General features: G+C 49.4%; 38 protein-coding genes and 2 pseudogenes. 33 read left to right on the forward strand and 7 right to left on the reverse strand.

Annotation, left to right across the window (positions count from 1 at the left end; translation table 11 throughout):
• Together AB5H98_RS03015 and AB5H98_RS03020 are read right to left on the reverse strand one after the other, a co-directional pair.
• Positions 1–884: pseudogene (locus AB5H98_RS03015) on the reverse strand (sensor histidine kinase); the annotation flags it as partial.
• Positions 874–1983, reverse strand: coding sequence for a response regulator (locus AB5H98_RS03020; protein ID WP_367924438.1), 1110 nt, complete (start codon positions 1981–1983; stop codon positions 874–876). The gene AB5H98_RS03020 and the pseudogene AB5H98_RS03015, both read right to left, overlap by 11 nt.
• Before the next feature lie 212 nt (positions 1984–2195).
• Here AB5H98_RS03020 and AB5H98_RS03025 point away from each other — a divergent pair, with 212 nt between their 5' ends.
• The 4 genes from AB5H98_RS03025 to AB5H98_RS03040 all read left to right on the forward strand — a co-directional run bounded on the left by AB5H98_RS03025 (position 2196) and on the right by AB5H98_RS03040 (position 7470).
• Positions 2196–3122, forward strand: coding sequence for an ABC transporter permease (locus AB5H98_RS03025; RefSeq protein WP_367924439.1), 927 nt, complete (start codon positions 2196–2198; stop codon positions 3120–3122).
• 14 nt (positions 3123–3136) lie between these two features.
• Positions 3137–4051, forward strand: a complete 915-nt coding sequence (locus tag AB5H98_RS03030) for a carbohydrate ABC transporter permease (protein WP_367924440.1) — start codon at positions 3137–3139, stop codon at positions 4049–4051.
• Positions 4052–4107: 56 nt separating this feature from the next.
• Positions 4108–5691, forward strand: a complete 1584-nt coding sequence (locus tag AB5H98_RS03035; RefSeq protein WP_367924441.1) for an ABC transporter substrate-binding protein — start codon at positions 4108–4110, stop codon at positions 5689–5691.
• Positions 5692–5799: 108 nt separating this feature from the next.
• Entirely contained in the window at positions 5800–7470 is a 1671-nt protein-coding gene (locus tag AB5H98_RS03040) for a DUF4091 domain-containing protein (protein ID WP_367924442.1), read from the forward strand.
• Between the two features lie 146 nt (positions 7471–7616).
• Here AB5H98_RS03040 and AB5H98_RS03045 read toward each other — a convergent pair whose 3' ends face one another.
• Genes AB5H98_RS03045 through AB5H98_RS03060 form a run of 4 tightly spaced genes read right to left on the reverse strand, consistent with a single transcriptional unit; the run spans position 7617 to position 12330 of the window.
• Complete coding sequence (locus tag AB5H98_RS03045; RefSeq protein ID WP_367924443.1) at positions 7617–8558, reverse strand: hypothetical protein; 942 nt, start codon at positions 8556–8558, stop codon at positions 7617–7619.
• Positions 8555–10066: a sialate O-acetylesterase gene (locus tag AB5H98_RS03050; protein WP_367924444.1), complete on the reverse strand. Its 1512-nt coding sequence runs from the start codon at positions 10064–10066 to the stop codon at positions 8555–8557. Before AB5H98_RS03050 ends, AB5H98_RS03045 begins: the two co-directional genes overlap by 4 nt.
• A complete protein-coding gene (locus AB5H98_RS03055; RefSeq protein WP_367924445.1) occupies positions 10063–11037 on the reverse strand; it encodes an N-acetylglucosamine kinase in 975 nt (324 codons plus the stop codon). The genes AB5H98_RS03050 and AB5H98_RS03055 overlap by 4 nt, the downstream gene beginning before the upstream one ends.
• 15 nt (positions 11038–11052) lie before the next feature.
• Positions 11053–12330, reverse strand: a complete 1278-nt coding sequence (locus AB5H98_RS03060; RefSeq protein ID WP_367924446.1) for a 6-phospho-beta-glucosidase — start codon at positions 12328–12330, stop codon at positions 11053–11055.
• A gap of 362 nt (positions 12331–12692) precedes the next feature.
• Here AB5H98_RS03060 and AB5H98_RS03065 point away from each other — a divergent pair, with 362 nt between their 5' ends.
• From AB5H98_RS03065 to AB5H98_RS03090, 6 genes are all read left to right on the forward strand, one after another.
• Positions 12693–13571, forward strand: coding sequence for a helix-turn-helix domain-containing protein (locus tag AB5H98_RS03065; RefSeq protein WP_367924447.1), 879 nt, complete (start codon positions 12693–12695; stop codon positions 13569–13571).
• A 1-nt stretch (position 13572) separates the two neighbouring features.
• Complete coding sequence (locus AB5H98_RS03070) at positions 13573–14538, forward strand: ABC transporter permease (RefSeq protein WP_367924448.1); 966 nt, start codon at positions 13573–13575, stop codon at positions 14536–14538.
• 15 nt (positions 14539–14553) lie between these two features.
• Complete coding sequence (locus tag AB5H98_RS03075) at positions 14554–15456, forward strand: carbohydrate ABC transporter permease (RefSeq protein ID WP_367924449.1); 903 nt, start codon at positions 14554–14556, stop codon at positions 15454–15456.
• Positions 15457–15531: 75 nt separating this feature from the next.
• Complete coding sequence (locus tag AB5H98_RS03080) at positions 15532–17091, forward strand: extracellular solute-binding protein (RefSeq protein ID WP_367924450.1); 1560 nt, start codon at positions 15532–15534, stop codon at positions 17089–17091.
• A gap of 67 nt (positions 17092–17158) precedes the next feature.
• Complete coding sequence (locus AB5H98_RS03085; RefSeq protein ID WP_367924451.1) at positions 17159–18973, forward strand: DUF4838 domain-containing protein; 1815 nt, start codon at positions 17159–17161, stop codon at positions 18971–18973.
• 8 nt (positions 18974–18981) lie between these two features.
• Positions 18982–20286 carry an MFS transporter gene (locus tag AB5H98_RS03090; RefSeq protein WP_367924452.1) on the forward strand — a complete coding sequence of 435 codons (1305 nt, stop codon included), beginning with the start codon at positions 18982–18984 and terminating at the stop codon, positions 20284–20286.
• A gap of 42 nt (positions 20287–20328) precedes the next feature.
• Here AB5H98_RS03090 and AB5H98_RS03095 read toward each other — a convergent pair whose 3' ends face one another.
• A complete protein-coding gene (locus AB5H98_RS03095) occupies positions 20329–20901 on the reverse strand; it encodes a GNAT family N-acetyltransferase (protein WP_367924453.1) in 573 nt (190 codons plus the stop codon).
• Between the two features lie 178 nt (positions 20902–21079).
• Here AB5H98_RS03095 and AB5H98_RS03100 point away from each other — a divergent pair, with 178 nt between their 5' ends.
• The 23 genes and pseudogenes from AB5H98_RS03100 to AB5H98_RS03210 form a co-directional block, all read left to right on the forward strand.
• Positions 21080–21625 (forward strand): RNA polymerase sigma factor, encoded by a 546-nt coding sequence (locus AB5H98_RS03100; RefSeq protein WP_367924454.1) that lies wholly within the window; start codon positions 21080–21082, stop codon positions 21623–21625.
• Positions 21612–21968 (forward strand): DUF4179 domain-containing protein, encoded by a 357-nt coding sequence (locus AB5H98_RS03105; RefSeq protein ID WP_367924455.1) that lies wholly within the window; start codon positions 21612–21614, stop codon positions 21966–21968. The genes AB5H98_RS03100 and AB5H98_RS03105 overlap by 14 nt, the downstream gene beginning before the upstream one ends.
• Positions 21952–22581 (forward strand): histidine kinase, encoded by a 630-nt coding sequence (locus AB5H98_RS03110; protein WP_367924456.1) that lies wholly within the window; start codon positions 21952–21954, stop codon positions 22579–22581. Before AB5H98_RS03105 ends, AB5H98_RS03110 begins: the two co-directional genes overlap by 17 nt.
• Entirely contained in the window at positions 22578–23234 is a 657-nt protein-coding gene (locus AB5H98_RS03115) for a PrsW family glutamic-type intramembrane protease (protein WP_367924457.1), read from the forward strand. Before AB5H98_RS03110 ends, AB5H98_RS03115 begins: the two co-directional genes overlap by 4 nt.
• A 390-nt stretch (positions 23235–23624) precedes the next feature.
• On the forward strand, positions 23625–24803 hold the full coding sequence (locus tag AB5H98_RS03120) for a LuxR C-terminal-related transcriptional regulator (RefSeq protein WP_367924458.1): 1179 nt from the start codon (positions 23625–23627) through the stop codon (positions 24801–24803).
• A gap of 223 nt (positions 24804–25026) precedes the next feature.
• On the forward strand, positions 25027–26511 hold the full coding sequence (locus AB5H98_RS03125) for a LuxR C-terminal-related transcriptional regulator (protein WP_367924459.1): 1485 nt from the start codon (positions 25027–25029) through the stop codon (positions 26509–26511).
• Positions 26512–26594: 83 nt separating this feature from the next.
• Complete coding sequence (locus AB5H98_RS03130) at positions 26595–27431, forward strand: hypothetical protein (RefSeq protein ID WP_367924460.1); 837 nt, start codon at positions 26595–26597, stop codon at positions 27429–27431.
• Positions 27403–29226 (forward strand): ATP-binding protein, encoded by a 1824-nt coding sequence (locus AB5H98_RS03135; protein ID WP_367924461.1) that lies wholly within the window; start codon positions 27403–27405, stop codon positions 29224–29226. Before AB5H98_RS03130 ends, AB5H98_RS03135 begins: the two co-directional genes overlap by 29 nt.
• Positions 29226–36560: a chitobiase/beta-hexosaminidase C-terminal domain-containing protein gene (locus AB5H98_RS03140; protein ID WP_367924462.1), complete on the forward strand. Its 7335-nt coding sequence runs from the start codon at positions 29226–29228 to the stop codon at positions 36558–36560. The genes AB5H98_RS03135 and AB5H98_RS03140 overlap by 1 nt, the downstream gene beginning before the upstream one ends.
• 51 nt (positions 36561–36611) lie before the next feature.
• Positions 36612–38420, forward strand: coding sequence for a hypothetical protein (locus AB5H98_RS03145; RefSeq protein ID WP_367924463.1), 1809 nt, complete (start codon positions 36612–36614; stop codon positions 38418–38420).
• A 24-nt stretch (positions 38421–38444) separates the two neighbouring features.
• On the forward strand, positions 38445–39338 hold the full coding sequence (locus AB5H98_RS03150) for a hypothetical protein (protein ID WP_367924464.1): 894 nt from the start codon (positions 38445–38447) through the stop codon (positions 39336–39338).
• A 22-nt stretch (positions 39339–39360) separates the two neighbouring features.
• Positions 39361–42027: a hypothetical protein gene (locus AB5H98_RS03155; RefSeq protein ID WP_367924465.1), complete on the forward strand. Its 2667-nt coding sequence runs from the start codon at positions 39361–39363 to the stop codon at positions 42025–42027.
• A gap of 22 nt (positions 42028–42049) precedes the next feature.
• Positions 42050–43804 (forward strand): MORN repeat-containing protein, encoded by a 1755-nt coding sequence (locus AB5H98_RS03160; protein ID WP_367924466.1) that lies wholly within the window; start codon positions 42050–42052, stop codon positions 43802–43804.
• Between the two features lie 5 nt (positions 43805–43809).
• Positions 43810–44388, forward strand: a complete 579-nt coding sequence (locus tag AB5H98_RS03165; protein ID WP_367924467.1) for a DUF4255 domain-containing protein — start codon at positions 43810–43812, stop codon at positions 44386–44388.
• The gene (locus AB5H98_RS03170) at positions 44348–45118 is read left to right on the forward strand and encodes a hypothetical protein (protein ID WP_367924468.1); all 771 of its coding nucleotides are present in this window, start codon (positions 44348–44350) and stop codon (positions 45116–45118) included. Before AB5H98_RS03165 ends, AB5H98_RS03170 begins: the two co-directional genes overlap by 41 nt.
• Positions 45103–45498 carry a DUF4280 domain-containing protein gene (locus tag AB5H98_RS03175; protein ID WP_367924469.1) on the forward strand — a complete coding sequence of 132 codons (396 nt, stop codon included), beginning with the start codon at positions 45103–45105 and terminating at the stop codon, positions 45496–45498. The genes AB5H98_RS03170 and AB5H98_RS03175 overlap by 16 nt, the downstream gene beginning before the upstream one ends.
• A gap of 50 nt (positions 45499–45548) precedes the next feature.
• Positions 45549–47288, forward strand: coding sequence for a phage tail sheath family protein (locus AB5H98_RS03180; RefSeq protein ID WP_367924470.1), 1740 nt, complete (start codon positions 45549–45551; stop codon positions 47286–47288).
• A gap of 41 nt (positions 47289–47329) precedes the next feature.
• The gene (locus tag AB5H98_RS03185) at positions 47330–47779 is read left to right on the forward strand and encodes a phage tail protein (protein ID WP_367924471.1); all 450 of its coding nucleotides are present in this window, start codon (positions 47330–47332) and stop codon (positions 47777–47779) included.
• 49 nt (positions 47780–47828) lie between these two features.
• Positions 47829–48200 (forward strand): phage tail assembly protein, encoded by a 372-nt coding sequence (locus tag AB5H98_RS03190; RefSeq protein WP_367924472.1) that lies wholly within the window; start codon positions 47829–47831, stop codon positions 48198–48200.
• Positions 48201–48211: 11 nt separating this feature from the next.
• A pseudogene (locus AB5H98_RS03195) lies at positions 48212–48376 on the forward strand (DUF6760 family protein); the annotation flags it as partial.
• A 3-nt stretch (positions 48377–48379) separates the two neighbouring features.
• Positions 48380–48889: a phage tail protein gene (locus AB5H98_RS03200; protein ID WP_367924473.1), complete on the forward strand. Its 510-nt coding sequence runs from the start codon at positions 48380–48382 to the stop codon at positions 48887–48889.
• Positions 48890–48916: 27 nt separating this feature from the next.
• Positions 48917–51157, forward strand: a complete 2241-nt coding sequence (locus AB5H98_RS03205) for a hypothetical protein (protein WP_367924474.1) — start codon at positions 48917–48919, stop codon at positions 51155–51157.
• Positions 51158–51160: 3 nt separating this feature from the next.
• The coding region (locus AB5H98_RS03210; RefSeq protein WP_367924475.1) for a hypothetical protein at positions 51161–51543 on the forward strand (383 nt) is incomplete at its 3' end.

The following is a 51543-nucleotide window of genomic DNA, read 5'->3' on the forward strand; positions in this document are numbered from 1 at the left end:
CTTGTGCGGAAGATATCGTCTTCAGGCAGTGCCGCAGCCAATCTCCAGCCGCAATCTTTCAGTGTCGCCGACTGAACGTGAAAGCTGCCTTGGGGGGTATCTATTTCTGTCCAGCCAGATGCACCGACTGCCGGTACACAGTCACTGAGTTCTTGTGCTCTGTCCGATGCAGAGGATGTGAGTACCTGCCGATCCTTTAACAGAAGTACCGTTCCGTTCTGGGTAATGGTGCTTCGGCTCACTGCAGCATCCACTCGATCAGCGGCAATATCCACCCGCACAATGGCCAAAGGCTGCTGTACGGAGCTTGGGTCGTAAATAAGGCGCATCAGTGAGTACCACTGTTGTTCGTTTTCGGGCTGATCGGAAAAATCCGCAGGCCCAAACCAGCAGGCCACGCTTCCGTTTTGGAAAGGCTCAAGCCAACGGCTGCCCGTCACAGACTGAAGAGAGACAATGTCTGTGGAATTGGTGTACAGGTAGTCGTTGTCCACATATAAACGGATGCGGTCTACGCCAGACATGGAACGCAGATAGGCAAATGTGGTGGAGATTCGGTTTCGGTCATCAAGGCGCTGTATGTAACTGGTGGTCTCTGAATCGCCAGAAGCAAGGGCGTAGAGAGTGGGGTCCATGGTCAAAATATCGGCTACCTGCGTCAAGCGTCCGAACAGATCCTCCACGGCGGTATGTGTGTCTTCAAAAGCTTTCTGGGAAGCGGAAAATGTCTGCTCTTCAATCACAGTATTGATGCGATGAAAAGCATAGAGTGTGAAAGCCCCCAGAGGAAGCAACAGTAATAGGAAAAAAATACACAGCAGTTTGCCCCGAAGGCCCACATCCAGCAACAGGCTGCGCCAAAAGGCGCGCAGTTTATTCTTCATGGCAGCAAAGATTCTCCCGGTAAAGGCGGGGCGAAATACCCACTTCCTTGGTGAATAGTTTTACAAAATATTTTCCATCGAGATAGCCTACGTCATGTGCCACCTCATATAGCTTGCGGGTTGGGTCCGCCAGCAAATTTTTTGCCCGTTCCATTCGCAGTTCGGTCAATTTTTGGTTGACGGTGAGGCCGCTGTTTTTTTTATAGGCACTGCAAAGATAAGTGTGCACAAACCCTAGCTCAGAAGCCACGGCCTGTACGGTGAGTTCGCTGTCCGACAGATGTGCGGCCAGATATTTATCCACGCGTGTGACCAAGTCCTGAGAATTGCTTTCCACCGCTTGAAAGTAAGTCTGCATCGACTCGGTCAATGCCTGCCATAGCAGCCACAAAGTGGGCTGTTTGGCCGCCGTATAAAGAAGATAATCGCCCTGTTCCGTCACGGCGGTGATGTTTCGACTTTCCGCCGCCGCCAAAAGTGCAAATACAATTTGACAGTAAATGTTGCGCACTACTTCCGGCGGAGTTCCCTCGCACTGGCGGAGTTCTCTGTAAATACGTGCAGTGAGTTCGAGCGATTCAGACCGGCGCTTGTGGCGGATCAGATTGCCCAAAGCGGTAAAAACCGCTTTTTCATAGACGTACACCTGTCCGTTGTTCGGCTGAGAAAAATCTCCATTTTCACCGCGATAGAACAACAATTGCGGATCCGGCAAGCTCTGCTTTTCCAGTTCCTCCGTTACTTCCCGCACAACCGTGATGAGTTCTTCAAGGTCAATGGGCTTTTCTACATAACTGGCAGCCCGGAGTTTGATGGCTCCTTTTAGATATTCCTTATCGGTGTAGCCGCTGAGGAAAATGAACTGACAGTCCGGATACATTTCACGCACAGCACTGGCCAGTTCCAAGCCGTTCATGCGGGGCATCTTCACGTCGCTGATGACAATGTCCGGTCGGTGGAGACGGGCCATTTCCAAAGCCTGAGCCCCATCTTCCGCTTCTTCCACCCGGCCCACTTGCAGTGTTTCCCAGGGCACATAGTTGCGCAAAATTTCCCGAGGCATCTTTTCATCGTCTACCACAAGCACAGAAAAACGCATGACACCATCCCTCACTTTTCTGGGAATTTGTGTATTCTTACTATAATATAGACTGAATTTCTTAACGATTCAATGGATTTTGATGCAAAAAAATAAAATTTGCCTCAAATAACATAATTTTTCCCACCTATCATAATCGGCTCCCGTTGTTTTGAACAGACAGGTCTGTTACGATGGAACTGGAGAAAAACACAGCGCAAGGAGGCTAGGCGATGAAACGGAGCAAGAATGCCTTTCTCCAGGATTTGAAGGAGAATCGGGTCAAATGGCTGATGCTGCTTCCGGCGGCCATTGTGGTGATTCTGATGTGTTATATTCCCATGGGCGGAATCGTGCTGGCGTTCAAAGAGTACAACTACCACGATGGAATTTTCGGTAGTCCGTGGGTCGGGTTCAAAAATTTCGAATACTTCTTCCAGTCAGGCAAGGCGTGGAGGGTCACGCGTAACAACATCCTGTACAATCTTGCCTTTCTATGTGTGAATACGGTTTTGCAGATTACATGCGCGATTCTTCTTTCCGAACTGGCAGGTAAGTGGTTTAAACGGATCACGCAGTCTGTAATGTTCTTTCCGTATTTTATCTCCTGGGTCGTAGTAGGAGCGTTCATCTATAACATGTTCAACTTCGAGTTTGGCGCAGTCAATACGTTTTTGCGCTCGTTGGGCATCGATCCGGTGGATATTTACTCAAACGAAGCTGCCTGGCCTTTTATCCTCATCGGAGTGAGCGCTTTTAAAAACGTTGGCTACGGTACGGTAATGTATCTGGCAAGCATCATGAACATCGACGGGCAGCTTTATGAGGCGGCCGATTTGGACGGCGCAAACATGTGGCAGAAAATTCGGCACATTACTTTGCCGGGCATTCGGCCAACGGTGGTCATTTTGTTCCTGCTGGCCATCGGAACCATTATGAAAGGCGATTTCCAAATGTTCTGGCAGGTCACAGGCAACAATCCCATGGTTCTGGAAGTCACCGATGTAATCGATACGTATGTCACACGCTCGTTGCTGCAATTGCAGGAATTCGGCATGACCAGCGCCGCAGGATTATATCAGTCAACCTTCTCTTTCTTGCTGGTGCTTGTTGCCAATAAACTTGTGAAAAAGGTAGAGCCGGATTACGCATTGTTTTGAAAGGAGGCAGCCTTATGGCGAGCAAAACCCAAATCGGCAAAAAACCCATTGGGCGGGATCGTGTCATCTTCGACGTGATTTCGGTAGTGGTGCTGACGGTGCTTTCTGTGTGCTGTTTGCTTCCATTTCTTCTGGTGCTCAGCGGTTCCTTTTCCGATCAGACATCGATTCTGACCCATGGTTATCAGTTGATTCCGGAAACGTTTTCGTTGGATGCGTATAAGACTCTGTTCAAGATTCCCGGCGATTTGCTTCGCGCTTACGGTGTGACGATTTTTGTCACTGTTACCGGTACTTTTTTGGGGCTTTTCTTTACCAGTATGGCGGCTTATGTGCTGGCCAGCAGTACATTCCGCTATCGGTATCAGGTTTCGTTTTTCTTCTATTTCACGTCCATTTTTGGCGGCGGTCTTGTGCCTTGGTACATCTTCAATACAAAATATCTGCACTTCCATAACAGCCTGATCGCCCTGATTATGCCGATCCTGATCAATGTGACGTATCTGCTGATTTTAAAAAGCTATATGGCAGGAATACCAGAAGCTTTGTATGAATCTGCCCGGCTGGACGGTGCGGGAGATTTCACCATTTACTTTCGGGTAGCAATGCCTTTGTGCAAAGCGGGATTGGCCACTGTGGGGCTCTTCATTGCACTCAATTACTGGAATGACTGGTACGATGCCATGCTCTTTTTGGACGAAGGACGCAGTGATTTGTATCCGTTGCAGTACTATTTGAACAATATCCTTACCAAATCCCAAGCCATCGCGGCGGCTGCTGCCCGCAGTGGTTTGCCCATGAGCGAAGTGCCCAGCGAACCGATGAAGCTTGCGATGACCGTGGTGGCCACAGGCCCTATCATTCTTTTGTATCCGTTTTTACAGAAATATTTTGTCAAGGGCGTCACCATTGGCGCCGTAAAAGGCTGACGGGAAGAAACTGCGCGCGGGCGCAGTGAATATACAGACAATAAGGAGGAAAAACCATGAAAAAAACAGCGAAACTGTTGGCGCTCGTTCTGGCCCTGGTGCTGGTCGTGAGCGCATTCACCGGCTGCGGAGGAACAACTGCGTCCAGTTCCACAGCCCCGGCGTCCGGCGCATCCGGCTCTGGTACGTCTGGCCCGGATATCTCACAAGAAGTCACGCTGACCATGTATTTGATCGGTGACCGTCCGGTGGACAATGACAAGGTGTTTGAAAAAATCAACGAACGTTTGAAAGAAGAAATCAATGCCACCATCGACGTGAAGTACATGAGCTGGAGTGAATATGAGCAGAAATATCCTCTGATTTTTGCTTCCGGCGAAGATTGGGACATGATTTTTACTGCTGACTGGTGCTTCTACAATGCGCAGGCCACCAAACAGGGCTTCTGGGAAATCACCCCTGAAGCGCTGGAAACGTATGCGCCTATGACGGCGGAAAGCATGTATCCCGAAGCTTGGGAACAGGCCAAGGTGGACGGTAAGGTTTACATGCTGCCCATGAACTATCAGGAACTCACCGCCTATGTCTGGATGGCCCGTGGAGATTTGATGGATAAATATGGCATTGAGTCTCTGGATACTTTTGAAGGCGCAGAACAGTACATGCAGGCGATTGTGGACAACGAGCCCTCTATGATTCCGTTGGATGTAGGTTCCGATTACGACCGCCAGTTTGTGTTCGATCTGCTTTGGAACGTGGAATCTAATGCCAAAGGCGACGACAATTATTACGTGCTGCCCCCGGTCAACCTGTTCACCTGCGTGCAGGAAAACGATCCCGAGGCCAACGTAATGAGCACTCTGGACGCGGACATCTTTATGAATACCCTGAACACCGTGAAAGATTGGCGCGACCGCGGTTTCTGGAGCCGCAACGCCGTTGTGAATACACAGAACAATACCGAGAGCTTCCAGGCGGGCAAATCTGCTCTGGCCGTGATGAATATCAACACTGCCAAGAGCTTGTATGCCACTTTGCAAGCAGAACACCCCGAGTGGGATGTGCGTGTATTTGACGCCATGAACGGAGCTCCTGCCATCATTCAGTCCTACTTGGCCAATGGCATGAACATTTTCTCTAAATCCAAGAATCCGGAACGCGCTCTGATGGCGCTGGATTATTTGCGCAACGATGAGATCTGCCACAATCTGTTCTGCTACGGTATCGAAGGCGTGCACTGGGAAGCCGTGGGCGAGCATGGCCTGAAATCTCTGCCGGACAGTTCGAACTACGCCTATGACAGCAACTGCAACTGGGGCGTGCGCAACGACAAATTCTGGCGTACAGTAGAAGGCGGAATTCCCAATTCTGAGGAACTGACCGAGACTTGGAAAGAGACTGCCCGCAGCGGACGTTATATCACTTTTGTGTTTGACGATTCCGAAGTGAAAAACGAGGTTGCAGCAATCAGCGAAATTTATAACTCTGATTATAAACTGCTGCAATTGGGCTTTACGGACGATCCTGCCGGCGATGTAGAAAAACTCAAGGCAAAGTTAGACGCTGCCGGCGTTGACGCACTGCAAGAAGCCTTCCACACGCAGGCGCTTACATTTCTTGAGAGCCATCCGGTAGAATAAGAAAAACCAACCTTCGGGAGATGACGGGCATGTCCCGTCATCTCCCCCCTTTTGTTTCGATATTTTGGCTTTGTCTGCCGATCTTTGACTGAAAACAGGAGATGTTCCATGACAAAATATGAATTTCTTCTCACAGATAGCTTGGAAAAGGTGTTGCCGGACCGGCGGCCGGACTTGCTTGAGCTTGCGTCGCCACGGCTCTTTAAAAATCAGCAATGGTCTTTTCAATTGGCCTATACTTGTCAAAATGACGATTTTGGAGAAAGTTCCACATGCTTTTGGCTGCGGTGCACGGGTTCTGCCAGAAAAGCTTTAAAACTTTTTCAGGTGGAATTGGTACCCTGCGATTATCCATGTCATGGAACATGGGATGATAACTATCTCACTACCCGTCCGGGCCTTCTGCCGGATTTGCTGCGGCCTGTGGAATGGGATGAACCATTTAAAGCGGTGCCCGCCCAGTGGCGCAGTCTATGGCTGACGCTGGATGCTTCGGCGTTGGAGCCGGGCCGTGCGGCAATAGAATTGGAACTTGTGGACTCGGCAGGTGAACAATTGGCAGCTTTTTCGCTGACGGTGTCTGTATTGAATCAGGCGCTGCCACCACAAACTCTTTTTCAGACCCAGTGGTTCCATGCGGACTGTTTAGCAGATTACTATCAGGTCCCCGTGTTCAGCGAGGAGCACTGGCGCATTTTGGATAATTTTATGGCCAGCGCCGCGGAGCACGGCATTAACATGTTGCTGACACCAATCTTCACTCCGCCGCTGGATACTGCCAAGGGCGGTGAGCGCACGACGGTGCAGCTCGTGGACATAACCCTTAAAGATGGAGAATGGAGCTTTCAATTTGACCGATTGCGGCGTTGGGTGAAAATGGCACGCAGCCATGGAATCACCGAGATAGAGCTGGCGCATTTGTTCACCCAGTGGGGAGCAGAATTTGCTCCCAAAATTTTCGTATATACCTCCAATGGGCTGGAAAAACGATTTGGCTGGCACACTCCTGCCGTAGGCGGCGAATACACCTGTTTCTTGCGGGCTTTTCTCCCGGCGCTCAAACAGGAGCTGGACGAACTGGTGGGCCTTGCGCATGTATGGTTCCACATTTCCGATGAGCCGCACGATAAGGAGCGAGAGACCTATGCCGCTGCGAAAGCAACGGTGGCCGACCTGTTGCAAGATTGCCATGTGATTGACGCGCTCAGCAGCTATGATATTTATCAGCAGGGAATCGTGGAAAAGCCGGTGGTCTGCAACGATTGTATTCAGAAGTTTGTAGACAACGGAGTGACTCACCTTTGGACATATTATTGTACAGTCCAGGCCGTGGCGGTGCCAAACCGTTTCATTGCAATGCCCAGTGCACGCAACCGCATTATGGGTGCGTTGCTCTATCAATATAATTTGGAGGGCTTTTTGCACTGGGGGTTCAATTTTTACAATTCTCAGCGCTCGGTACGTCATATTGATCCTTTCCGGGTGACCGATGCGGGAGAGGCCTTCCCCTCGGGAGATGCGTTTTTAGTCTATCCAGGGCCGGATGGAAGTGCATGGGGCTCCATCCGCGGAGAAGTGCTTAAGCAGGCGTTGCAGGATCTTCGGTTGCTTCAATTGTGCGAAAGCCGTATTGGGCACAGCCGCACGCAAGAACTGCTTCGAACGGTTGGCGGAGAGATGAGTTTTACAAATTATCCGCGGGACAAAACCTTCTTTTCACGGCTGTGGGAGACCGTTATGGCGCTTTTTGAAGTTGTTGATGATTCTAGAAGTGTGTGAAAATATCAAACGATGGATTCGATTCAAAAGCGCAGACGGATGATACCAAGGCTCCTTGCAAATGAAAATCGTTTTGAATCAAGTTACGCAAAAAGCCACTGTTCGTAAAATGGAACAGTGGCTTTTTAATTGTAAAAGCACATTTGTTATATTCGGAGAATGCCGATAGTATCATGCAATTTTCCGTGTTTTTTTAAATATTGCGCACAGTTCTTTTGCAATGTTGTTTGTGCGATGCGCTCTAGGTCGGTATCCGCCGGAAGATCCCAGCCAAACATAAAGCAAACGGCAGTGGATTCTTCTGACTGGTCCATGATAAAAAAGCGCTTTTGAAAAGACAAAATATTGCTCTGCGAAGGTAAAATATTGGCCAGATTGGGATCCAAAAGCCAACTGTCGCACAACATTATCTCGTTGGGATAACCAAGTTTTCCAAAAAAAGATTTTGCCTGATAAATGCTTTCATCCACTGCATCCGGATTGAGATGGCCCCCGGACGGAATGTGAAGATTGAGGATAGGCAATCCTGGCGATACAAGCAGGTTCCCATTTTCAAAATGAGAAAGACATGCAAGTTCTCCGTTGGTGCGTTGTATCACAAAATACGGAGACGGACTGAGCATACGTTCAAATTCCAAACGGCCCAACCGGACGATTTTTCCAGTATATGCATACAAAAACCAAAGATGGGTGCTTCCCATGAGCTTTCCGGAAGCGTCACGATTGGCCCAAAGAGAAAAGTCCTGAAAGGAATCACGAATCTGATCTTCACGAGCGCCCAGTAGCTTTTGGTTTTCTATTGCCGCAGGAAGTGTGTACCCGGCCAAAGCCGGAACAACCAGTGCAAAAAGCGCAGGTTCGACCTTGCACAAACGAGCGTATTCCATACATCCTGAAAAGACCTTTTGGCAATTAGAAAGATCTTGTTGTGCAACAAAGTACAAAGCGGCGTCTTCATAGCGCACAAAATGGGGAAGCTGCGTAAACCAATGAAGCGCATTATCCACACGTTCCCAAAAAGAAACATCGTCCCAAAGATACTTCCGGCATAAGGATAGGTCAAGTTTTTTAGAAAAAGGCAGACTCATATTTTCACCTTGATTTCAAAGGGAAGTGCTGGAAGGCCGACACTGTTGTAAAGGTCCACATAAGTGTAATCACACCAAGCAAAAGAAATGTGAATGGTTCCCTCAACAGGCGCAGAAAAGAAAATGCGGACGGTATCCTGACCGATTTCGGCACGTTCGGGTGGGAGATAGCGTCCATCCTGAGTGATAAATAAACTGCGGGGTATGCCAGTCCCGCTCAGGCCGTCTGCGGTGTGGGAGAAATACAGTGAGACACAGTTCTCTTTTACAGAACATTTTTCAAAACAAGGAGGTTGCGCTACAATATTTTCTCCGTAGATACAGCCTCTGGCCAAAAGGGCCAGTCGTTCCCCCACGGGACGTTTGCGAGGAGGATGGATATCGTCTTTGCTGCCACAGTCCATGATGGAGGTAAGGTAGACGTCTGAAAGAGTTTGCGATACCAGTTGCTGTTGTTGGCGCATAAGCGGATAACGGATTCCGCATTCACCCATCCAAGAACCAAAAGGAGCGAGCTGAACCAAAAGAAAGGGAAGGGGCGCGTTCCAAAGAGAGCGCCAACATTGAATCAGCGACGTAAGAAGCTGTGCATACGTATCAGGATGGTGTTCATCGGACTCTCCCTGATACCAAAGAACGCCTTTGCAACGAAAAGGAGCGAGTGGTTCTACCATACGGTGATACAATTGTCCAGGCCGGTTTTTATCGTGCGGACCAAATTCGAGCACAGGTTCTTGGGAAAGCAGTTGCTGAAGATGAGCTTTTTCCGTTCCCGAAGACTGCGCCAGCTTTTCCCAAGCCTGTTGTACGTCTGGCCTTCGATTGAATTCCCACCAGCGCTGAAATTGTTCTTCGTATTTCTCCAAATCGAGATTTCTAACAGAGGATTCGTAGTCAGAAAGATAACAATTGAGACCCTTCTGCTGTAAAAGCGTTTCATCGAGCCAAGTGCTGGCGCTGGTGCCGCCCCAATAACAACACACAATACCGATTGGAACATGAATGTGCGGGAAAAGTGCCCTTGCAAAATAGGTCCCGGCCGCTGAGAAAAAGCGCTGGGCCTCGTCACCATCGACGATCCAGCCTTTTTGTGGGGCGAGAGGGGCCTGATGATCTGTGAGAGTGTGACTACACAAGTACATTCGAATCGAAGAAATGCCCGGTGTATGGCAAGTTTCGGCATATTCAGCACTTTGTTGCCATTCCAATTCCATATTGGATTGCCCGGCCGCAATCCAAACGTCTCCAAAAAGAATGTCCTCCACAAGAATATGAATGGAGCCGCATTGAAAATCCAATGTGGTTTGTGCGAAGGCAGGATGTGCTGCAAACCAGACGATCCATCGCCCATCTGTTCCAACTTGTGTAGTTTGTTTTTCCTCGCCTAGTTTCACATGGACAGTTGCGTGAGGATCTCCCGTCCCGAAAATTGGAACAGGAGCACCATATTGTAAAACCATGTGATTCCCAAATACAGGTGCGAGAGTCGCCGTCAAAGTGCAATTCATGGAACATCCTCCCATCCGTTCACGGTAAATCCGACTTCGTTCCAAGCCTTTGAAGCGGCCATTCGCACAGCGCCCAAAACAGGGGGATGTCTCAGCGGATAGAACGAATGCGTTTTGTGTGTCAGCAGAGGTAATTCTTCTTTTAGTGCGTCCAGCATAATGGGACATTTCGCTTTTAAAGTGACCGAACCCACCAGCGCAATATCTACGTGAGACCCGAAATCCAAACGCTGGATACATCCGGCGAGCGAACATGCAAATTCATGTGAAAGCTGTTTCAAAAATGAAATGCACACCGCGTCTCCCTCAAAGGCGCATTTGTCCAGTAACATTACGAGATTTTTCGTTGGGAAGCCTTCTCGCGCACAGTAATCGCGCACCTTTTCCACAAAAAACCGATCGTCCGAAATGCCAAACAATTGCAAAACGGGTTCGGTTAAAGCCGTGCAAGGCCCTGTGCGGAATAAATAATCGTATACCGTACGGACCACTTTTTCTGCAATACGGTCGCCACCGCCTTCTTCGCCAAACATGAATCCGGTTCCGGCGATTTGAAGCATTGTTCCTTTGGGGTCAATGCCTCCAATGGTGTTGCCTGTACCGTTGACAAGGCAGCATCCTGTCTGTGTGGGAAGAGCGGCAGGAATTCCCAAAAAGACATCGTTGCACACGGTCACACGTGAAATCCCGGTTTTACGCAGAATGTTTTCCAGTTCCGCCTTTTGAGAGGGAAGGTCGCACCCGGCCATTCCGAAAACAGCGTATGAAATTTGTTCCGCAGAAAGATGGGCGGATTGAAGAGTATGGCAAACCATTTGAAGAATTAAGGGCTCGAGGTCTGAAAATCCATGTGCAAAATTTTCATGATTGCTGCCGCCAAAATGCTCCAGTGCAAGAATTTGACCGTTGCGGTCACAAATCAGACAATCGGATTTGGTGCCGCCGCCGTCAAAACCGAGAATGTATTCCATGAGAAACTCTCTTTCTTAATCAAAAAATTGAGGCAGATAGGCGCGGTGCGCTTCCAGCATTTCATCAAAACAGGCCTTGCAGGCATCAAAGTCACCGGCGAGAGGATGTATCATCAAAGCACGCAGTGCCGTCAGTCGATCTCCCGTCAATGCGGCTTCTACCGTGAGTCGCTCATAACTTTTTACCGTTTGTATCAAAGTGATGATTTGTTCATTTGGAGTAACGGTGATGGGAACAGGCTGGATACCATCCCGATGCACAATTCCCGAAATTTCTACGACATCGTCGTCCCGCAGAAAAGGAATGGCACCCTGGTTTTTAATATCTACAATGTGTGTGTGGCCCCAGTCGTTGTGAATGCACTCAATCAGGGAGACAGCAGCCTCGCTGTATAAAGCGCCTCCGCGCTGGTTCAAAAGATCCGGTTTGGTGGTCAAAGAGGGGTCTTGATAAAGTTCCAGTAATTGATCTTCAATTTTTTGACATTCTTCGCCCCGGGAAAGTTCTGCACTTTTCAGATGCTCCAACTGTTTATTGCGCAGATAGTAATAATTTAAGTAACTGCTGGGAATACCACCGGCCATTTGCAGCATTTCCAAATCAAATGGAATATCAGGAATATTGCTCATGGTAGTAACGGCTCCCTTTCCCAACAATTCGGGAAGACGGTCCTGTCCGTGACTCAATGCGCGGGTTACCCAAGACAGATGGTTCAGACCGACATATTCAATGGAAACATCGTCGTCATTCAACCATTTTTTGCAGTCTGCCAGCGTATTCACGGGACAATTGCAAAGCCCCACCATTCGGATATGAGAGTTGTTTTCCACTGCCTGAGCTACAATGCCCGAAGGATTGGAAAAGTTGATCAACCATGCTTGAGGACAGATCTCCTCCATACGTTTGGCAATGTGCAGAATTTGGGGTACAGTGCGAAGAGCATTGAAAAATCCACCGATACCGGTAGTCTCCTGTCCGATCATACCGTATTTGAGAGGGATTTTTTCATCTTTGATACGGGCGGGAAGCTGGCCCACACGAATTTGAGCAATGACGTAATCCGCTCCGGTCAATGCCCTGTCCAGCTCCAATGTGGTACGACAGTTCACAGACAAATTTGCTGCTGCCAGCATACGGCGGATAAAACCAGCGGCAATTTCCAGTTTGCGTTGATCAATGTCCATCAAAACGATGTCGGTAAACGGAAGTGTTTCACGACGACGGATAAGTCCTTCGATAATTTCGGGCGAGTAGGTACTGCCGGCTCCAATCACTGTTAACTGAAGTTTCATAGGTCTGTTTACTCCTTTTGACTTGCGGATTTGATTGCCTCAATTATAGCATCGGCAAAACAGAGTGCAATACGGCCATGCCTTAAGCACTGTTCAATGGCAAAAACAGAGCAGCTTTTTGACTTTGATGCAAAAAAAGTACGAAAAAAGAAGTACAATTTTAACGATAAAAAAGACTATTTGGGGCCGAAATGCAAAAATAAGCAAAAAAGCACGTCAAAATGTTTTCGAAAATGCACAAAAATAAAAAATGTGCAAAAATTGTACAGATTCCTTCCTCAAGTGCAAGAATGCGGGAGTGTAAATGCAAAATTTGTATGCTATGCTATGACATATGGAAGGCCGGAACGGGTGGTGGAGAGATGGGAACCAAAGAACGATATGTACCAGATCGAGAGCAGGAAGGCGTGGATGGTACGATTCGTGTATCATACAAAACATGCCGTGCTTATGCGACATCGAACGTGGAGCACTCTCATCCGGAATATGAACTGTACTACTTAGTAACAGGAGAAAAAACCTTTTACGCCGATGGAAATGTTTACAAGTTGAAATCCGGCGATGTAATGTTGATTCCTGCTGGGGTGCAGCATCGTTCAGTTTGGGATAGCATCGGAGCGCTCTCCAACCGAACGGTTTTGATGTTTGATGATGTGTTCATACGTCCTGTTTTAGAACTGGATATGGAAGGCAACGCTTTGCAAATGTTATCCGGAGAACCTAAATTGTTGTCTCTTTCCACCGAGGGACGTTCCCAGTTTGAATTGTTGATGAAATCGCTCAACGCGGAACTTGCCAACGATCATGTGGGATATATGTGTATGAGCCGCATGTATGTAATGCAAATCATTTATTGTTTGTTGCGCAACAGCGTAAAGGGAGAGTTCTACCGTGAGCGGCGTCGTGCCGCAAATATGAACGCAGTGATGCGATATTTGGATGAAAATTGCAACAGTGATATTACTTTGAATGCCCTGGCGGACAAATATTATATGAATGCCAGTGCATTGGCCCGAAGCTTTAAGGCGGCATGCGGTGTTACGGTAATCAATTATGTCAATCTCCGTCGGGTCGAAAAGGCAAAAAGCCTGATGGAAAGCCATTCATTGCCTGTATCCGTGGTAGCGGAGATGCTTGGATTTAAAACAACAACTTACTTTGAACGGGTTTTTAAGCAAAACACGGGGATGACGCCTACCGAATACAAAAAGCGATTGAAAACGGCACGGGAGGAACGATGAAGTGAAAAAAGAAAGCGCTGCCTGTTATCGAGCACCAGACGGACACTTGGGAAAAAAGGGATTCTGGTTTACCGTTGGACGCAACCGAATTTTGCTGCTCATGCTGATTCCCGCCTTCGTGTATTTTTTGATCAACTCTTACATTCCGATGGTCGGAATTTACTATGCATTTACAAAGTATAATTTCCGAGGCGGCTTGTTTGGCAGTCCGTTTGTCGGATTTGAGAATTTTGAATATCTTTTCAAGTCGGGCACATTGCTGAATTTGACCAAAAACACAATTTTATACAACATTGTTTTCATTGTTGTCGGCAATGCACTGCAAATTTTTGTGGCCATTTTAATTAGCCGTATGGTGGGAAAGGTATATAAGAAAATTACCCAGTCGCTGATGTTTTTGCCATACTTTGTGTCTTCGGTCATTTTGGGCGTCTTGGTATACAATCTTTTCAATTACGAACACGGCTTTTTCAATAGCATGTTGGCCGGGTTTGGCATTGAACCGGTGGATGTGTACAATACGCCCGGATACTGGCCGTTTATCATCACCGCCTTTTATGTGTGGAAAGGGCTTGGCTATGGCATGGTAATCTATCTGGCCTCTATTTTGGGAATCAGCAATGATTTATATGAGGCGGCTACCATTGACGGCGCAACGGTGTTTCAACAGATTCGGCATATTACTTTGCCGCTTTTGAAGCCTACATTTATCACGCTATTTTTGTTTTCACTAGGCAGCATTATGAGAGGTCAGTTTGATCTGTTCTATCAGTTGATTGGAAACAACGGCGTACTGTATGCGACAACGGATATCATTGATACTTATGTGTACCGTTCACTGATTTCATACTTTGACGTAGGACTGGGCACAGCCGCGGGTGTATACCAGTCGGTGTTTGGATTTATTTTGATCGTTGTGGTAAATGCTGTGGTCAAGCGGATCAATGAGGATTATGCGCTGTTTTAGAAAGGAGATTGGACCATGCGAACACGCGGCATAAGACATGAAACAAGTTTTTACGTCTTTAATTTTTTCGCTTTTGTTATTACGGGAATTTTGGCGCTGTTGTGTCTGCTTCCGTTTATCATTATCATTTCCGGTTCTTTTACTTCCAATATGTCCATTCTAAAAGATGGATATAGTCTGTTCCCAAAAGAATTTTCCACAGAGGCATACGCGACTCTGTTTCGCTATCCCGAAACACTGCTGCGCGCCTATGGCGTGACCATTGGGGTAACCGCAATAGGCACTGCATTGGGCTTGCTGCTCATTTCTATGACAGGGTATGTACTTTCGCGAAAAGACTTTGTATGGAGAAACAAAATTTCTTTTTTCATTTATTTCACATCCATCTTTGGCGGTGGCGTCGTTCCTTGGTACATGATGTATACCAATGTTCTTCATTTGAAAGACAGTTATTTGGCATTGATTTTGCCAAGTTTGATGTCGCCTTTTTTGATCATTCTCATGCGGACCTTTATTTCCTCATCGGTACCGGATGCAGTGATTGAGTCCGCCAAAATTGATGGTGCGGGCGATTGGCGAATTTATCGAAGCATCGTTATGCCCATAGCAGGACCTGCACTGGCAACCATTGGTTTATTTCTGGCACTTGGGTATTGGAATGACTGGTATTTGTCTTCCATGTTTATCACATCTCCGGAAAAGTATCAGTTGCAGTTCTACCTTTATAATATGGTCAACAGCGCGGAATCAATGGCGCAATTGGACGCAAACAATCCCAATATCACCGTCCAGAACTTGCCCACAGAATCGGTCAAAATGGCCATGGCCGTTGTGGCAACAGGACCGGTGTTCCTGTTCTATCCGTTTGTGCAAAAATATTTTGTGTCTGGCATCACGGTGGGAGCCGTGAAGGGCTGACAAATTCCCTTGTTTTTATACGACCGGTCGAGTTTATTGCAAAATTTCTCATCACACAATAAGGAGCGTACAAAGATGAAATTGAAAAAAATAGCTGCGGCATTGTTGAGCACTGCAATGCTGTCGCTGTCGCTGGCAGGCTGCGGAGGTTCTGCTGCCAGCCAAACCAGTGGCGACGGCACTTTGGACCCTGTCAATCTGAAACTGTACTTTGTTAGTGAAGCGCCCCGGGATTTGGACCAGGTTGTGGAAAAGCTGAACGAAATTCTGCAACGGGATCTGAATACGACCATTGAAATGGAGTTTACCACTTGGACGGATTACACTCAAAAATATGACCTGGCACTGAAGAGCGCTGGTGACGTGGATTTGATTTACACGGCCAACTGGATGAGCTATGCGCAGTACTGCAATCAGGGCGCGTTTTTGGAATTGGAAGAGCTTCTGCCCGAATATGCTCCCAAGCTGCTTGAAATGATCGATGAGAGCGTTTGGAATCAAGTGTCGGTCGCAGATCATGTGTATGCTGTTCCCTCCAGCAGATTTGTGTACGGTTCAAAGGGAATTCTCTATCGCACCGATTTAGCGGAACAGTACAATCTGCCGGTTCCTGACAGTGTAGAGAATGTAGAGGCATATTTGGATGGCGTGAAAGCGGCATTGCCGGATCAGGGACTGTTTGGAGCGTCCGTGGAGCAAAATGCCAGCGGTGAACCGTTCAACGCTCATTCTATGCTGATTGGCTTGAAGTATAAGTGGGTAAATGACTCTTATTCCACCTATGGCTTGGCCGCAGATTATGAAGATCCCAGCAACCTTTATGATTATTGGAACAGCGATGACTTTGTTGAGGATATGAAAACTTTGAAACGCTGGGCCGATAAAGGATACTGGTCTAAGAGCGTATTGTCGGAAACAGCCGATCCCAGTGCGTTCGATATCGGAAAAATTGCATTGGCATGCGGCGGCACCAATCCGGGCAAAGCTGCTTCTGCCCGCAATGCACTGCAGAAGAACAATCCCGAGTGGGATAGCGATTTTGTGTCCTTCTCTTCCATTTCCAACCTTGCGTATTATGCCGCTCCCACAGCAAATATGATGTCCATTCCGTACAGCAGCAAAAATCCGGAACGTGCATTGATGGTTCTGGAAAAATTGACAACGGATCCGGAATGCTATGCACTTTTGCAATATGGCATTGAAGGAGTCCATTACACCAACGACGATGGATACTATCAGGCCATTTTGGATGCGGATGGCACCTCCGGATATGAAGCCGGCGCTTTTGCGTGGGGCATGGAAAATCCCCAGTTGATGCTGAAAGAAAAGAACAATGAATATTTCGAAAGCATCTATGCGGATTTGGATAAGATTCGTGAACAGACTCCTTTTGATGGAGCGAATATCTATGAAGGCTTCAACGAGAATATTGAGAGCTATCAGGCAGAACGTGCCGCATTGGGCAATGTAATCTCGCAATATTTGACTCCGTTGGAGGCTGGAATGGTTGAAGATGTAGACGCCGCTGTGGCAGAATTCCGTCAGAAAGCGGAAGAAGCGGGACTGTCTAAGATTCAAGATGCTTATCGTGAACAATGGCAGGCTTATTGTGAAGAGTACGGCTATGTGAAATAAAGACCAGAAAAAGCCGAATGTGAAATCCGTTTCGCATTCGGCTTTTTCAGAAATAGAGGAGTTTTTTATGAACTATGATGTAAAAGCCCGCGCCTATGAGGCGTTGGAACAATACCTTTACAGAATGACGGGAAAGGGCCATTCCATAGAGCTTAAAGTGAATGCGGAAGGCTTCGATGTGGAAGACCCGCAGTGGGATGATGCGTATCAAATCAATGTACAGCATGGCGCCGGAGAGATTGTAGCATCCAACGAGCGCTCACTGCTTCTGGGAGTTTATCATCTTTTGCGGGACTGCGGCTGTGCCTTTGTTCGACCTGGAAAAGATTCCGAGCGAGTCCCCAGATGCAACACCGAACAAATCAATAGCCAACGTTTTGTGAAAGCAGCTCATCGCTTTCGTGGTTTGTGTATAGAAGGGTCTTGCAATGTTCGAGATACAGTAGATTTGTTGGAGTGGATGCCCAAAGTAGGAATGAACTGCTATTTTATGCAGTTTCGTGAAGGGTACAATTTTTTTGAACGCTGGTATGAATGCACCAGCAACGAACAAATGATGCCCTGGGAATTTAATTTGGATGTTTGTCGCAGCATCATTCCGCAAATTGAATATGCAGCCCATAAAAATGGATTGATGTATCATGGAGTGGGCCACGGTTTTACTTGTGAATGCTTTGGCGTGCCGGGTCTCGGATGGATTGAAATGGACAACTGGCCTGAGGAATTTACAGATGCTCTGGCAATGCGAAACGGAAAAAGAGATTTGGCATGGCATATGCCGCTGATTTCCGCACTGTGCTATTCCAATGTGGATGTGCAAAAACGCGTCGTGGACAGTGCCGTGGACTACATTGCTCAGCATCCGGAATTGGATTACGTTCATTTTTGGCTGGATGACGGCAATAATAATAAATGCGAATGTGAAAACTGCCGCAATGAGCGCGTAGCAGAGTTCTACATACAGATGCTCAATCGGTTGGATCGGCAGCTTTCCGACCGCGGCTTAAACACAAAAATTGTCTTTTTGGCCTATCATGAACTTTTATGGCCGCCTTTAAAAGAAAAATTGGAGCATCCGGAACGATTCACATTTATGTTTGCCCCCATTCAGCGTTCGTTTTTGCATCCGTTCTGTGATGTGAAGCAGGCGGCAGAAATGCCCAGATATACTTTGAATAACCAGCCGTTCCCACGCAACAATGAGGATGTTGCCGCTCATTTGAAGGCCTGGAACGATTACCGTACATCTCTCGGTATGTCTATGGAAGACAGTTTTGACTTTGATTATTACTGCACGGATTACAATGACCCGGGACAATTTGTGCAGGCGCGTTTAATATACGAAGACGTGACTCATATGAAACAAAATCATTTGGGTGGCCTGATTAACTGCCAGGAGCAGCGCGCATTTGATCATGCGGCACTGCCTATGTATGTGATGGCCCGGGCATTGGTAGAACCACAGCGGCCTTTTGATGAACTGGTCGATGAGTTCTTCCAGGGCGCTTTTGGCGATGAAAGCCAGGAATATCGTCGTATTTGGGAAAATTGGACAAAGGTATCCGAGGTAATTCGGGACCCATCCTCCAGTGATTTTGACCCGTTGGTAAAGGCGCTTTCGGCTCCGCTGCCTCAAGTGAGCTGTAAAGATCTGGCTACGTCTCACTCCCGCAAACTGATGAGGTTTACTGCACAGGTATTCTTGCGGATCGCCGCCTATTTGAAAGCGGAACGAGCAGGAGACAGAGGCGCTGCCGCCAAGGCACGTGTGGAATTGGATCGGTACACCTGTGCGAAGGAATGTGAATTTGCACCGGAATTCGACCGCAAATATTTTGAAGGTGCCGTGGATAAACTTTTAGGCATCAAGCATATCGTGTGATATAGCCAATGGACGAGTGCGAGAGTGCACGCCTTGTCCGCAGCCAGCGGCTGTTCTGGGGAGAAAATGCCGTTGCAGGGGTCATTGCTTCTCTTTGTACAGGTAATTTTTTAACAGGTTACCTGAGCTGGTTGGGAGCGGATGCGGGTTTCTGTGCGTTGATTGGTTCTTTGCCCCAATTCGGATGTGTGTTGCAGCTCGTATCACCGCTTTTGTTCGAGAGATTATCCCGCCGAAAACCGGTAATCTTTTTAATGTGTTTTTTATTCCGCTTTTCATTGGGATTTTCTATCCTTACACCGCTTTTATTTGGAGAAAGCAAAGCACGGTTGACTTTTATTTTCATCCTGTACTTTGTTGCTTACTTGGCGGCGGGTTTTGTGACACCGGCCTTGAATCAGTGGGTGATGGACATTGCTCCGTCGTTTGGCCGGGGAAAGTATTTTGCGCGACGTGATATGTTAAGTGCCGGTTGTAACGCTTTGGCGGGATTGGCAATGGGGTGGCAGTTGGATTGTTTTGTCGCCTTTGGACAGCCATTGATTGGTTTTTCAATCGTGTTTGGCACCGCTATGGTGCTGGCCGTGGTGGATGCGGTGCTTCTTGCATCAATTCTGGAAAAACCTTGCGTTGTATCCCATGTCCCATGCTTTCGGGGCATGTGGGAGCCACTGGGTCATGCAAAGTATAAAAAAGTGGTTTTGTACATGATCTTCTGGTACTTTAGTACGAGCCTGGCCACACCTTTTTTAACGGTGTACCTCATTCAATATATGGGACTGTCTTATACTTTTTTGTCCTCTATGACGGTCGAGACTTTGCTGTTCAGCCTGGTTGGAAATTGGCTTTTTGGAACCGTTGCAGACCGAGCTGGATGGAAGAGAGTATTGCTTATGACAAATGCCCTCACTGCGAGTGCCTACTTGGGTTGGACTTTTATAAACACAGAAATAGTTCTATGGGCGGCACCGTTGTTGTATGGGGTTCAGTCCGTGTGTACAAGTGCTTGCGCAATGGCTGCGCTCAATCTTCAGTACAATGGCGCTCCCCCTACCCGTCGTACAACCTATATGGGTACTACTGCTGCAATTGGAAGTGCGTTTTCTTATGCGGCAACGTTGCTTGGTTCCTGCTTACAGCGAAGCTGGGAACCAATGTGGGGCGGTCAGAGCATTGCCGTTTTGTTTGCGGTTGCATCTGTTTGCAATGGTCTGTGTCTGGTTTATGGTATATTTTGTTTAGAAAATCGTTCGAATGTATCGGAAAAGAATTCTGTTAAAAATCAAACAGATGATGGCGAAAAAATACATTAAAAAGAGGCTCCGGAATTTTCCGGAGCCTCTTTTATGCGTTTTCTACACATCGGTTTCAATAAAGTGATCTGCGTATAGATTCCAATATTTTTTATAAATTCGATTCGTTTGTCCGTCCAAGTTTAATTGGTACATTCTAAAAGTGACCAGAATGTTTTTCGGTTGCCACAATTCTTTATAAGAATAACAATATTTCATACCAATTTGACGCATTACTCCGCCGCTTCTTGGGTTGTTTTTATCATGTGTAGCGGTAATGTAGTCGATGCCGTCCTTTTGCAGCAGGTGAACGACCGCCTTGCTGGCTTGCGTAACAATTCCCTGATGCCAAAATTCTTTACGAAGGGCATAGCCAAAGTCATGGCTGTCATCCATTGCAACCGTTATATACCCAATCGGTTCATCTTTTTCTTTCAAACAAATTGCAAAACAATATTTTTTGCCTTTTAGCCGCGTTTCAAAAAAATGTTTTGTTTCTTCCATTGTTTTTACAGGGAACCATGGCAAAAAAGTATTGACTTCTTTGTCACTCAATAGTAAATGAAGAGCGGTCAAATCCTTTTCCACAAAATTTCTTAATAAGAGTTGATCCGTTTCAAGTTTAAAAATATCCATACCGCTGTCCTTTCGATGAATTCCATGCAGAAAAGCAATTGGATTTTCTGCACCTCAGTATAGCATGAAGCGAAAATTTTTTCATTGCTTGAAAAAAAATAAAATTTATATATATAATGAAGGTAAAGTTGGGTTTCGTTTTTTGGCAGGACTCGATATCGAAACGGAGGCGGAGTCAATGACGGATGAAGAGTATTATCGCCGTTGTGTAGCAGGGGATGAGTCCGGCCTAGATAAGTTGATGGAAAAGTATGGCACTCCGCTGACTTTATACATTAATGGGTATTTGCACGATGTTCACGAGGCAGAAGATTTAATGATCGAGGTATTTGCGTATTTGTTTGTGAAAAAACCTCGCATTCGGGATGGCGGACTGAAGGCATATCTGTATCAATCCGCGCGTCATATGGCGCTGCGCCATAAAAACAGACGAAAAATCTGTTTCAGTTTGGACAATCTGGCCTGGGAATTGGAAGGCACCCATTTCATTGAGGAAGTAATAAAAAATAAAGAGCGAAACCGTATTTTATATGATTGTATGGAAAGGCTCAATCCCGACTATCGCGAAGCATTGTATCTGACGTATTTTGAAGAGATGAGTTATATACAGGCGGCACAGGTGATGAGAAAGAACGAAAAACAAATTTCCAATTTGGTGTATCGGGGAAAGCAAAGTTTGCGGCAACTATTGAAACGGGAGGGGATTACAGATGCGGCAGAATGAGGAGCGTGTTGCAGCGGTGAAGCACCGCATCGTAAAGTTAAAGGCACAAAAAAGGCGCAATCAACTGCGTTTTATAGCAATATCTTCGGTAGCTGCATGCTTTGCAATCATTGTTGGATTGTCCACGATTATGCCCCAACTGATGACTCAGTTGGGAACCGGATGGTACGCCGATTATAAAATGGCCGCCAGTGTATTCAATGATGGCTCTGGTCTTGGATACATTGTGGTCGGTGTCATTGCATTTGTTTTGGGGGTGGCTTTTACCATTTTGTGTGAGCGGTTGCATCGCATGGAGCGAGACCGGAATGAGACGGAGGACGACGATGGTCGAACTCATTGACAATATTTTTCAGTTCTTGGTCACATTGATCTGTGGAATCCGGGCAATGGTGCTCTATGGCCAGACTCGCAAACAGCCTTATTTCCTATTGAGCGGTTTTTATGGATGTTGGGCGTTGGGAGGGCTGTATTGGACCCTTTATTATTGCTTATTTTCATATACGCCACATGTTTTCTATGTATCGGACATTACTTGGATTTGCAGTTACATTTTTCTCTTTATTTTGCAGTATGAATTGTCTAATGCACAGGAACGGACGTTTCGCTGTTGGGCCATGTGGCTTGCTCCTTTGATAGGCATTCCGCTTTTTGCGTTTTATTGCACGTATGGGGATATTTTTTTAAATATCGGCCTTGGCGTTCTGGTCATCCTTGTATCCTGGAATTCTATTCGAGGATTTTGTTATCAAAGAGGAAAGACCGAGGATGCGGTCAAAAGCAGAAGTTTCCACAAAACGGTTATGCTGCTTTGGATTACGGAGTATGGGCTATGGACCACAAGTTGCTTTTGGGTAGGTAGTACACTTTCCAATCCATATTTTTGGTTTGACTTTTTGTTGACGATTGTACTGGCGACCTTGTTGCCTGTGAGCTGGAAGGTGATAGAACAATGACCTATATCGAGAATGTGTTTGTCTGCATTGCCGCACCGCTTTTGCTCACTGCATGGTGTATGGGAAAGGGATATCTGCGCTTTTTCCTGTTCTGCTTTGCGGGGATGGGGACATGTTTGCTGGCTGCTTATCTCAATACTTTTTTTGCGATGGTCTATCATGCAAATGCATTCAGTGCTACGGCCGAAATTGCGCCGGTAGTAGAAGAGATTTTTAAGTTGCTGCCGGTTTTATTTTATTTGGTTGTGTTTGAGCCTCGACCCGATGACATTCGGAATGCGGTTTTAACGGTAGCCGCAGGATTTGCAACTTTTGAAAATATTTGTTATTTGATTCGAAACGGCGCGGAGAATTTTGGCTTTTTGTTGGTGCGTGGGTTTAGCACAGGTGCTATGCACATTGTTTGTGGTGCTATGATTGGCTGGGGACTGATGTACGTATGGCGGCAGCCCTGGCTCAAAGCGGCGGGAACCTGTGCCCTTTTGGGAGCAGCAATTACATTTCACGGCATTTACAATTTGCTAGTGGCTTATGGTGGCGTGGCTCGATACATTGCTTGTGCCTTACCGCTTATAACGTTGTTTTTAGGCATGGGAACAGGCAAATGGTTTGCGGCCGTATCGAAAAAGAATAAAAATATCGAGGAGACATAAAAATAAGGGTAGTTTTGAACGACCGGATAGGCGATGGCTTATCCGGTCGTTTGTTTTCAAAAAAGATTTAAAAATTTGATTTTTAGGTGAGAGTTTTTTTCGTTTTTTGTACCTGAGAAGTAAAGGGGCTTCCTTTATTTCGAAAGGAGAAGTCGAAAAATGCGCGATACAGCAATGCGAGTACATCTGGTGAAGAAGCGCTTTTATCAGATTCAATGCAGACGGCGGAAAGAAAAAATCTACGTATTTCTGCGGCTGCTGGGGGTCGCATTGTTTTGGCTTCGTTTACGACAAAAAAATATAAAAAGTTTTTTAAACAGGGATAAAACCTCAGAAAATGATTCAAAAGTGTGCGGAGATACGAATACATGATTTTATAGGAGGAAAAGCATGGACTATATCACAGTAAAGCAGGCTGCCGAACAATGGAATGTGTCTGAACGGCTGGTGCAAAAATACTGTGCACAAGGACGTGTGGAAGGGGCCAGAAAATTTGGAGTATCCTGGGAGATTCCAGCGGGTGCTCAAAAACCCGTGGATCCCAGAAAGGAAAAACTGGAACAAAATATTTGCTATGAAGATTTGATGCCCTTAATGAACACGCCTTTTGTACCGGGGCATTGTATGGAGACAATTGAAAAAATGGAAGCTGGTCCGCGCAAGCAAATTGCACTGGCGGAATACCATTACTTTAGCGGTCAGGCGGAACAGGCTGCACAGGAGTCGGAGTTGTATTTGACCAGCCAAGACATGGCGTTGAGGTTGTCGGCTTGCCTGATTTATGGATATGCCAATTTGTCCATCGGTCAGATTCATCGGGCCAGATACGCACTTTCACAAGTGCAGCATACGCTGGCCTGTGCAGATGCGCATACTGCACCCCAACTGCGTGCGGTACAGGCGTTTTTTGCGACGGCTGCAGCAGTTCTTTTGCATCTTCCTTTGCCAGAGGGCCTTCCGCCCACAAAGGATTTTTTACCGTTGCTTGCACCTGGATTGCGGGCTTTTGCGTTGTACGTGCAGGCCCATTATATCTATTTGCAAGGTGAATATGCCAAGAGCCTTGGGATTGTGGAGGCCACATTGGCAATGCAGCCGATGGTCTTTCCCATTCCTACGATTTATCTTCATTTGGTAGCAGTTATGGATTATATGAGCCTTCGGCAGTCGGATAAGGCCCAGGAACATCTTCTGGCCGCATGGGAAATGGCAAGACCGGATGATTTGATCGAAGGATTTGGCGAGCACCATGGCTTGCTTGGAGGTATGCTGGAAGCCGTCTTGAAAAAGGACTGGCCCGAAGATTTTAAGCGTGTTATCGCTATTACTTATCGTTTTTCCGCAGGATGGAGAAAAATTCATAATCCAATCACAGGCCATGACGTGGCGGACAATCTGACAACGACCGAGTTTGCGGCAGCAATGTTAGCAGCTCGGGGCTGGACCAACCAGGAGATTGGAGAGCATATGAATATTTCACCCCATACGGTTAAGCGTCATATTTCTATGGCATTGCAAAAATTGAATATTCGACATCGCCAGGATCTAAAAAAATATATGCTGCAGTGAAGCCGTAAGGCTGTTTCATATTGCCCGTTTTTTACACGAAAACGGGCAATGCCAAAGAGGATTGGCTTATGCTATATTGAAACAGTGTAAAGAACTCGTATAAAAGAGAGGTACGGTATAGGAAAATACGGCATGGCGATGGAAAAATGTTCCGATTTTATCAGAAATAAAATGGAAGTCGTAGACAAAGATTTGAGAATGCAGATGAGTGAGGTGTTTTGGGATGGCAGACAGTCAATTCGAATGGGGACCGGTCGAAGAACAAATCGAGCGGGAAGACTGGAATGCTGCGGCGGCACTGCTGGAACAGATTGATGTGCAACGTCTTCCTGTACAGGAAAAAATTTATGCATCTGCTGCGATGGAAAAATTGCCTGAAGAAGTGCGTCGCCGCCCACTTTTGTGTGTGAGAAGAATTGAGTTGGCTGTGGACCGTGGAGATATGGATGAGGCCAAACGAGGTTTTGTGGTGCTCAGCAGCCTTCGGGAACGCAGTCGAGAAAATACACCGGAACGACAACGTATCGAAAGTTTGTTAGGGGCCGTTTCCTTGATGAAAAAAGGTACGGACAATGCCCAAATCCTTTTAACACTCTCCGTGTTGTACAATGAAATGGTTACGCCTCAGGTGACATTTAGTGCTACCGGTGGGCGTCCGAGTGTATTGAACGGGGCAAAGGATTTGTCCCAGTGGGGACGTAACTGGAAAGCGGTGCGCAGCATTGTGCGTCCGATGTTGGGGGCCTTGTTGGAGAAAGAAGGCCTTGGTGCTTCCGAAGCTGCATGCGCAGAACTTTTATACTTAAAAAATGATTTAAACAATGCGGCACTTCAATTGGCGGCAGCTAAAAGTGCGCCGGATCCTGAGATTTGCTTTGCAGGGTTGTGTTTGACTGTGCGGCTTCATCTGCTGGATCCGGCCTCAAAGCAACCGGAAGAATTGGTGGAGCGTATGCTGCGCACACTGGAGGAGAAAAAGGCAACTTGGCTGATTCCCAATGCACATGCTTTTCAAACCAGACTTTTTATGCGTCGGGGGCGCTTAGAAGAGGTAGAGCAGTGGTTGACGCGTTATGACAGCGCTGAGTTTGACCGCTGCTGTCCGGAGAACGCATATGTGCTGCAAACAAAAGCACAGGCGTATCTTGCTTTGGGCAGATACCGTGAAGCGGCTATGCTGACAGAAGATTTGTTGTTGATGATCCAAAAGGATTGCCGAACCATTGATCGAGTGGAGTATCTTTTGGACGGAGCACTGGCTTGCGAGCGCATGGGAGATGGAAGCACCGCTCTGGATAAAGTATATCAAGCGTTGGATTTGGCCCAACCTTACGGCTATGTGCGCCTGTTTGCGGATCGGGGAGCCCCTATGCTGGCTCTTGTAAATCGTTGCATCCGAGAGAGGACATCGAGCGAAGAACAGATGGCCTTTTGGCGCAAAGCATCTGAGGCGGCAAAACAGTTGTCACTGTTGTGTCCGGCTTTGTATGCGCCCGTAGAAAAGACAGTCAATATTCCGCAGCTTACACAAACAGAAGTGGAAGTACTTCATCTTTTAGCGGCCGGAAAAACCAATCGCGATATTTGTGAGGCATTGGGAATCAAGTTGCCGACGGCGAAATTTCACATTCATAATTTGTGCGAAAAACTGGGGGCAGGCAATCGGACAGGCGCTCTCAGCGAGGCAAAAAAACGAGGGATTTTGTAAAAAAATATTCAAAACCTATACTTTTGGACAGTTATCCAATCAAGATGACTTCGATAAAATGGAAGCAAGCGGGAGGGATACTCGTGCAGATGCATAAGGAAAAACAAATGCATGCGTCCACTCGTGAGGCGGTAGCTCGTCTAACCGCGGCTCAACACCTTGTGACTACTCGATTCGAAGAGCATCATAAAATCGAAGGGTACGAGCAGAACCGTTACGTACCGGATTTTTATGGTTGCGATCGATTGTGGAAGTTGGATACACTGTATGGCCGCATCCAGATGGGATACCATCCGGGACGCGGCCAAAGTTTTTTATTTGCGAACATCAAAACTTCTATTTTTGATAACGCGGCTTCAGCATATCAGAGAAGTATGAACGAGGCCCAGCAAATGCGCACGTTAAAAAGCGGAACACAAAATCTGGCTTACAGTGCACGTCGTCAAAGAAATAGTGCGGTGCTTGTGTACAAAGCAGAAAATAAGCCGTGGTCGGAACAATCGCTGGCGCCTTATTTGCGTCGGATCAATTTGGAGACCTTGCGCAAGACCATGCCTTTCTTGGATCGCAGTGAGCAACAGGAGCTGTTGCAAAGTCGTTTGGAGCGAAAGAAACTGGAACAGCAAGTTCGTCAGAGCCTTTTGGAGAAGCGGGCGGCAGAAACAGCACAGCTTCGTATGCAGCAGAAGGAACTTTCCCACAGACAAGATGCTTTGACGGCGTTGTTAATGCGAAAACAAACACAGAGTCAATTGTTTTTTCGCAAAATCAATCTAGCCTTTGATCTACAAAAAGCCAAGATGTTTGAATATTACCGCCGTGAACGCAATCGTCGTTTGCAGTATGCGATGACGACACAGGAGTTGTCTGGAACAGAGGAGAAGGCATCGGATGGAAAGAACAGCCGCCGTGACAACTGAACAGTATATGCAAGCAGTATGCGCCGCCGGCCGAGCTGTGCTGGAAGGGGATGCTGCGGAGCAGTTGCGCGTCCTCAACCAAATGGAAGAGGGCGCGCAATGTTTTATGCCGGTGGCTCACTTGGCAAGCGCGTATCATTTATCCTGGCCGGAGACACTTCTTTTGTATGTGTGTACGGCGCGCCTTGCAGATGGTGTGCCGCTACCCGACAAAGCGGAGACTTGGGCTTTGTTGACAAAATTTGGTTTTACGCCATGGCAAGGCGTGGCAAATTTGTTTCTACCCGGGGCACAAGGTGGATGTTTGCATCCATTTGCTGTAGATTTCTTACTGCAGCGTGCGCCGGGATTGCCCCAAGGCGCACAACTTATAACCGGTAGTGAACGGCCACTGTACCACTCCCAACAGACGTTGTCTCGCATGGAGGCGTTTTTAAAAGGGTTGGCTCGTACGGACGGAGAACTGGAGTCCGCAGCCATTGTTTTGTGCGGTGCACAGGGTACAGGACGTCGGTTCTTGCTGGAACAAATGGCGGCACGGCAAGGTTTTTCGCTTCTCTTGTTGGAAACTCCGGATATTTTAACACAAGAGGATATGGAAGTACTGAGCCGCATTTACAATGCACTTCCCTGCGCTGTGAATGCACAAAGCGCGTGGGAACTTTTGTCACAAGTTCCTTTGGCGCTGTATACTGCGCCTGAACAGGGGCTGGATGGTCCGGCTCCTGCCGGGACGGTTTTGTTTTGCGAAGTACAGCCCATGACGGTTGCGGACAGTGTGCGGGCCGTTCGAGAAGCGTGTGGCGAAGAAACGGCCGCCGTTTGGGCGCAAGCTGCATCTGTTTTGCGTCCTACCATAGGCCGTTTGATGGCTGCCTTGAGAAGGGCACGCGCATTGGAATTGTGTGGAGAGGGAGGACCATCTGCCTTTTTACACGCACTGCGGGCGGAGAACAGTGCGGCACTTCGAATGGGTGCTCAGAAACTAAGCACAGGATATACGTTTGATGATTTGGTAGTCAGCAACGAATGTGAACGTCAATTAAAGGACATTTGTGCGGTTGCCCGGGCCAGAGCCACTGTATACGGAACTTGGGGATTCGGCAAAAAGGGATCAACCGGACAAGGCGTTACAGCTTTGTTTTATGGGGCATCCGGCACAGGTAAAACGATGGCAGCCAGTGTGTTGGCAAACGAATTGGGAATGGAACTGTACCGAGTGGATTTATCTCAACTGATCAGCAAATACATTGGAGAAACACAAAAAAATATCGGACGTGTGTTTGATGCTGCCCGCCGCAGCGATTGCGTGTTGTTTTTCGACGAGGCGGACGCTTTGTTTGCGAGGCGGTCGGATGCGACCGATGCACAAGACCGATATTCCAATGCAGAGATTGCTTATCTTTTGCAGCGCACCGAGCAGTGCGATGGCGTTGTTTTGTTGGCAACTAACCTTTTGCAAAATTTTGATGAAGCTTTTCGCCGCCGAATCGGATTTATGGTGCATTTTACTTTGCCGGACGAAAATTTGCGTCTGGGGATGTGGAAAAAGGCTTTTCCAGCCGACGCACCGGTGCAACAGTTGGATTGGGAACTTTTGGCCAGTCAACTGGAATTGTCAGGCGCAGGAATCCGCAACTGTGCAGTATATGCGGCTTGCCTTGCCGCGGCAGCAAAAAGAACCATTACCATGGGCCGTGTGATTCAAGCGGCCCGCAGAGAATATGAGAAAGAGGGAAAATCTTTCCCGTCCCGTTTGGACGCGATGTTTCCTTTGGAAAGGAGAGCCGATTGATGAAACACTGTAAGCGCGTTATCAGCTTGGTGTTGGTTTGGATATTGCTTTTGGGCCTCGCACCCACCGGTCTCCTGGAGGCGTTGCCCGCGGTGAATGCCTTTGCGGCTGACACCATGATTATCCAGAACGTTAACGACTGGAACACCTTTACCCGCGACGGTAAGGACTATGCCGGAGGAACCGTAACTCTTGCTGCGGACATCGAGCTGAGTGGGGATATCTTCATCAAGGATAATTTCCGAGGCACATTCAATGGAAACGGGCACACCATCGAAATTGCGGGAAATTCCCAACTGGTCAGTCCCACAGATACCAATGGCGAATCGATTGTCAACGTAGGTTTGTTCGGCACGCTGGACGGTGCCACGGTAGAAAATCTGAACATCCGGCTGAACGGAACGCTGGACGGCTCGAAAGTGCGCTATCTGGTACTGGCGGAAGGGGACAATACCTACCGTTATGCCATGTACTTCGGTGTGGTGGCAGGCGCCGCAAAAAACGGCACTACCATCCGGCGCGTGGCACTAACCAACGGCTCTACCGGTGGTTTGAACAGCACTCCGTCCGGAACTTTCCGGGTGGCACTGAACCATTTCCTGACCAATGACGCAAACATCGGCGGCCTGGTCGGTACCATGAACAACTCCACGATTGAGGAGTGCTTTACCGGCATCGATATTCTTACCTACCGCTGGACGCCTGACCGCAAGCAGGCTGTTCTGCGCTCCGGTGCTTTGGTAGGCTTTGCGTCCAACTCTACCATCCGCAACTGCTACAACTCAAATGCCAGCGTGACCGGTTACCACTCTAACCCGGAACAGAGCGATCACACCGCCTCTCAGGCGGGCGGCATTGTAGCCTCCTTGGCCAACGGAAGCACCGTTTCAAACTGCGTGGTGGAGGTTGCCAGCATGGCAACCGAGGACATCACTGATTCCGCCCTGACCACCGGCAGTACGGTAGATGGATACATTCCCATCAACGGAAACTATTCCGGTCGCGCAGGTTATATCTATGCTTTGAAGGATGACAACTGCAACATCAGCCAGTGCTATGCCTACAACGGTGCACGTATTGGCCGGACCGGCTATACCGTGATGGACAACGTGGTCACCGGTGCCAATGCCGAAAGCAGTGCCAAGCAGACCTTGCTGGCAAATCAGACCATTTGGGTGGAAAGCTCCAGCGCCAAGCTGGGCCTGGCTTGGATGTTCCAGACCCCTAACGTCGTGCTGACCCCCACAGAGGACGGTTCCGATGTGACGATTACCGTGTCTCAGATGGACCCGGTCACGCCCCGGCCTGCGGCCACCAACTGGTCATACACTGTACAGGGCGCATTGATGGGGCGCAAGGCCACGCCCGCGGCTCCCCAGATTCAGGCACAAGTGCCCAGCCAGGTGAGCAGCGTGAAAATTTTGGAAAGCCGCACTGGCAATTTGTCCGGCGAGCCCACCAGCTATGATCATTACAGTGGTGGAGTATATCAGTTATACGCACAGGTGACGGGCACTAACCTGGAGCAGGACATGGCTGTGACCTGGTCTTTGGAAGGAGTCACCGACGAACAGGCCACAGTCGATCAGAATGGCCTTTTGACGGTGAAGCAGTCCTACTTCGGTACCTTTACGGTGAAGGCTGAGGCGGGAGGAAAATCCGCCAGTTGTCAGATCGCTGTCCAACCTGCCCAGTTGAGCATATCGCCTGCCGAAGCAGATGTGGCCAAGGGTGGTACCGTGGATTTCGGCGCGGTGATGACGGGCTATTTTTCACAGGGTAGCAGTCCATATAAAGTTCTGTGGGCTCTTTGCGGTGACCATGCGGAGGAAACGTCCATCGACGAAAACGGCACTCTGAGCGTAGCCGCCGACGAGACGGCTGACACCCTTACGATAACAGCGACTTTTGAGTCGGTCGATGCCACCGAGGAAGAGAAAAAACTGCTTCCTGTGGCCACGGCCACCGTCACGGTAAAGGACGCTCTGCAACCAGTGGAAAAAACCGTGACACCCAGTGCTACCGGGCAGGATCTGGGCACGGTGACACTGGAGCTGGGGCAGAAGTTGAAGTTGAACTTGGCCAATATAACCGTTACACCGCCTGAGGGATACACCGAGGAGAACGGTCAGAAGCAAACCATTGGCTATACTCTGACTCCTGCCGACACAGGCGTATTGACCAAGAACGCAGATGAGAGCTACACCGCCGTCAAAGAGGGTACGGTCACGATTACCGGCGAGCTGAAACGGCTTTTTGAAAAAGAGGACGCTTCTGCCGGGGAAGGCGAAGAAGGCACCGAAAAAGCCAAACAGCAGACCACAGTGGTTTGGAAGTCCACGCTGAAAGTAACCGTCAACCCCATTACAGCAGTGGAAAACCGCACCGCGTCCATGGCGGCGGTGAAAGGGTCCAAGAATACGCCGGAGTTAAAAAACAGCACGGCGCAGGACTATACGCTAACCTTTGAGACCAGCGACGGTGACGTGCGCTGGTACCAGCTTACCACCACCAACACTCCGCCCGCTTCGAGCGGCTGGGTGAGTATTCCGGAAGATGGTTTGGTTTACGAGCTTACAAAAGAGCAAAAAAATGCGTTGAACGGAAACGGTCTGTACTTGTGGATGTACTGCGAGGGGGACAAGGAGACCACCGAGGACAGTCCCACCGTAGGCTATCTTTTGAAAGCGGGCGCGGACGGCGTGGCCCAGTGTACCGAACTGGATTCTGCCCCGACAAAGGCTGAGCTGAGTTATAAGCCTCAATTCAGCGTCAGTGGCACTTGGAAGGTGGAAAACGGGCAGGTCGAGGGAAGTCCCTTCTCTGCGCTGGAGCTGCTAAGGGGTTCCGAAAGTGAGTACACCACTCTGGCTGCATGTGAGGTACGGGTGACCGTGCGCCAGATAAGCGGGACTTATTCCAACAGGAACACTACCTTTGTCTCGGAGACAATTCAGTCAGTGGCCGTGGGTGACACAGCGTTGAAGCCCACCATCCAGCCCAACGCCCAAGGACAACTGCCCAATAATAAATTTACCATCACCGTTCCGGACCAGCCCAACGTGGAAGTTTATTACCAAATTTACCCCAACCGGAGCGCGGAGCAGATTTCCTCGGCAGAGTATCCCGACAAGGAAGACGGTATTTTATATGATCCGACTCAGCAGAAGGAAATCGCATATCCAACGGGTGCTTATGAACAGGTCACTGTGATCGCCATTACATATCCCAAAAGCGGTTCTGCCATGAAGGCCAGTGAGCCGGAGATTGTCACCTACACACCTGCGAATCTAAATGCGCCCGAGGCACCGCAACTTGTGATTGGTGAAAACGAGGCCGATTTTGTAGGCGGCAATCTGTACGATAACGGGCAGATTTTTAAATTCCGGTACGCGTCAAACAGTTCCGGCGGCGAGGCATATCGGGTGTATTACACAGTCAATGGTCATGTGCCGGACCCGGATACTGCCACTTTGTACGACCCGGAAAATCCGCCCACTATGGATTTTGGCATGGATAACAAACTCGAAATCAATGCCATTGTATATGACCCCAACTACGGAATTTCTTCCAGCGTGGCTACCTTCACGGTCCAGATGCGCTCCAGCGCCGAACAGCCGGTGGCCAATGTGGAATCCGGTTCCACCGTGCGGCCGTCTCAGCCCCTGATACTTGAGCTGAATGAGCGTTTTGTAGAGCGCATGACCAGTGTGACCAGCTTTTTGTCTGCCCAATACGCGGAATATTCAAAGCAGTCCGAAGTGTTCAGCCAGTATGCGGATTACCAGCGGGCGTCGAACTCCGACGAACCCATTGAGGGAGTACGCTATCTGATTGTGGATTCCGGTTCCAGCTTCAGCACATCCGAACTGCCCACGATTCGGTATCTGAAAAACGATTCCGAGAGTGCGCTGGAAAATGCATCTACCTACCAGTATGCTGTGTGTCAGATTTGGAGTGAAGTAACGCAAACGCAGAACGAGGAGACCGGCCAGATTGAGGAAGAAATCGTCCACTACATCCGCTTCCGAAATCCGGGCGAGATTTTGCTGGATGGCGTGTCCGCAGATAAGATCACCATTCGCGCCAAGCTGTATCCTCCCGCCGGCGTGACCAGCTATCTGGCCAGCGAAGAGGCTACCTATACTTACACAGTACGTGGCAGTGTAGCTGCACCTCAGGCGGTGCCTTCCACCGATATGCAAGGAGGTACCACCGTGGATATTGGTGACCGCATTGCTCTTTCCGGTGATGTCAATACCGAGATTTTCTACACGGTGGATGGCAGTCGCCCGGTTGTGACCTGGCAGGAGGATGCGGATGGAGGGCACTGGGTGCCGGACAATGAGAGTACGCTTTTGTACGACTCGACACAAGGCATCCGCGTGCCGAATGAGGATGCACCGCTGTTTGTTTTGAATGTCATCGCCGTGTCTGCCGACGACAGTCTGGAGCCCAGTGAGCTGACACAGTTTGTATACACGGTGAATCCGCTGCCTCAGGCAGCAGCGCCTACGGCCAGTCCGACGACCGATCCATCGAATCCGACTCGTCTGGCCAACGGGGAGCGAATTATGCTCACCACATCCACACTGAATACAGATATCTACTATACCACCGATGGCAGCGTGCCCGATTATGCAGAGCGGGACGCTTGGGATGCAGAGTATGCAGCGGCGGCTGAAAAGGGGCAGGATCCCGACGGCACCCGTTGGTATGAGGACGAAGAAGGCAATCAATACAGAGAGCCGGCCACTCGCATTTACGATGTGCAGCAGGGAATTTCCATGTCTGCCACCGAGGCGCAGCCCATCTTTTCTGTGACCGCCATTGCTCTGGACAAAGACCGTCAAACGCCGGCCACCTCTATTTCAAATGCCGTCAGCTTTGTTTATCGGCTGGCCCAGACCGATGCGCCTGTCGCAAGTCCCCAAACCAGCGCCGATGCGGTGTCCATCGTTGAGCCAAATACTCGGATCACGCTTACTTCCGGCACAGTGGGAGCAAAAATCTATTACACCAAGGACACAACACTGCCGGATGTTTCTGACACTGCACAAGTGGAGAAAGAGTATGCTCAATGGCTTGAGGGATGGAACGGCGCCTCCGATAAGGAGCGGGGTACCGATGCCAAGGGAATACGTTGGTACAAAGATAAAAATGGAGCCACGCATACAGAACCTTCTACCATTCCTTATGACGCGGCCGAAGGCATCTCTATGCCGGAGACAGTTACCACTTTCTTTACCCTGCGTGTGGTGGCCGTAGTGGCCGATGGGTCTCGGGCAGCCAGTGAATTTGTGACATTTAGTTATCAGTTGCCCGCTCCGGTGCAAGCAGTGTACGCCAGCCCGGTGGATGGTACAGCCGTGGAATATGGCACATCCATCACTCTGAACTGTGGTACGGAAGGAGCGCAGATTTTCTACAAGGTTTACACGAGTGAACCTGGTGAGGATGATGCGCCCGTAATTAATCAGGATCTTAGTTACACAGAACCAATCGTCGTTACCAAGGAAGTTTGGATACAGGCGGTGGCTGTACGGCAGGGCGTCAAGAGTGTGGTATCTACTTATCATTATACGGTGGCTCCCACGGCACAGTCGCCAGTTATCTCACTGCCCAGCGGCAGTGTGGTGTCCAAGGGAACCCGAGTGAACTTATCCGGAGAAGGAATCATCGTGTTTACGACGGATGGTACCGACCCGAAGGCCGTTGATTCTGAAAAACAGTACGGTACAATCGTCAATTTGGATGCAGACTATGGTTCCACCATCACGGTACGCGCATACATTCAACGGGACGGATATACCCCCAGCGATACGGTATCTTTCAGCTATACAGTCTGCCCCGAAGAAGATTATCTGAATATTTCGGTGGACAGCGGGTCTGTGCTGGCAAACGATACCAGTATCACACTGAGCACAGGAATCACCAATGGTCAAATTTTCTACACCTTGGACGGTTCAACGCCCCAGGTGAAAAATGTGTATACCTCTTCGGCAAGTAAAAACTACACCACCTACGAGTGGGCCGCTGCAAATGATGCCACCAAGACTGGCAGCAGTTTCACTCTTTCGGGAGACCCCGATACGGCTATTACAGTGCGTGCCATCGCGGTAGTCAATGGAGGAGAAGGAGGCCAAGTGGCCACCTTCACCTACAAATTCCAGCCACAAGCAGCATCTCCCACAGCCAACATACCTACAGGCGCAGTGGTGTTTGACGGAGCTACCGTGACTTTGACGGCCAAAGAAGGAACCATCTACTACACCACCGATGGTACAACGCCGACCACGTCGTCTCACATTTATTCGGAACCCATTGACGTGTCCGGCTCGTCCAGCACTGTTTTGAAGGCCATTGCCGTAGTGGAGAATAAGGCCCCCAGCGATGTGGCGGTGTTCCGTTATACACGTGCAGGGCAGGCAGCGATACCGGTGTTTAGCATCCCGTCCGGGGAAATTGAGACAGGCACAACGGTATCCATTACAAGCTCTACCGAAGACGCTGTAATCTATTATTCCACAGACGGTACCGAGCCTACCGCGGACAATTTGAAGGAGCTGACCATGTATGTGGCGCCTTTGTCCATCACCCGCGCCGTAACCATTAAGGCCATTGCCGTCAGTGATAAGCTGGATCCCAGCAGTGTGCAGTCCGCGACCTACACAGTGAAAAAGCCCGCACCGCAGGAGCCGGAAGAAGAAACGTCTAGTTCGCCGCAAACCACGGTAACGGATCGGCTGACCAGTCGGCGCACTTACAATAGCACCCAGGAAGGACCGTCCTATTCGGATGTAGTGTTGCGTGAGAGCGCCTACAACACGGTGCTTTCGGCACAGGAAGGCGTGGTGTCGGACGATGCCCTGTTGACTGTAAAACAAATTCAGCCGGAAAAGAGCGATGAAAACGCTGTGAAAAGCAGTTTGGGACAAGAGATTGCCCGACTGTATGAGGCGCAGTTGACGGTAAACGGCGACAGTGTGACCCCTGCGGGCGAGGTAGAACTCGGCTTTGCGATTCCGCCGGAATATCAAAACGGTGTGGTGTCGGTCAGCCGGATCAACGACGATGGCACGCTGACACAGTTTACTGCGCGGCGTTCGGGCGGCATCGCTTATATTAAGACCGACGCACTTGGGCGTTTCGCTCTCAGTGTACCTACGTCCGGCGAGAGTGTCTCGTCCGTGCGAACGATCGCGTTGTGGGGTGCCGGCGCGGCAGCTCTGGCGCTGGCGATCATTCTGTTCTTATTGATTCGCCGCAGGAAAAAGACGACGACGGATGAACAAGAAATTCAAAGTCTTGAAGAATTCCAGGAATTCCAATGACCGGGAATGACCCGGCCATCCATCACTTTTTAAAAGAAAGTAGGCAGACCGATGCTGAACCGTAAATACTTTCCTTTCCAGCGAAACAATTATTACTACGGCAAGCTGCTCACCGCGCGGGATTTTGAGGAGGAGCAGCGCTACTACAACGATAAGCGCCGTCTGGCAAACCGCTTGACCGGTGCAAACGGAATTGTGGCGGGCCTGGGGGTGATCCGGGCCGACGATCTCTCCTTGGTAATTCAGGCAGGCTGTGCTTACGATGCCTCAGGCCGGGAGATCGTTGTCCCGGCCACTCAGGTAGTCAAATTGTCCACCATCGAAGGTTTTGCTCAGTTGGCTTCCAGTTGCGCGCTGCTGGGAATTCGGTACGACGAACAGCCGGCGGAAGAGATGTACGCGGTCATGGACCCCAGCGGCGAAACCCGTTATAACCGGGTGCGGGAACAGTATCGTCTGACCTTGTTGGATGAAGAACTGGCCGCGTCCATTCCGTCCCCCATGGATGGTTTTGTAAGCTGTACGGCTATTTATTCCGACCCGGATGTAGAACTGGTCCAGCGCACCCCGATGTATGTAGCTCGCGGCAGTCTTGTCCGCGTAGCCACTACCATTCGCCGTACAGGAGCAGGTACCGGTGAATATGCATTTACCTACCGGTTGGATGCGCCGGGCTTTGCAGGTCCGGACGGAGCAGGAGCAGACATTGCTTGTGAAAATTTGCGGCTTTCTCAAGGACAGGAACACACCGTTTATACAGTGCTGCGTCCTGAGGAATATCTGTGGGGCGGCGGAAATACCGCGTTGACGCTTTCGCAATTTGCCATTCGGCGCGGCGATGAGACGTTTGATTTGAACCAGATGTTGGAGATTCCGTTGAAACCGGTGGACTGCGATATCGAGAGTCGATATCTGTCGGATTATTATGAAAAATCCATGGATACAGAGCTTGAAGAAAGTTATGATGAACGGCTTTGGCTGGCGCGTGTCCGTCTAATTCGTCAGGGGACATCGGTGATTATTGACCGCGTGGAACCGGTCCCCTGGGGACAATACTGTTACAATGCCCAGCAATTGATGATGCTTCGTCGTTTGGAAGAGTATTATCCGTGCGAGAGCGCGGTACAGCCAAGCGAGGCCGTTGTAAATGTGCCCACTCAACGTACAGGAGTAACGGCCGATCGTCCCGAACCTTCCAGAACCACTTCTTGTGGAGTATTCGATTTCCCCATTGGTATGGGAGGATCCGCACGTCAGGTTCTGTTTTCCGATGAGATCATGCACGGATTGGGACCCGGCCCTGTGTGCGTGCAGGTGGGTGTGGAATACATCGCGGCTGACGGTGACGGCGGAACATCGGGAGAGCTTCTCTTCGGAGATACCTCCATTTTTGCGTCGGACCGAGAGCACAGTGCCGCCGAGCGAGTGTATCAAATGACCACAGCCGTAAAGGTCCTTCCTGAGCGAGGAACGTTTGTGGTGGGGCTGCGGCTTTTGGAGGAAACCGGACTTATTAGCCTTCGCGTTCGGTGGTTTGCTTTCCGCGCAGGTGAAATTGATAAGCAATTCCAGCAACATCGGGCCGGCGAACCCATGCTTTTGGTAAATCCGGATACCATTGTGCTACAACCAAAAAGTACGGCACACATTTCACCGGTATTTATCAATATGCCTAGCGAAGCGTGTACATTTTCCATCAAGGACCCGGAGGGTGGCAGCATTGATAACAATGGTACCTATACCGCTCCTGCTCGAGAAGGCGTATACGAGATTCGGGTAGAGGCCGTCAGCGATCCTACGGTGTATACGTATGCTTTTGCAATTGTGAGTCAGAAAAAGAAAGAATCCTCGCAGGATTAATCGGCGAGAAAGGGGGTAGGGCACGTGATTGCGGTCCTGAACATGGACTTGGAGCCAGTGCGTTTGGTACTGACGAACGAAGTGAACCGCATTGTAGTGTGTGAGGACCAGCGGCGTGCTTGCGGTACATTGTATACGGTGGTGGCCGTCACTGCCCCCGACGTTCGACGCATTGTGGCGGGGCTCATAGCAGGTGGGGCTTTTGAAAACAACGGAGATTTTTTGGGCAGTGCCACCCAGGGCGAGGCGTTGCACCTTGTGTTCCGCTACCGATCGGAAAGTTTGATGACCAGCCGAGAGGGCATTTATGGTGTGGATTTTGTGCATCGCCGGACCATGGCGGAAAATTTCCTAGCGGCCTGTGCCGAGACACAACTCCCACCCGATGTAGCTGTGCTGGTGTTGAACGGAAGATGCGTCAATCTAAGCGAAACAGGTCAGGTTTATTTCAACTATTTTCTGGACTTTGCCGACTATCGTCCGGGCCGAACGGAAGGGTATTTTTGTCAAACAGCGGCGAGTTTGGTATTTGATGTGTTGGGCCGTCCTTATGCAGTAAGTACTGGCGGTCAGATTCCCCAATATCCGCGGGAGTTGGTTGCATTTTTCAAAAAGGTGCAGTTGGGCGGCTTTTCGACCATCGGGGCCATTCTCGCTGCGGTGCGTGCTTTGCCGGATCATCCGGAGCAGCCTCACAGAGGATTGCGTCTGGTGTGGGATCGAATTCTTGGCATCGTTGCATCGGTTCGGCAGCACTCTATGGCTATTTTTCTTGCAGTATTGGTATGTATTACTCTTGGGTATGCCGCGTGGCAGATCTCTATGCGAATATCTGCTCAAAGTGCCGCCCGGGAGAATGTAAGTTACGGTGGTGTGCAGACCATCGGCGAAGTATCCTTGGCGGACGAGAATGAATAAAACCGGAAGAAGGGAACAAAGGGTGAAGAAAGCAAGCAAGGCCATTTTGACCACAGCGCTGGTGTTAGCTGTATGTCTGACTGTGCTGCAAAACGTGGTGCTGGCATTTCACAGTTTCACCAACATCGCCGCCATACAGTATGTGGACGGCGGAGTGCTGGTTGCCCAATATCAGGACGGCGGCCTTGCGGTGGAGCACGTTGGGTCAGGTGGAACGGTGATCGGAAGCTTTAGCGTTCCACAAAAAAGTGGCGGATATCTGGTCACGCTGAGCGATATGGCTGCGGACAGTACGGGCAATGTTTATCTGCTGCTGGATTTGAGTGATCCACTGACCGGCGAGCGTATGAGCCAGGAACTGGCTGTCTATCGACCGGACCGGCTGCTGTTTAAAAAAGTTTCCTCACATGTGCTGTCGGCGGGAGAAGAAGGTGTGCGCTGGCGTTGGCTGACCGTGACCAGTTCTGTCAGTGTATTGGGAACCACTCCCGATGGAATGCAATTGGTGCGTGATGTGTACGAACCTGAAGGGCTGGTACAGGATGCAATCACTCCCAAGAGCAGCCGTACTTATCCTTTGGATCAAAATGAGGGAATTTGGCGGGCCTGGGCTATGGGCAGCAGTGCCGCCTACATTTCCGGCTCGGGAAAATTGTTTGTGGCGAACGAAGAACAGGCTCCGGAAGAAATTTATCCCGCTCGTGTGCTGGACCGGGTGATGTATCCGATTTTTGCCTCGCCCATTGATACCGAGTCCATGTATTTGGGAGAACAGGAAAGCGGAGATCTTTTGTCCATCAATCTCTCCACGCGTGAGACCACTGTGCTGAAAAGCGGAACCGAGCCATTTTCTGGTACAGGCAGCTATGCGCCGGTCGACTTGGTGCAGGCATCTATGGGCAACGAACAAAATTTTGCAGGCGTTGTCAAAAACGAGAGCGAGAACCGTTATGAGCTCATTTTGTCTGTGGACGGGCAGGTGGAAGTTATTTCATCGGCGCGCCCGGGTCTTGCAAAACTTTTGGGTAGCACAGTGCTATGGCTGGTACTTTGGACCACTGCTTTTGTGGTGATACTAACATTGGTTTGCAGCGTGCTGCGTGCATTGGGTGGAAGAAGAACGCTGATGGCGAAACTCATGAGTGCAGCAATTCCGCTTTTGACCTTGTCGGTGGTTTTGTTTGGAGCAGTCTCCTACCGTACATATGCCACTTCCATTCGGCAGAGCTTTGAAAAGCAGGTAGTAGATGAGGGCAATATGCTGATGGCTCTGTTTGGCACCGAAAGTTTTGAAGGAATTGAATATCCTTACGATTATACCGGTGATGATTATGGGTATCTGTTAAATCAGATGAATACCCGTTCTGTCTATACGCGCATTGCTTACTACGAACGGGGACAGCTATACACCGGAGTGGATCGGGATGCGCCGTGTTTTTATCCATTCAGTGTCAATATGAATGTTGAAGCGGACGAATTGTATTTGAAGGCCGCATACACAGGTACCGCTCAGACCGGTGTTCTGCGGGACAAAAATGGCGAGCGGCTGGTATGTGTCACTCCGGTGGGCGGAGTGTCCGGCAGTACGGTGTATTTGCTGGAGACCGGCATTCTTATGGACAATGTACGTGTGTATACCCGTGGGTATCTATGGAGTTTCTGCTTAGTGGGTGCGGTGTTCCTAGCCGTGGTCAGCGGTGTGTTGGCGCTGGCATTTCGGCGGGTACTGCGGCCGCTCAATCAGATTCAACAGGGGCTCGAATTGTTTGCCCAGGGGGATCGCACGGTGCGGCTGGACGATGCCGATTCGGAGGAATTTTCCGGTATTGTGCGTGTGTTTAACAAAATGGCAGGAGACATTGATGTTCAAATTTACAACCTGCGTCAAACAAGTGCTACATATTTTCGGTTTATTCCTCAGAAAGTGTTTCAGCTTTTGGGAAAAGAAAATCTGGGCGACTTAGATCTGGCCAGTGGACAATATGCGTCCTATCACATTCTAAGTGTAGATTTGCGATTGCTATCCAGGTTGACACAAGACCAGGTGAAAGAACGCACAGATCGCTTTTTTGCCATTGTGGACAATCTTTGTGAAGAGCATGGTGCCATATTGCTTACGGACAGCGTTAATTTGCGCCGACTTCAGGTTATTTGTCCTGCCGGCGGCGACAGCGCCGTGGACATTGCACTGTCGGCACTGTCTCGTTTGGATGAAGCGAATGCAGCTACTTCAGTACAAAGTCGGATGGAAGCTTTCTTTTTGGTACATAAGACCGATGTGTACTATGGCATTTGCGGCGATGAACGGAGGTTAGTTCCCACGATGATCAGCACAGAAATGGATGAACTGGCTGCACAGACCGATGAACTGCGGCGTTTTTCCAGCAGATTGGTAGTTACACGGGCCGCCTTAGATGGAGTAGACGAAGAAAACTACTTCCATCGGTTTATTGGATGTCCGGAAGGCGCCGATGAAACTCGTTTTGGTTTGTATGATTTTTACGACAGTTGTACTCCGGAACAGATCCGCCTGATCAATGAGACTCGGGCGACCTTTGACAAGGCCATGGAATTGTATCGTGCAGGCCGATGGTACGACGCAAAAAACATGTTCGCTGTAGTTTTGCGGGAAAACCAATATGACAACGTATCCCGCACATATATTTTCCGCTGTGAAAAGCGGCTTTGAGACTTAAAAAGGGGGTGAAGCTTTGTTCAAACTGCTGGCGAGCGTGCTCAAGCGCATTGTGACTGCGGTCACCAATCCTTTTCGGATGCTGATTGTGCGAATCCAGCGGCTTTTCAACGTCAATATTCTGACGGCGAAGCTGATCCCTGGTCTTACCAAAAAAGTCAAGTCCCTGATCACACTCCGGCCTCAGTCACCCAAGGATTACTTCAGCATCGGCCGGTATTGGGTATACAAAAAGCTGTTCCTCACTTTGATACTGATGTTGTGTGCAGGTGTATTCTTGTACTTTTCGCTGTTTGCGGAAAAAGTGTCGGTACAACCAGTCCAGTCAGAAACGGTGACCACCACGGTTACGTTTGATTTTGACGATTTGGATCTGGCCGAATACACCGGCGTGGCAAATATACGCGCAGCAGACGGAACAGTAGTGTACGTAGGCGATGTTGTCGCAGGCGTTTGTACTGGAAACGGAACTCTGTGGGATCGAAAGGGACGTCTTGTATACGAAGGCGGTTTTGAAAACAATCAGTACAATGGTCAGGGCGTACGGTATTGGCCTTCAGGAAACCGACAGTATGAAGGCGAATTTTCGGAAAACAAATACAACGGCGAAGGCGTTCTTTATGCAGAAGATGGGCAAACAGTGCTGTATGAAGGTTCGTTTAAAAACGGACTGAGAGATGGTACGGGCAAAGCGTACAGCGAAACAGGTGTTCTTCTGTACGAAGGCTCTTTTGCCAGCGATCAGTACCATGGAGAAGGTACCGAATATTACGACACGGGCGTGGTGGCTTACACTGGACAATTTTTCCAAGGAGAGCCTCAAGGACAGGGAACCTTGTACAGTGCCCAGGGCCGGGCGTTGTACACCGGTCCCGTTTACAATGGCAAAATCAATTACAGTGCATTGGTAGGGGCAACATTAGCGGACTTGGAAGCAGCTTTTACGGAAACGCCACGCATTTATTACACCGATACCGAGAGCGTGTTTTTATACGAAGAGGCCGATGTAGTGGTGACCATGGACTGCCGGGTCAAAGTAGATGTGTGGGAAAATGAAGCTGCAAAGGACGATGAAACGCAGACATTTTACTACATGCCCAGCGCAGCGCGTACTACCACTGGCGGGATTCGGCTGCTGGGCACACAAGCAAGCGGTTCAATACGTCCGCTGGCTTGGGTGGTTTCCGATGATTCATCTTCATCACAGGCATCTTCGAATGCATCTTCTGCGCCAGATGCGTCTTCTTCTGGAAGCCAAAGCGAATCTTCTTCCTCGTCAACAGCTTCCTCACAGCAGAGTTCGTCGTCCAGCCAGTCAACTCAGGTGGAGCCGGAACCCCCGGAGTTCATTCAGAAAAATCTGACGCTCTATTTTGAAATCGACTCAAATGTGTGGCAAGCTGAGGCGGATTTGGATAAAACCAAAGTGTTTGTGCAAAAAGTCACAGTTTGCGGCGATTACGTATCGTTGGAAAGTTTGTCCGAAGATGTATATGAGGAGGACCGAGCGCCTGGTATTGAGGACTGTGTGGCGATTCAGCAAATGCGGACCAATGAGCCGACCGCTTTTTCGAACGTTACATTCCAAATGGATGAGCAAAACAAATTGTTTGTGGAAGTGAGTGGTATGAACTATGCCAATCAGATTCAACGGCAGATTTTAGAAAAAGACGGGCTGGTGTATGAATATTGCTATCCCTATCAGACCGGTACGGTGCTGGATGACGGTACAAGCGTACCAGTGATGTACTACTCCATCCGAAAGGGGTAATGTAAATGGCTGATTTTTCCATTGTGGCAGATGTAAGCGCCGAATTGTTGAAATTGCTTCGCGCTCAAATGTGTCCTGCGCCCGTCAGTGCGCCTGAGTCCATCCGGTTGGCGGCTCCTACCGACAAAAACGGGGATTTTCAATTGGGGCTTTATTTGTACGATTTGCGGGAACTGGGCGAGTATCGGGCCGGTGCGATGCAGCGCGGAGCGGACAACATTCGTCGCCGTCCCCCAAGGCCTCTGACGCTGCACTATCTTTTGTTTTTGAATAGCAAGGCTCAGATTGCAACGGGTGCCGAGACCGAACAGCGTATTTTAGGCCGAGCGATTCAGGTGCTGTCCGACTATCCTGCTCTGGACGTAAATCGGGCGCATCCTTATTCACCAGAGCTGGAAGAGCAGGCCGCCATTTCGTTTTTGACTTTAAGTTTTGAGGAAAAAACCAAGATTTGGACGGCGTTGTCGGTTCCGTATCAATTGGGCGTTTATTTTTCCGTGTCCCCGCTGATGCTTTCCTCTCGCAGGCAAGAGACCTTTGCCCGTGTGCGTGAGGTTGAAGTGCGGGGTAGCACACCCCGATGAGCAGACGCTGAAAAGGTGTTTGCCGAAAGAAGGTGATGTGATTTTGATTGTAATTTCCGTGCGGTTTGCACTGCTTTTGAAAGATGATTTCAGTGCATCGATCGTTGCGGATGGCGGGCAGCGTTTTTTTGTGAACGGCCGCCCGTTCCGTCCTGTACGAAAGTCCGAAGGTTTTTTCGTGTTCACCGCACCACCAGGTGCTGCGCACGAGGACCATTGGGATGTGAGAATCGAGAGTGCGCGGTACTTTCCCCGCACAGTACACATTGAGGCCTCGGCCCTTGCGCCGGGCTTGCCTTTGCGAACCGTTCAGATGTATCGGAAACCCCATAGCGGCTTTTCAGATTGCCAATGGATGGAGACTTTCGCCCCACCCGGGTTGTTGGCGGTAGCGATTCTACCACAGGATCCGCCACTGGAACTGAAAGAATTTTGCGGTGATACAATGCGCCTGCGGGGCTATACAGCAAAAAATTTGCTGGGCCGGCGCGTGTGTATCGGCAAGGGCAAACGTGCTGAATTGTTTACCTTTACCTCACGTCTTCCGGATGGAAGCTATGGTGTAGACCATGCTCCGGTTCATTCGCATAAAGAAGGTGAATCTGTATATCTGGTGGCTTGTGCACCTGGAAATGAAGCAGGACGGTGCAGTATCCCTATACATGCGGATGAGAACCCTTTGCAGATTCGATATTACGATGAGGAGGCGATGCGATGGCAGGAAATTTAGTGTGCGCTGGTGCACAGCTAATGTGTAGTTTTGGTATGGCGCCCAGCGCACTGGTGGTGACCCCTCAGAACAAAGTTTTGTGTGGCGGGCCACCGGCGGCCAATATCATGGACATGAAACCTATGGTCAACATCGTTCCTTTTGGCATGTGTTCTTCGCTGGCAAATCCAACAGTGGCCTCGGCCACAACTGCCGCACTGGGGGTGCTCACCCCCATGCCTTGTGTACCGGTGATTCCAGCACCTTGGACTCCAGGCAGTGCAACGGTGCTGCTGGGAAATATGCCGGCGCTGAACAGCACTTGTAAACTTATGTGTGCTTACGGAGGAGTGATTCAAATCACGTCCCCCGGGCAGATAAAAACAACGGTAGGCAACTGACACCCCGCGCAATGCAAAAAACAAATCGAAAAGGAGGAGCGGTCCGGAAAATGACCGTCCGGACCCAGACAATTATGGCTGAGTATTTATCCCCTGGAGTGTACGTGGAAGAATTTGAATCTGGCATGCGCGCCATGGAAGGCGTCAGCACCAGCACGGCTGGCTTTATCGGCATGGCCGAGCGTGGACCAGTGGTGGGAACACCCGAATTCATTACAAGTTTTGCGGACTATAAACGTAAATTCGGCGGTTATCTGTCCGAAAATACGCATGGTGCAAACCGTTTCTTGCCCTATGCAGTAGAGCAGTTTTTTGCCAACGGTGGAGCTCGCTGCTTTGTAATGCGTGTGGCTCCTTCCGATGCCAAGGCGGCCAGCGCAGTGATGAGCTGTGTAGTACTTACCGCCAAAAATCCGGGCAAATGGGGCAACGCCATTCGTGTGACTGTCACCGCTTCGTCGAAAGGAAAGACACAGGCAGTCGCTGTTAGCGAAGATGCTGCCGCTGCAAAGACTTATACGTTAAAAAATGCCGCCGCCTTCAGCGTGGGAGACGTGGTAGCTTTGTATGAGAATGGCCGTCTGGCCGGACACAATCGGGTTTCTCGGGTACAGGGCAATGAGGTGGCTTTTGAAAACGAGTTCGAGCAGGATATCGTGGATACAGGTCTTGTGCCTCGTCGAGTGCTGGCTACCTGCGAAGTTGATATCGAAATTGTATGTGAGGACGCCGTGGAAACGTATGAGACAGTTTCTTTGAATCCTCAGTCCGCCAGTTACATTGGAAACAAACTGGCGCGTTCATCGTTGGTCAATGTAAAAGTGACTCCCGTAGAGGACGTCTGCCCGCCGATGTTGGCGCTGGCCGGTGACGCAGCCGGTGAGAAGGCCGTATTCACAATGTCTGGTGGGGCCGATGGCAATTGCAAAAAGGTGGACGACGCCATGTATATTGGCGGCGGAGATGCCCCCGGCAATCGTACGGGTCTGGCTGCGTTTGAAGAGGTAACCAATGTGAGCATCATGGCCATCCCTGGTATTACCAGTGCCGCTGTACAGTTGGCTTTGGTGTCTCATTGCCAGAATCTGGCCAGCCGTTTTGCAGTGCTGGATATGCCTTTGGAGATGACCAAGCCACAGGATCTGCTGACCCACCGGGAAATTGTCGATTCTGATTACGCGGCTATGTATCATCCCTGGTTGGAAGTATACGATATGGCGGCGAAACGTCCCGCGTATATTCCGCCCTCCGGTGCGGTGTGCGGCATTTATGCTCGCAGCGACAATACCCGTGGCGTACACAAAGCCCCTGCCAACGAAGTTGTCAACAATTGCATGGGACTTTCTTGCATGTACAACAAGGGCGAACAAGATCTTCTGAATCCTGCCGGTGTAAACCTGATTCGAGCACTGCCGGGTCAAGGAATCCGTGTATGGGGAGCGCGCACCTGCTCGTCCAACAACTTGTGGAAATACGTAAACGTACGCAGGCTGTTTATCTATTTGGAGGAGACCATCCGGACACAGACCAACTGGGCCGTATTCGAACCCAACGACGAAGTGCTTTGGCTGCGTGTACAGCGTACCATTGTGTCGTTCCTGCGGGATATGTACCGTTCTGGTGCGCTGGTAGGTGCCAGTGAAGACGAGGCCTTCTTCGTCAATATCGGCCGCGACACCATGACAGAACAGGACATCGCCAATGGCCGCTTGATCTGCGTCATCGGCGCCGCTCCCAGCCGTCCCGCGGAATTTGTCATCTTCCGCATCACCCAGAACATGAAAGAGTGACGCCGCGATCGGCGAAGTGAACGAAAGGAAGGATAACAATTATGGCAGTCAATACCTATCCCTTTAAAAAATACAATTACCGTGTGGAGATCGACAGTATCGATGTCGCGGCCTTCTCTGAAGTCAGCGGCTTTGACGCCAGCGTAGACGTGATTGAGTACCGCGAAGGGACCGATCCAATCAACTCTCCGCGTAAAATGCCTGGCTTGACAAAATACGGCAACGTCACGCTGAAATGGGGCATGACCGAAAATTTGTCCTTTTATGAATGGGTAGCCGGTATTTCTGACGGTACAAAAGCGGCCGCCGAAGACCGGGTACAGGATATCACCATCTATTTGCAGGACGACGCCCACAATGACATCGCCAGTTGGACGTTGGTAAACGCTTGGCCCTGCAAATACACTGCACCAGACTTCAATGCCTCTTCCAGCGAAATCGCTTTTGAGAGTGTTGAGCTGGCCTTTGAAGAAATGCGTAGAGATCAGTAATTGCCAGTGCCCCGGCCTCTTTAGAGGCCGGGGCTGAAAGGAATAGATCATGGAAGAATTTGCAACAGAATTTGAGTTTGATCTGCCCAAAGGGTACATCGATTCTACCGGAACGCTGCATAAACATGGCGTGATGCGCCTTGCAACCGCGGCCGATGAGATTTTGCCGTTGCGAGATCCCCGAGTGGTGCAGAACCCCGGCTATCTCACCATTATTTTACTGTCCAGAGTCATCACCAGCTTGGGCACTGTGCCCAAGATTGATCCCCGGGTAATCGAACGGCTCTATTCTTCGGACCTTGCTTTTTTGCAGAGCATGTACCAGCGGATCAATGCCGTAGAACCCATTGTAGAGACTTGTGTGTGTCCCGAATGTGGCCATAAGTTTGAACAGCAAGTAAATTTTACGCAGGCGGAGTAACCCTCTATCCCGAGCAGGAATTGTACAAGGAAATGTCCTTTATTTCTTACTATTACCATTGGGATTACAAGACGGTTATGACGCTGGATCACAAGACTCGGCGGCGGTTCTGCGCAGAGATCTCTGCCATCCACAAAGAGTTGAACCAGACGCCGAAAAACATTTTCGAGGTATAAATCATGGACGTGGGAAAGGCACTTTTGAATTTACAGCCCGAACCAGTGCCGAGCTACAAGTTTCAGGTGTTTATTAACAACATCCGCTTGGGTTTTTCCAAGGTGACCAATATTGAGGAGTCCATCGAAACCGAGCCCTTTCAAGAAGGGGGAGTGAACGATCGAGTCTACTCTTTGCGCCGTCCTGTTAGTACCGAGCGCACATTGGTGTTTGAGCGAGGCCTGGCGGATCGAGGATTGGTTACAGATCTTTTGACTTTGCGTTTTGCCGTGGGGCAGCGCATTCCTCAGGACATTTTTATTTTAGTGGGGAACCGCAACGGAGCCATTGCAACACTTTACCAGGTACACGGTGCAGTTGTAAAAAAGTGGAGCGTCAACGACTTGGACGCGATGAACAGTGAAGTGCTCATCGAACGTTTTGAGGTGGCTTACGAAACGTTGGAAAATCATCAAATCGCAGGAAAGTTGTTGGGCGGGGCCCTATCGGCCTTGGGCATTTCGACCTTTTAAATCTAAACGCAAAAGGAGGAACTGGAGATGCTGCGGCCGGTATTGGATCCTGTTCTCACCCGGGAGATCATCGCACGCTACACTGGATTTGCTTCAAGCGTAGGTGCACCTGCCCCTATGGAGTTGCTGGCCAGCGCTCCGGCGGTTGATGTGCCGCAGTCGCACTGTGAAAATTACATACAAAATTTGTACCAGATTACCCGCGTCCTGCAAGAAAACATACTTGTAAATTTGCAATTGGATTTTCGATTTCTGGCATTGCATCTGTCCAATGCGCTGGAACAGGCCGAGCGTGCTGGAGCGCGGCGCGTACGTATGCTGGATAGACACGTGGAAATAGATTTCGACAAGACTGGCAAACTCCAATCCGCGACAGAAAAACAACCGGTTTTGAAAGGCGTAGGTCCTGTTTCCGTCGTACATCTGGCACGAAGTGCCGCACACATGCCGTTGTCCCCGGTTGAGTTTCCAGCATTGACTGCGGATTTTCAACAAAAATCTCCGGAGAAAGAACACAGTCGTGCTCGAAACGATTTGAGTGTAAACACCACAGTATCCGATTCCCTTGTTTTAAAATCTGAAAAAGAGTTGCCTGTTTCCATGCAACATGTACCGGTTGAACGGACTTTAAAAGAAGAGAATCCTGAACTTTCACAAAAAGGATTTACGCAGCAAAGCGGACTTTTAAAAAAAGAGAAATCGGACAGTAAAAGTATTGGGCAAAGTACGCGTTCTGTGCCGCTGGGACATGTAGATCAGGATGAACCGCAGGATGGTCCCGTTTTGGAACCTCGTCCCGCTCGACTGGAGTGGGAACATGTTCGTTCCACATTTCGAAGTGCAGAAAGACAGCTTTGGACACAAGCGACTCTTTTAGAGAAATCCCGAAAACTGCAGACAGCTCTCGCGCAGACAACCGTAGGGGAAAAGCGTATGATTTCGGACGGTTCAAAGTCAAATGGTTCGGACTTTGAAAGTCCGCAAAAAAGGGGCAACCCAAGGGGAACAGTAGAAAATACAAAAGGGATACTATATCCTCCTGAAACAAAAATTGGTGGGCACATGCATGCAAATGCCGAGAAAAGCATCGCCACTGTTCCAGAACAACAAGTGGTTCAAGGAATGCAAAAGCCGATGGCAGAACAAGCTTTCGTAAAGAACCTTTCGGCACCAGAATTGACCCATCCCAAAACGGAAAAAGTGAAAGAAAACACCGGCAGAAATCCAAGGTTAGAGAAAATTTCCTCGGCTCAGTGGAGTCAACGAGATACAACGATTCCTCAAACAAAACAGTCTTTGGCAACTGCCGTGACCATGACGCATAGAGAAGAAACGACAAAGCCAAAAGGCTCAAATCCAAATGAGCCGGCGGTTTTTACACAAGCGCTTCAAAAGGGTCAGGTATCGGCAAAGTTTGAAAATAGAAAGGATTCAAAAGCATCGTTCGAACAGGCTGAGTTGCCCGGGCGGAATGTTACCATTCCCGCACAACTAAGTCAGCAACCTCAGTTTATGCAATCAGAAGTTCCCGCAGCCATGACGCATCTACAAAAGACAATGGAACAAGGGGACTCTTTGCTCGGGCCAGCAGGGGACGGTCGAGTGCAATATTCAAAAACCAACATGCTTGTATCGTCTCAGCAAGTGGCGGAAAAACAAAGTACAGTTGTTTCAATTTCGCCGCAAACTTTGGTCCAGCCGTCAAAAGAGAGTCGTTCTGTGCGTTCTTTGTTTGCGTTCTCTGAGAAAGCAGGGAGTGCTTTATCGCCCAAGTCCCGTTTTGAGCATCGCATGTTGAATTCCTTGGCAGTTCCGCATGCTCGTATAAATCCGAGTTCGTTGTCTACAACCGAGACAATGACCACTTCTTCGCAAAGATTGTATTCTGCATTATCTGCAAAAGAAAAAAATCTCTTTTCAAATGAGGCCGTTTCCAATTTTGTTCATCCCACTCAACAAAATAATGCAGAACAAAAAGTTGCCAGTCTGGCCGATTCCCCGGCGGTGATGGAGTTGCGGAAAAATCCGGTGGCGGCCGCTTCTCAATCTCAGCAAGAGGTGAACGAAATTCCAACGGTGCACCGTACCCGGACAACACACAAAAAAATAGTTGAAAAGGAAGAGGCGTCGCCTTCGCATCCGACGGAAAACCAGATGCACCGAACAGTTGAACGGATTCCATTGAGCGAAGTGGAGCGCATTGCGGATAAGGTATATCGGCAAATTGAATCCCGTCTGCGCAGCGAAAAAATGAGAAGGGGGATGTGAGCAGTGGCATTGACAGATACATTGAAAAATAAGGCTGTGGGTGCACTGACACCTGCCAAACTGGAAAAAGCCCGCCTGGAGATTGTGGCAGGCGCCAACGCGCGCACGACTGCGGATAAGAAAACAGTGATCGTGCAGTTTAATCCATCGGAGTATACATTGGAGCGCAGAGTTCATCTTGCGCAGCGCCGCAGTTTGGGAGGCAATGGAACCCCCGACCAGGGGCAGGTCCCCGCTGGTGAGCCGGCTCGTCTGACGGTGCCATTGTATTTTGATACCATCACCGATTTGCATAGTACCAGTTTGTCGGATGTAAAGAATGCCTTTACCAGTACGGCCGGACTAACGGCTTTGGCCAAGGATCAGTTTGGACGTGCCTCCAATAA

The organism is uncultured Ruthenibacterium sp., from assembly GCF_963558415.1.
In the GTDB taxonomy this organism is placed as follows: Bacteria; Bacillota; Clostridia; order Oscillospirales; family Ruminococcaceae; genus Ruthenibacterium.

Coding starts and splice junctions, on each gene's coding strand:
- AB5H98_RS03115 (WP_367924457.1), top strand. CDS start 22,578: ATGACCTATATCGAGAATGTGTTTGTCTGCATTGCCGCACCGCTTTTG.
- AB5H98_RS03135 (WP_367924461.1), top strand. CDS start 27,403: ATGGAAAGAACAGCCGCCGTGACAACTGAACAGTATATGCAAGCAGTA.
- AB5H98_RS03020 (WP_367924438.1), bottom strand. CDS start 1,983: ATGCGTTTTTCTGTGCTTGTGGTAGACGATGAAAAGATGCCTCGGGAA.
- AB5H98_RS03060 (WP_367924446.1), bottom strand. CDS start 12,330: ATGAAACTTCAGTTAACAGTGATTGGAGCCGGCAGTACCTACTCGCCC.
- AB5H98_RS03090 (WP_367924452.1), top strand. CDS start 18,982: ATGGACGAGTGCGAGAGTGCACGCCTTGTCCGCAGCCAGCGGCTGTTC.
- AB5H98_RS03180 (WP_367924470.1), top strand. CDS start 45,549: ATGACCGTCCGGACCCAGACAATTATGGCTGAGTATTTATCCCCTGGA.
- AB5H98_RS03075 (WP_367924449.1), top strand. CDS start 14,554: ATGCGAACACGCGGCATAAGACATGAAACAAGTTTTTACGTCTTTAAT.
- AB5H98_RS03040 (WP_367924442.1), top strand. CDS start 5,800: ATGACAAAATATGAATTTCTTCTCACAGATAGCTTGGAAAAGGTGTTG.
- AB5H98_RS03165 (WP_367924467.1), top strand. CDS start 43,810: ATGGCTGATTTTTCCATTGTGGCAGATGTAAGCGCCGAATTGTTGAAA.
- AB5H98_RS03140 (WP_367924462.1), top strand. CDS start 29,226: ATGAAACACTGTAAGCGCGTTATCAGCTTGGTGTTGGTTTGGATATTG.
- AB5H98_RS03190 (WP_367924472.1), top strand. CDS start 47,829: ATGGAAGAATTTGCAACAGAATTTGAGTTTGATCTGCCCAAAGGGTAC.
- AB5H98_RS03120 (WP_367924458.1), top strand. CDS start 23,625: ATGGACTATATCACAGTAAAGCAGGCTGCCGAACAATGGAATGTGTCT.
- AB5H98_RS03050 (WP_367924444.1), bottom strand. CDS start 10,066: ATGAATTGCACTTTGACGGCGACTCTCGCACCTGTATTTGGGAATCAC.
- AB5H98_RS03145 (WP_367924463.1), top strand. CDS start 36,612: ATGCTGAACCGTAAATACTTTCCTTTCCAGCGAAACAATTATTACTAC.
- AB5H98_RS03125 (WP_367924459.1), top strand. CDS start 25,027: ATGGCAGACAGTCAATTCGAATGGGGACCGGTCGAAGAACAAATCGAG.
- AB5H98_RS03045 (WP_367924443.1), bottom strand. CDS start 8,558: ATGAGTCTGCCTTTTTCTAAAAAACTTGACCTATCCTTATGCCGGAAG.
- AB5H98_RS03175 (WP_367924469.1), top strand. CDS start 45,103: ATGGCAGGAAATTTAGTGTGCGCTGGTGCACAGCTAATGTGTAGTTTT.
- AB5H98_RS03095 (WP_367924453.1), bottom strand. CDS start 20,901: ATGGATATTTTTAAACTTGAAACGGATCAACTCTTATTAAGAAATTTT.
- AB5H98_RS03055 (WP_367924445.1), bottom strand. CDS start 11,037: ATGGAATACATTCTCGGTTTTGACGGCGGCGGCACCAAATCCGATTGT.
- AB5H98_RS03185 (WP_367924471.1), top strand. CDS start 47,330: ATGGCAGTCAATACCTATCCCTTTAAAAAATACAATTACCGTGTGGAG.
- AB5H98_RS03105 (WP_367924455.1), top strand. CDS start 21,612: ATGCGGCAGAATGAGGAGCGTGTTGCAGCGGTGAAGCACCGCATCGTA.
- AB5H98_RS03030 (WP_367924440.1), top strand. CDS start 3,137: ATGGCGAGCAAAACCCAAATCGGCAAAAAACCCATTGGGCGGGATCGT.
- AB5H98_RS03065 (WP_367924447.1), top strand. CDS start 12,693: ATGGGAACCAAAGAACGATATGTACCAGATCGAGAGCAGGAAGGCGTG.
- AB5H98_RS03085 (WP_367924451.1), top strand. CDS start 17,159: ATGAACTATGATGTAAAAGCCCGCGCCTATGAGGCGTTGGAACAATAC.
- AB5H98_RS03025 (WP_367924439.1), top strand. CDS start 2,196: ATGAAACGGAGCAAGAATGCCTTTCTCCAGGATTTGAAGGAGAATCGG.
- AB5H98_RS03100 (WP_367924454.1), top strand. CDS start 21,080: ATGACGGATGAAGAGTATTATCGCCGTTGTGTAGCAGGGGATGAGTCC.
- AB5H98_RS03035 (WP_367924441.1), top strand. CDS start 4,108: ATGAAAAAAACAGCGAAACTGTTGGCGCTCGTTCTGGCCCTGGTGCTG.
- AB5H98_RS03200 (WP_367924473.1), top strand. CDS start 48,380: ATGGACGTGGGAAAGGCACTTTTGAATTTACAGCCCGAACCAGTGCCG.
- AB5H98_RS03110 (WP_367924456.1), top strand. CDS start 21,952: ATGGTCGAACTCATTGACAATATTTTTCAGTTCTTGGTCACATTGATC.
- AB5H98_RS03205 (WP_367924474.1), top strand. CDS start 48,917: ATGCTGCGGCCGGTATTGGATCCTGTTCTCACCCGGGAGATCATCGCA.
- AB5H98_RS03080 (WP_367924450.1), top strand. CDS start 15,532: ATGAAATTGAAAAAAATAGCTGCGGCATTGTTGAGCACTGCAATGCTG.